This window comes from Agrobacterium sp. P15N1-A (assembly GCF_044626815.1).
In the GTDB taxonomy this organism is placed as follows: domain Bacteria; phylum Pseudomonadota; class Alphaproteobacteria; order Rhizobiales; family Rhizobiaceae; genus Agrobacterium; species Agrobacterium leguminum.
Window position 1 is genome coordinate 114,022 of the sequence record NZ_JBIUPF010000005.1, and the last position, 56,301, is coordinate 170,322.

Consider the following 56,301-nt stretch of genomic DNA (forward strand, 5'->3'; position numbering starts at 1 on the left):
GCGTAAAACGCATTCACCACCAGCTCATTGAAAAGCGACCATGCCGGGCTGACGAGAAACAGCGCACCGTTCAGGGTGAGCGTGAAGGGCGCCGGTAAAAAGAGCAGCCCCGTTACCAGGGCGAAAGCAAGCTCGCCGGGATCGATGCGGCGATGCAGATCGTCGATCGGCGTCGGCAGGCCCAGCACGTAGAGACAGATGAAATAGGCCGCCATCAGAGCCAGCGCCAGCCCATAAAGAGGGTAAAGACGTGCGAAGCGCGCCTTCATGAAAAAGCCTGGCGTAATCGCCCCTTCGGCCAGTTTCCGGCTATAGGCATGCGCGAGCACGAAACCGCTGAGCGCAAAGAACAGATCCACGGCGAGATAGCTCGAAGCCGTGCTTTTCCCGAACAGATCCTCGGCATGGCGGTGGACGATGAAAAGGGCGGCCACGCCCCTTATGCCGTCGAGCAATATGAAGCGTTCCGGGGACGACTGGACCATGGCATGAGGCTCGGTTTGGCTGACGGATTTAAGGTTCACAGGCAACGAGCTTTACCGCGTCGCGGTTCACCGCTGCCAGTCACAAACTGTTTAACGTGGCGACCGTCCCATATTATTATGGAATACTAACGGGTGATCGACACCCTTTCGCGGCTGCGAAAGGCGTGCTACGTCCGGATGTCATCGATCTTCCGAGCCTTTGACTCTGCGCCCTGTCCTTTCGAAATTCAGCTTGATTTCGCTTGGATATCTTCGGCGCAAATTCAGATGGAGCGGAATTAGACGGCAGGCAACTTTCGCGGAGTCTCACCATGTCCACCATTGCAGAACGTATCAGAAAAATCATCGTGGACCAGCTTGGCGCAGACCCTGCCACCATCGTGGACGAGGCCAGTTTTGCTGACGATCTCGGTGCGGATTCGCTCGAGACCGTTCAGATCGTCATGGAAATCGAAGAGGAATTCGGGGTCGAAATTCCAGATTCCGCCGCAAGCACGATCCTGACCGTTGGCGACGCCATCCGCTTCGTCGAAAAAAACAAGGCGTGACCGGCGGGGGGATTTACCCCGCAGACAAAGCTGCGACGGGATCGAGTTTCGACGCGTTGCGCGCCGGCAGATAACCGAAGACAACGCCGATCAGCGTCGAGCAGACGAAGGCGGCGATGATCGACGTCGTGGAATAGACCATGGCGAAATTGCTGCTGAAGGCGGAGAAAAGCGCGCCGAAGCCGAGGCTGCCCAGCACGCCCAGCGTACCGCCGATGATGCAGACGAGCACCGCCTCGATGAGGAACTGCCGCAGAATATCGGTGCGCCGTGCGCCGACCGCCATGCGCACGCCGATTTCCGATACGCGTTCAGACACGGAAACGAGCATGATGTTCATCACGCCGATGCCGCCGACCAGCAGCGAAATCACCGCAATGGCGGCGATCAGAAGGGTCAGCGTCTGCGTGGTGCTGGTGATGGTCTGGCGAATGTCGTCGGTATTGAGAATGTAGAAATCCCGTGTGCCGTGCCGCTGGGTCAGAAGAGTCGTCACCGCCTGCTCGGCGATTGAGGCATCGGTATCGTCACTCACCTGCACCGTGATGCTGCGCAGCGACAGGCTGCCGAGAAAGCGCGACTGGACGGCGGTATAGGGCAGGTAAAGCGACAGGTTCTGGCTTGAGCCGAAACCGCCCTGCTGCGCCTGCGTGACGCCGACGATGCGGGCCGGCACCTTGCCGATGAGAATGACCTGGCCGACAGGACTGCCATCGAAATCCGCAAACAGCGATTTGCGGGTATTTTCGTCGATCACCACTTCCTGCGCCTTCTGCGCGACGCTTCCGCCATCGAAAAAGCGGCCCTGCGACAGCTTGGTGCCCTTGGCGACGAAATAGCGCTCGCTGACGCCGTTCACCAGCGCATTCGCCTCCTTCGCGCCGAAACGCACCGTGCTGGAGGTCGAGACCGTCGGCGTCACCGCCGCGACATAGGATTGCTTGGCAAGCGCTTCGGCATCGGAAACGACGAGCGTGGTGATCTTGCCCGACCTTATGTCGCCGAAATCCTTGCCCGCGAAGATTTCCAGCGTGTTGGTGCCAAGACTCGATATGTTCTGCAGCACCCGCTGCTGCGACCCCTGCCCCAGCGCCACGACGCTGATGACCGAGGCGATGCCGATGATGATGCCGAGCATGGTGAGAAAGGTGCGCAGCTTGTGCGCCCGCATCGACAGAAGCGCCATGCGCAAGGCTTCGCGCAGAGACGAAACGAGACCCGCAAGACCGGAAGCCCCGCCGGAAACGGCAGCGGGTTTGGCATCGTCCTGCGGTACGGGCGTTGCATCCGTCCTGCGGTCGGAAATGATCGTGCCGTCGCTGATTTCGATGATCCGCCCGGCGCGTCTGGCAATCGACATGTCATGGGTAACGATGATGACGGTACGGCCTTCGGCATGCAGCTCGCCGAGGATGCGCAGCACCTCGTCGCCGCTGGCGCTGTCGAGCGCGCCGGTCGGCTCGTCGGCAAGAATGATCTCGGCGTCGTTCATCAGGGCGCGGGCAATGGAAACGCGCTGCTGCTGGCCGCCGGAAAGCTGGCCGGGACGGTGATCGAGGCGTTCCGCCATGCCGAGGCGGCCGAGCAGCCTTGCGGCATTGTGCCTGCGGTCGCCCTGCGTCTTGCCGGCATAGATCGCCGGAATTTCGACATTGCCGAGCGCCGTCAACTCGGCGAGCAGATGGTAGCGCTGGAAGATGAAGCCGAGATTTTCACGCCTGAGCGCCGAAAGCGCGTCGGCATCGAGATTGCCCGTTTCCCGGCCCCTTATGCTGTAGCTACCCGATGTCGGGCGGTCGAGACAGCCGAGAATATTCATCAGCGTCGACTTGCCCGACCCGGACGCGCCGACGATCGCCACCATCTCACCGGCCTCGATGGTGAGGTCGATGTTCTTCAGCACGCTGATCGTGCCTTCGCCGGAGGGATAATCCCGCCGCACGGATTTAAGCGAAATCAGAGGTTCAGCCATGTTTTCAAAGCCCCATTGGCGGGCCGCCCGGCCCCGGCATGGCGTTTGCGGTGGTGTCGGTGGAACGTTCGCCGGTCACCACGCGCTCGTTTTCGGCAAGGCCGGACCGCACTTCCGCCGTGACCTTGTTGTTCAACCCGATTTCGACCTTGCGCTCGGAAACCCTGCCATCGGCGCCTGCCACGCGCACGGCATAGCTGCCGTCGCTGTCCATGCTGCCAAGGGCTGCCGAAGGGACAGTCAGCACATCCTTCGCTTCGCCGAGAACGATATGGACCTCCGCCGTCATATAGGTACGCAGCTTGCCTTCCGGGTTCGGCACTTCGAACACGCCATTATAATAGATCGCCTCGGATGACGACGTGCTGGAAGAGGATGAACTGGAGGATGAAGAGGTCGAGGAACTGAAGCTGGAATCGCTGCGCACCGATTCCGGCGCCGGCTCTATCGAGGCGAGCGTCGCGTCATACCGCTGCTGCGGCTCGCCGAGCACCGTGAAATAGACCGGCAGGTCCGGCTTGACCCGCGTTACATCCGCCTCGGAAATTTCCGTGCGCATCGTCATCCGGTCGAGCTGGCCGAGGATGACGATGGTTGGCGCGGATTGCGTGGCGTTGACGGTCTGCCCTTCCTGGCTGACGATCGACAGAACCGTGCCTTCGATGGGGGCTGTGATCTTGGTATAGCCAAGATTGGCCTCGGCCGTTTCCACCGCGACCTGCGCTTCCTCGATCTGGGCGTCGATGGCTTCGATCTGCGCCTCGGTGACGGCAAGGGCTGCGGTGGCGCTTTCGAAATCGGCGCGGGAGGCGGCGTTCTTCGACACCATCTCCTGCTGACGGGCAAGGCTCTGGCGGTTGAGAAGAAGCGTCGCCTGCTTCTCCACCCGCTGCGCCTTCACGTTCGCCAGGGCCGCCTGCGCCGTGCGCAGACTGTTCGTCTGGGTAACGGAATCGATTTCGGCGATCAGATCGCCCGCCTTGACCGTATCACCGAGCGCCACCCTGACGGCGGTGATGCGGCCGGAGGCCTGCGCGCCGACGGCGACAAGGCGAACGGGTTTCAGCGTTCCCGTCGCCAGCACCGTCTGCTCGATATCGCCGCGCGTCACCGGTGCGGTGATATAGCCGGGTGTGGCCGCCCGCGTATATTGCGAGGACAGCCAGTAGCCGCCCACAGCGAGAGCGACAACCGCCAGCAATGCGCCTGCCTTGCGTGCCGTTTTCATCTTGATGTCCTGTCCAGCCGGTTCACTCGAAGGAAGAAACCGGCGTCATGTCGTGTTTCACGAGGATGAAACCCCTGTCCGCTTCGATCCATTCATAGGCAGAAGCGGATTTTCGCGCCGCCGCCTTGCGGCAGGTGCTGCGAAAACGTCTGGAATCCGTCTTCTCGCGCTGATCCTTCGCGCAGGCGGGCTGACGCCGCTGTTCTTCCTGGCGGGATTTGACCGCCGGCTGTTGCACGGGCTTGTCCTTCGCCACGGCCACCGACCAGGCAAAGCTCAAACCAAAAGCCGTTGCCAGCACCAGATAAAAATATCTCATCATCGTCTTCCTGCTTGAAAATCACGCGGGGGATCGCAGGCGTGCGATCCCCCGGCTCCAGCCGTTGCCGGCTGATTTCCTCCTTTACTGGGGGGCAGATTAAAGGAGGAAACTTCGAAAACTTGCCTCAGCCCCGTTCCGCCTCGGGAACCGGCGGCCTCATGTCGCCACGCGGGGGAGCAAAGCCGCCGCGCTCTGCGGGGCCATGACGCGGGCCGGGAGGCGGAGGCGGCATCAAGGCACGCTCAAGCTCGGCAAGCTTCGTCACCTGCTGCGGCGAAAGCTTCGGTTTCAGCGCCGCAATGGCGTCCTGCAGGGCTTTGGCCTTTTCCGCCTTCTGCGCGATGATGCCTGCCAGCTCCTCTCCCGCAAGACGCGGCTCGGGCTTGGCCTTGCCTTCACCCGGCACTGGCGGCGGCGGATTGCGCTCCGGACCGGGAGAAACGAGATCGATCAGCGCCGTGGTATAGGCGCGCCAGGGACCGAGCTGCTCCGGCGTAACGCCGAGATAGATTTCGGCCGCCGAAAGCTTCGTCGCCAGGCCGAGAACATCCGGGCCGGGCATTCTGCGCATATGCGGCGGCAGCGGCCTTTCATCCGGACCACGATCCGGGCCGATGTCCGGGCCGAGATCGGGATTGGCGGGCGGCGGCGCAGCCTGTTCGGTCGTCCGGGGTGCGGGCGCATTCTCTTCCGCCGCCTGCGCGGCGGCGGAAACGCCCATGGTTGCTGTCGCGATGGCGGCGGCCAGTATCGAGTTTCTCATCTTACCTTCCTTCCGTTTTCCAACATGAAAGGACGATAGGAGCATCGCGTTTCCGGCTTTGGTCCGAATGTTTCCGGGCTGCTTCCGCAAACCGCCTATTTGTAACCGAATGTTGCCAGAACGACCCCGGCAAGCTTTCGTTGCAAAAATCCGCCGTTTCTTTTCAGCGCTTATGTATAGTGGCATCAAAAGGTTGGACGATATGACGACAGTTTCGGTGACACATATATTGATCGTCGATGACGATCCGGAAATACGCACATTGCTCGCGAAATATCTCAGTTCGCAGGGGTTCCGCGTGTCGATGGCCGCCGACAGGCGTGAGTTCGAGGAAAAGATCGCCAGCTCCGATCCCGACCTCATCGTGCTCGACGTGATGCTGCCCGATGGCTCCGGCCTCGATATCTGCCGCGATCTGCAGGGCCGCCGGCCGCGCACGCCGGTCATTCTCCTGACTGCGCTGAAGGAAGATGTCGACCGGATCGTCGGGCTGGAAATCGGCGCCGACGACTATCTCGGCAAACCCTTCAATCCGCGCGAACTGACAGCGCGCATCAAGGCCGTGCTGCGCCGCGCCACACCGCAGGAAGCCCCCCGCCCCTCCTCCGCCGCCTATGGTTTTGCGGATTTCACCGCCGATCCCGAGCAGCGTTCCGTCATCCGCGCCAGCGGTGAAAAGATAGATTTGACGGGAGCGGAATTCGATCTGCTGAAAGTCTTTCTCGACAGGCCCGGCCGGCTGCTTTCCCGCGATCAGCTTCTCGATCTCACGCAGGGCAAGGATCGCGGACCGTTCGACCGCTCCATCGACGTGCTGATGAGCCGCTTGCGCAAGAAGCTGGACGCCGACACCCAGACGCCGATCTTCAAGACCGTGCGCAACGGCGGTTACCAGATGACGGTTCAGGTCAAAACCCTGCCGGTGCAGCGATGAGTTCGCTTAGAAACCGCATCACGGCGCTGATGATCGTCTCCATCATCGCAGTCATCGCGCTTGCGACTTTTGTGGCGGACCGGACATTGCAGCCGCCGCCGCCCGACGCCACCATCGAGCCGCTCGCCCGCAGCCTCGCTTTTGCCGTGACCATGGCCGAGCGTGATCCCTCCCTGCAGCAGCCCGGTTATTTCCAGATCGAACAGAAACCGCCGGAAGGCGATCTCGACGGCATGCTTTCGGAATTTCTGGAAAAGGCGCTCGCCCGCGTCGGAGAGCCGCGCACCGCCATGGTCATCCGCTCGCCGGGAAATCCTGCCCCCGTAGCGGCTATCGCGCTGGAAAAAGGCGGCTGGCTGGTCGCGGAAATCCCGCATATGGGTCCTCCGCCGGGCGGCTGGAAAATTTTCGGCATGTGGATCGGGCTGATCATTCTCGGTAGCGCCGCCGTTTCGATCTTTGCCGCGAGCAAGATCACCCGCCCGCTCGACATGCTGGAAAATGCCGCCGCCAGCATCGGGCCTGACGGTTCGCTGCCGCACCTGCCGGAAACCGGACCGGGCGAAATCCGCGCCACCGCGCGGGCGCTGAACGAACTCGCCACCCGCCTGAAGGCGGCGATGGAAAGCCGCATGCGCCTCGTCGCCGCGGCCGGCCACGATCTCAGAACCCCGATGACCCGCATGCGGCTGAGGGCGGAATTCATCGAGAACGACGAGGAACGGGCCAAATGGCTGGCGGACCTTGAGGAGCTGGACGCCATCGCCGACAGCGCCATTCTTCTGGTTCGGGAAGAAGTCAGCCAGGACAGCGTCAAGACGATCGACATCGGCACGCTTCTCAGCGAAATCGTCTGCGATGTTTCCGATCTCGGTCACGCGGGCGCGCTTGACTTCATCGAGCCGGAAGCCGCCATGACCATCAGGGCGGCCCCGCTGGCGCTCAAGAGAGCCCTGCGCAACCTGATCCTGAACGCCGTTACCCATGGCAAGAAGGCGCATATCGATCTGACCGGAGACGACAGCGAAATCGTCGTGACGATCAGGGATGAAGGCCCCGGCATTCCGCAGGAATTGATCGGGCGGGTTTTCGAACCCTTCTTCCGGGTGGACCTCGCGCGGCGCAAATCAATCCCCGGCGTGGGGCTGGGTCTTGCCATCGCCAAGGAAATCATTGAGCGCTTCGGCGGCACGATCACCATTGCCAACCACAAAAAACAGGGCCTTATCCAGACGGTGATCTTCGCGAGGGCGGCGTGACGTCACGCCGCTGAAACAGCCTGCGCCTGCGGCTTGGCCAGAAGCAGGCTTTCGGCATAAGCCATCATCAGCGGCCCGACGCCCTTGGCATCGTCGGACACCACCGGCTCGGTCAGATAATATTCCGGCGTTCCATCGCGATAATTGCCCTCAAAGCCGCCAAGGCCCGCGACATGCACGATGCCGGTGAGGCGCGTCACGCCCTCTTCATCGGTTTTCAGCCGGGTTTCCAGAAGCGCCTCAAGCGCGCGACGACCCGCCGAAAGGGCGGCATTCGCCTCTTCGCCCTGCACGAGCTTCAACCGCACTGCGTGCAGCAAGGCATAGGCAAACATGGCCGAGGCGGATGTTTCCTCGTAATTGCCCGCAAGGCCCGGATTGTCGAGAACCTGCATCCAGAGCCCCGTCTCGGTCTGCCGTGCGATGATGCCGGCCAGAAGCAACCGCGTCTTGTTGCGAAGCGCCGCCGTCGCGCCGTCATCCGGCAGGATGGCGAGCGCATCCACCAGCGCCATGGCGAGCCAGCCCACCGCGCGCGCCCATATGGCGGGAGACTTGCCGCTTTGCGGATCGGCCCAGCGCTGGCTACGGCTGTCGTCGTAACCATGGGCATAGAGCCCACCGCTATCCTCCGTCGCCGCAAGCGCTGCTGAAAACTGCCGCAGCGCATCGTCGATCAGTTCCGCCCGGCCCGTCGCCTGCGCATATTCGATCTGGAAAGGAAGCCCCATGTAAAGACCGTCCAGCCAGACCTGATGCGGATAACGCTTCTTGTGCCAGTAATTCCCGGATGCGATGCGCGGATGGCTGCGCAGTTGCCCCGCCAGATGCTCCGCCGCAGCGAGGTAACGCGGATCGCCCGTTTCCGCCGCAAGGGGAAAGAGGATACGGCCGGCGAGGATATGGTCGATATTATATTCCTGCGGATCGTAACCGGCGAGCGTGCCGTCTGGCGCTATCTGTGTATCGGCCAGACGGTGCAGATGGTCGTTCCAGCGCGCCTCGTCGGTCGCCTCGAACAGCTGCTGCAGGCCGCGATAAACGCATCCATCCTCATAACACCAGCTTCCGCCCTTGTAATGTTTATAGCGACTGGAGAATTGATCAAAATATTCAGTGGCTTTCATCGGTTTTCTCAATCGGAATCTGATACAATGGAAACGGAAGCGCCGCTCAACAGGGCGGGATTATCGCAGACTATATGCGCCTGCTCGAAAACAATCGCCTCGTGGCGCATGGGACGCACCCGGTCGGCCATGATCGGCGGCGTTGCGATGGCCGAAGGATCGCGCGAGACGATGGTGAGATTGCGGATGGCGATGTTGCGGATGGGCGCTTCGGGAAGGCCGAGAAAAGCGCCGGCCGCATGGGAGAGATTGCGGATTTCGACGTGCTCCACCGTGATGCCGTCGATAAAGGGCGTGCCGCCATCGACCGGCGCCGGATTTCGCGACTGCACCCAGTCGTCATGTCCATCGGCATCGCAATGGTAATGGGCATTGGCGGAAAGCGCGGTCTGCACGCCATCCAGCAGCACCCGGCGCATGGCGATATTGCTGACGGTGCCGCCCCGCCCGCGCCGTGTCTTGAGGCGCAGGCCGCGATCCGTGCCGACCATGTCGCAATCCTCAACCGCCACGTCATGCACACCGCCGGACATTTCCGAACCGATTACCAACCCGCCATGGCCGCGCTGCATCAGGCAATGGCGCACCCGAATGCCGCGCGTTTCCGCGAGATGATCGTCCTCGCCATCGGGGCCGCGCTTTCCCGCCTTCACCGCGATGCAATCGTCGCCGACGGAAAAGCGCACGCCTGATATCGTGACGTTACGGCAGCTTTCCGGGTTGAAACCATCGGTGTTCGGGCTGTCATGCGGTGCGACGATGCTGAGGCCGGCGGCAATCAAGTCTTCGCAGCCCTGCGGATGGATCGTCCAGGAGGCGGCGTTCCGGATGGTGAAACCGAGCAGGTTTGTCTTCCGGCAGGAAACGAGATGCAGGCCGCGCGGCCGGCGCGCGCCGTCGCGGGTTTCTTTCGGCCAGCTCCACCAATCGCCGCTATCGCCCGAACCATCCAGAACGCCCCTGCCCTCGATGACGAGATTATCTGCCGCGATGGCGTGAACCGGTGCGGCAAAACAGGCATCCGGCAAGCCTTCCCAGCTTCCGAGCATACGGCCTGCCTCATCGCGGGCAGGCAGGATCGGCCAGCCCCTGCGGGTGGAGGGCGCACGCAGCACGGCTCCTTCGGCAAGGTGGAAGGTCATGTTGCTTTTGAGACGTACGGGAAAGGCCGTCCAGAGACCGGCCCCGAGACGCAACGTGCCGCCCTGCGGCACCGCAGCCACGGCCCTTTCCAGCGCCTGTGCATTGGCGCGCGCGCGTGTCTCATCATCGAGCGCAACATCCGGCATGAGGGAGAACGCCGCAGCCTCGACAAGCCCGGCACAGGGGGCGGTTCTGAACACAAGCTGTCCGAACCCTTCCGCTTCGAAGACATAGCGCGTATCCGGGAAGAGATCATGCAGCAGCGTCACCACGGTCGCGGTTTCGCCGCGCCGCTCGTCGCCATCCGCCGACGTCAGACGCCATGCCGTTTTGGACGGAAGGAAATATCGAGCGCCGGGCGCGGCAAGACAAAGCGCTGCCGTTCGCGCCGAAGACGCGATGATAAGGGGTTCGTTCATGCTCTTTTCTCGTCTTTGGTGCCTGTCCGGCCAAACCCTTGGCGGACATGCCTCACATCATTCGGCAGCCGGATAGGGAGCCCGCCGCCATGCAGGCGACGGCGGGCCATTGTCGTCAATCGAATTTGGCGAGAACATCGTTCGTCGTATCGATGATCTGCTCGGCCGCTTCTTCCGCCGTCAGCTGGCCATAGGCATATTCTTCCAGCGTATCGATAAAGCCCGAGCGGATTTCAGGATGTTCGTTGAAGGGCGACACCACCGGCCCCGATGCCGCCATGACGATGGCGTTGGCGGCCCGCACTTCCGGCTCGCCCTTGTCCCCCAGACGCGCCGCCGCAGCCTTCGAGGCCGGCAGGCCGCGTGAGGTGCCGAGCGCATCGATGCCTTCCGGTTCGTTCAGCAGGCAGTTCAGGATTTGGGCGGCCGCTTCCGGGTTCTTCGAATTTTTTGAGATCGAAAACACCATGGAAGGCTTGCGATAGACGCCTTCGGTCACGGCATCGGCACGCTTCAGCATCGGCACCGGTTTCAGAACCTGCCCTTCCTTCAGCGGATCGGCATATTTCGAATAGGTCGAATCCCATTCATAGGAGCCGGCAATCCGGCCTTCCGACCAGGACGGCTTTTCATAGAGATTGACGTTACCGTCAGCCGCTTCCTCTTTCTGGGAGCGGATGGAGCCAGTTTCGACCAGCTTGCCGACGAAAGAGATACCCTCGGCCAGCTCCTCCGGCGTCCAGGCCACGCGGTTGGTCTTGGGATCGACCAGATCCTTGCCGGTCTTCTGCACAACGGCCAGCGTCACCAGAAGCTGGGCGGTCTCCTTCACGGCATTGAAGGTGTAATAGTCCTTGCCGAGCTTTTCCTTGATGGTCTTGGTTGCAGCGAAAAACTCATCCCACGTTTTCGGAATTTCAACGCCGGCCTTTTCGAAGGTGGTGGCGTTGAAGAAGAAGACGCGGCCCGTGGTGGAAACGGAAAGCCCCTGCAGCACGCCGTTCATCGAACCGGCGTCCAGATCGCTCTCGGCCCATTGCGAAAGATCGAGCGGCTTCAGCTGGCGCAGATCGGCAAAACCTTCGCCGTTCTTGGAAAACAGCGGCAGCCACGGCCAGTTGACCTGAACGATATCGGCCTCCGTCTTGCCGGCCATCTGGGTGGTGAGCTTTTCCAGATAGCCGTCGAAGCCGGTGAATTCGCCCTTGACGGTGTGGCCGTATTTCTCGCCGCAGGCGGCAATGGCCTTCTGGGTGGCGACATGGCGGCTTTCGCCGCCCCACCACGACATGCGCAGTTCCGCAGCACCTGCCGCCGGGGCCGTCGCCATCGCCACATAAGCGGCGCCGGCGAGCATTGCCATCATTCTTGTCATCGTCTTCATTGTTCTTCTCCTCCTCGAAAAATCAGGCACGCCCGTCCCCTCCTCACAGCGAGACGTTGCGGCCATCGGCCTTGTCGAAAATATGCAGTTTCTCCGGGTCCGGCTTCAGCCGCAGGATGCCGTCGCGCCCGAGTGCCTCGAATTCGGCCGCGCCAACGACGCTGACGACTTTCTGGCCGCCGAGATCGGCGTGCAGATAGACCTCGTGGCCCATGAATTCCGCATTGGTGAGTTTCGCCTGCAGCGCCGGGCCATCCGTCTCCCCCGCCAGCGCAAGATGCTGCGGGCGGATGCCAATGACGGCATCCGCGGGTCTTGCCGAAAGCCGCTGCTCCAGATGCGCACCGATCGGCAGGCGCTGGCCGGCGATGACGAATTCCGCGCCCTCGATTGCCACATCCACCAGGTTCATTTCCGGCGTGCCGATAAAGCCGGCGACGAAAAGATTGGCGGGGTGGTTGTAAAGCTCCTTCGGCGTCGCGACCTGCATGATGCGGCCCGCCTGCATGACGCAGATGCGGTCACCCATGGTCATGGCCTCCGTCTGGTCATGGGTGACGTAAATGACCGTCGAGGACAGGCCTTCCGCCTTCAGCTGACGGTGCAGATCGGTGATGCGCACCCGCATGGAGGCGCGCAGCTTGGCGTCGAGATTGGACAGCGGCTCATCGAACAGGAACACGCCGGGCTTCTTGATGAGCGCGCGGCCTAGCGCCACACGCTGCGCCTGCCCGCCGGAGAGCTGCTTCGGCAGACGGTCGAGCAGCGGCTCGATTTCGAGAATGCGCGCGACATTATCGATTGCCTTTTCGATCTCGGGCTTGGCGACACCGGCGATCTTCAGGCCGAAGGCGAGATTGCCGCGCACCTTCATATGCGGATAAAGCGCGTAATTCTGGAACACCATGGCAATGGAGCGCTTGCCGGGCGGCAGGTCGTTGACGCGCTGATCGCCGATCAGGATTTCACCACCGGTGATTTCCTCCAGCCCCGCCACCATGCGCAGCGTCGTGGATTTGGCGCAGCCGGAGGGGCCGACGAACACCATGAATTCGCCATCCTCGACCTCGAGATTGATACCGTGCACGGCCTTGAAGCTGCCGCCATAGATTTTTTCGAGATTTTTAAGTTGTACGCTTGCCATTTTCAGCCCTTGACCCCGCCAGACGAGATCCCTTCAATGAAATACCGTTGCGCCGCAAAGAACACGATCAGCGCAGGTGCGATCGTCAGCACCGACATCGCCAGGATGCGGTTCCATTCGAAGGCTTCGGTGGTGTCGATAGAGAGTTTGAGCGCCAGGCTCACCGGATATTTGTCGACCGAGGACAGGTAGATCAACGGTCCGAGAAAATCGTTCATCGTCCACATGAACTGGAACAGGCAGACCGAGATCAGCGCCGGGGCCAGCATCGGCACGACGATGTAAATCAGCGTCTGCAGACTGTTGGCGCCATCCACCCGGGCGGCCTCTTCCATGTCCGATGGCAGCGAGCGCAGGAACTGCACCAGCATGAAAACGAAGAAGGCATCGCCGGCGAGTGCCGAGGGCACCCAGAGCGGCAGGAAGCTGTCCAGCCAGCCGAGATCGCGGAACAGGATATATTGCGGAATGCGGGTAACGACATTCGGCAGCAGCAGGATGGCGATGACCGAGCCGAACAGGATTTTCTTCAGCGGAAAATCGAAGCGTGCGAAGGCATAGGCCGCCATGGTGCAGGAAATCGCCGTGCCGATGACTTTCGGCAGGATGATCAGGAACGAATTCCAGAAGAACCGGCCGAACGTATAGGGCGTCGAGGTTTCCCAGCCGCGGATGTAACCATCCAGCGTCGGATTATCGGGGATGAAGCCGGCGCCGGAGAAGATTTCCGAATTGGTCTTGAAGCTTGCGCCCACCAGCCAGATCAGCGGGTAGAGCATGATGAGGCCGACCGCGAAGAGAAGCACATAACGGACAGAGGTGGAGACGAGTCTGAGCCGCGCCCGGCGGGCCGCCTGCATGTCATTTAAGGTTGCGATATCGGTCATGGCATCAGTTCCGCTTGTCGCCGGCGTAATAGACCCATTTCTTCGACGACCAGAAGGCCACGAGGGTCAGCACGGTGATGATGGTGAAGAGCACCCAGGCGATGGCGGAGGCATAGCCCATGTTGAACTTCTTGAAGGCCTCGTCATAGATATAAAGAGGCAAGAGATAAGTGGACTTCAGCGGCCCGCCCTGTGTGATGATGTAAGGGCCGTTGAACTCCTGAAACGCCTGCACCATCTGCATGATGAGATTGAAGAAGATCACCGGCGTCAGAAGCGGCAGCGTGATGAAGAAGAAGGTCCTCACCTTGCCCGCGCCATCGATGGCGGCCGCCTCGTAAAGCGACTTGTCGATGGATTGCAGGGCGGCGAGGAAGATCACCATGGCCGAACCGAACTGCCAGCAGCGCAGCAGCGTGATGGTGAAAAGCGCATTGCCGGGATCGCCGAACCAGTCCACCGGCGACAGGCCGATGGCGGCAAGCGCCATATTGGCAAGCCCCTCGCTTGCGAAGATATAACGCCACAGCACCGCAATCGCGATCGAGCCGCCGAGAATGGACGGCACGTAAAAGGCGGTGCGGAAGAAGTTGATGAATTGCAGCTTGTAATTGAGTATGGCCGCAATGAACAGCGCGAAGGCAAGCTTCAGCGGCACCGTCAGAAAGACGTAGAACAGGGTGACGTTCAGCGATTTCATGAAGGTGCGGTCGCGGGTGAACAGCCGCTCGTAATTGGCCAGCCCCGCCCAGCTGGGATCGCTCATCAGATCGTAACGGGTGAAGCTGAGATAGAGCGAGCCGAGAAACGGGATGGCCGTGAAGACCAGAAGCCCGACGATATAAGGCGTCAGATATCCCAGCCCGAGGAAGCGCTGAGATTTCATAATGCTCCTCCCCGCGTCCCGGTGGAACGCGAACGACAGAATACAATTTCGTACAAGTGATTCTCCCGGAACGGCCGGCGGCGGGCGCATGATGGCGCAGTCTCTCGCCGCGACCGATCTCCTCCCTCATTGATACGGCGCGTAAAAGCAATTTATGCGGTGACAAAACCAAATTTCCGCGCCAAGGTGAATTAACAAAGACGAGGAAAAAGATGGACGAAATCGAAGGTGGCATTCTATCGTCCGTTCCGCCTGCGGCGCTCAACCTCAACCTGACGCGCGCAACGATCAAGATGGAGCATTCGCGCACCTGGCAGATCGACAAATCCAACCAGGTGGACGATCTCATCATCTGTCTGGAAGGGCGCGGGCATTATCTCGTCGATGGCGAGGCGCGGGTGCTGGAGCCGGGTGACGCCATGCTGATTTTCCGGGGGCAGCGCTTTGTCGGCTGGAACGAGCAGGCCGTCACCTATCGCGGGGTGGCGCAACATTTCACGCTGGATATTTATGGCCGCCACAACCTGATCGCGCAGATGGACCTGAAGCCGAAAGTGAAGCTGAGCCGCTGGCCGCTCTTGGAACCGCTGGTGCGCCACTACCGGCAGAGCGCCCCGCCCTCCTCCGTCACGCTTGGCCAGCATCATCTTTTCATGGTGCTGCTCATTGCCTTCATCGACGATGCCTTCCTCGGATGGGTGGATCGCCCGAGTTTCCAGCCGGAGGGGACGGAAGGCCTCGACCTTGCGGTAATGAAGGCGATCACCATGATTTCTGCCAATCCGCTCGACCCCGACATTGCCGGCCGGGCGACCGAGGCGGCTCCCTATAATCGCGATTATTTTCTGCGCGAATTTCAGAAGAGGGTTGGACGGACGCCAAGGAAATATCAGGAGTTCAAACGCATGGAACGCGCCATGCATTTTCTCGAGGCAGGGCTTTCGGTTACGGCAGCGGCCGCCGAAGTGGGCTATGGCGACCCCTATTATTTCTCACGCATGTTCAAACGGACATTGGGGTTAAGCCCGCGCGACCATATGAACCGCATACGCCGCAGCCGGCATGGCAATCTCATGGCCTTTGACGAACACGAGCAGCAGAGGCTGCTTGCCACTGAAACGGAAAAGGCCCCGGCATAACGGGGCCTTCTCGTTTGAAAGCGCTGGAATTACCGGAACAGTGACGGCAACCACAGGGACAGCGACGGAATATAGGTGACGGCAAGCAGCACCGCGATGCTGGCTCCGAAAAACGGCCAGATCGTCCGCATCGCTTCCCGTATCGATATGCCGCCGACCGCGCAGCCGACGAAAAGCACCGTTCCGACCGGCGGCGTGTTGAGCCCGATACCGGCGTTCAGGATCATCACGACGCCGAAATGTACGGGGTCGATGCCGAAGGCCTTCACCACGGGCAGAAGCACCGGCGTGGATATGATGACCATCGGCGCCATATCCATGAAGGTGCCGAGAAACAGCAGGATGACATTGATGACGAGCAGCACGATGATCGGATTGTCCGAAATCGCGCTGATTGCGGCAATCATCAGCGTCTGCACCTGCAGGAAGGCCATCAGCCAGCCGAAGGACGCCGCCGTGCCGATGACCAGCAGAACCATGGCCGTCGTGCGCACCGCACCCATCACCGCCTCCACGAAACCGCTCCAGTCCAGCTCGCGATAGACGAGCATCGCAACGAGGAAGGCATAGAGAACCGCGATGCAGGAACTTTCCGTCGCGGTGAAGATGCCCGAACGCACACCGCCGAAGATGATGCCGATCAACAGGATGCCGGGGAACGAGGCCAGGAGATAATACATCAGCTTCGAGAAGCCAGGGAACGGCTCGGAAGGATAACCCTTGCGCCGGGCGACGATATAGGCCGTCACCATCAGCGCCGCGGCGAGCAGGAAACCCGGAACGATGCCGGCGGTGAAGAGATCGGCCACCGAAACATTGCCGCCCGCCGCAATCGAATAAAGGATCATGTTATGCGACGGCGGTATCATCAGCGCGATGATGGCCGCATTAACCGTGACATTGACCGCATAGTCCCTGTCATAACCGCGCTTGGCCATTTGCGGTATCATCAGCCCGCCGACGGCCGAGGCATCGGCCACGGCCGAGCCGGAAATGCCGCCGAACAGCGTCGAGGCCACGATGTTGACCTGGCCGAGACCGCCGCGCAGGTGTCCCACGAGACCCGCCGCGAAGCGGATGAGGCGATGGGCGATGCCGCCGCGCACCATCAGGTCGCCGGCGAAGATGAAAAACGGTATCGCCATCATCGCAAACACGTTCATGCCGGAATTCATCTGCTGAAACACGACAATGGGCGGCAGGCCGAGATAAAGAACCGTGGCGAAAGAGGCTATGCCGAGGCAAAATGCTATCGGCATGCCGATCAGCATCAGCAGGGTGAAGACCCCGAAGAGAATGGTATAAGCCATCTACGCTGCCTCCTGCACGATCACATCCGCCGCAATCTCCTCGCCGATGGCGAGATCGACGAAACGTTCAGCCGCAAACAGCGCGATGAGGAAACCGCCGCCGATCAGCGGGAAGAAATCCGTGCCGCCCGGCCAGCCGAGAACCGGGATCGTCGCCGTCCATGTGCCCATGGAAAGCGAGGTGCCATACCAGGCCATGCCGGCGCCGAAGAAAAAGATCAGGGCAAGGCTGGTAAGGTCCATGCCCTTCTGCACGCGTGGCGGCATCATGTAGCGCAGGATATCCAGCCCCAGATGCACGCTTTCGCGCACGCCGACGGCCGCCCCCAGCATGATGAACCATGACATGAGATGCAGCGACAGCGGCTCCGACCAGCTGGGTGAATCGTTCAGAATATACCGCGCAAAGACCTGCCAGCCGACGATAAGCGTCATGGCGATCATGCCGATACCGGCAATATAAAGCGACGCGTGACTGAGCGCGCCGAGAAAGGGGCGAATGGCCCGCATGAAATTTCGCATTGTCTGTTCCTCCGCGTCAACGGCGACAAAAGAAAACCGGCCCTGTTCCCAGGGCCGGCTTTCCGCGCATTACTTGACCGCTTTCACCCGCTCCAGAAGGTCTTTCATCTTCGGATCGGTGACGAACTTGTCGTAGACGGGACCCATCGCGGCAGCGAATTCCTCCTTGTCGACCTTGATGACGTTGACGCCGCCGGCGCGGACCTTTTCTTCCGATGCCTTTTCGCGGGCGCTCCAGAGTTCACGCATCTTGCCGACGGAATCCTTGGCAGCCTGACGCAAGAGCTTCTGATCTTCCGGAGAGAGCTTGTCGTAAGAGACCTTGGAAATGACGAGGATTTCCGGGTTGAGCGAATGTTCCGTGAGCGAATAGTTCTTCGCAACCTCGTAGTGACGGGCGGATTCGTAAGAGGGCCAGTTGTTTTCCGCACCGTCGACGACACCGGTTTCAAGCGAGGAATAGACTTCGCCCATCGGCATCGGCGTCGGGTTGGCGCCAAAGGCCTGCATCATCGAAATCCACAGATCCGACTGCTGCACGCGGATTTTCAGGCCCTTCAGGTCCGCGAGTTTTTCGATGGGCTTTTTGGTGGTGTAGAAAGACCGCGCGCCGGAATCGTAAAAGGCGAGACCGATGAGGCCGTGCGGTTCGAAGGCCGCCAGAACCTCATCGCCGATCGGGCCGTCGACCGTGTTGTGCATGTGTTCCGTCGAGCGGAACAGGAAAGGCAGGCCGAGGACGGTGGTTTCCTTGACCAGATTGTTGAAGGGCGCGGCATTGACGCGGTTCATGTCGATGACGCCGAAGCGGGTCTGCTCGATGGTATCCTTCTCGCCGCCGAGAACGGAATTGTTCATGACCTGTATCTTGATGCGGCCCTTGCTGCGCTCGGCCAGAAGCTCGCCCATGTATTTCACCGCTTCGACCGTCGGATAACCGTCGGGATGAATATCGGCCGAACGCAGGGTGATTTCCTGCGCCTTGGCGGAAACACCGGCGAGCGCGATCCCCATCGCGACGCACATCATGCTTGCAATCTTTTTCATGCTTTCCTCCTCCATTGTTGAAACGATCCAGCCCCTCCAAGGCTATCGGACCGATTTTTCACGCCCATCCGGGCCGGCATGCAAAGACCTTTCACTTTAAAAGGATGATGGGGACCTCCCTTCCCCGGCCATCCCGGATTGACCTATGCCGCCGTGACTGGCGGCAGCTTGAACAGCGCTTCCGGATTTTCCACCAGCGCGCGGTGGCGCGCCGCTTCATCCGGCAGCCAGCCGAGTATGAGTTCCGCAAGCCGGGCATCGTCGGGATAGGCCGCAGTCTCGCGGATGGAATTATGCGGCCAGTTGGTGCCCCAGACGATGCGCTCCGGCGCATGGGCGGCGATGACGCGCGAAAAGGCGGCGACGTCCTCATAGGGCCAGCTCTCGCGCGAACTTTCGTAAACGCCGGCGAATTTGAACCAGAGATTGCCGCGGTCGATGAGCTTCAGAAGCGCCGCCATTTCCGGGCCATCGGTTTTGATGCCCTTGAAGAACTTGCCGTGGTGATCGAACACCCAGCGCGAGCGGATGTTCTGAAGGCGCGGCAGGTGATCGAGCAGCGTATTGCCGTCGAATTGCACCGCCACCATCCAGTCGGCCGCATGCGCGCGCTCGTCCACGGCTTCCAGCTCGGACAGGTTTACCGCGCCGCCCGGCAAATCCATGATACGCGCACCGACGGCGCCTGCGGCGGCAAGCTTTTCCATGTCCTTTTCGGTCGTTGCGGCATCGATGGTGACCACCGCCCGGGCCGCCTCGCCCATTTCCGCGACACAGGCGAGCGTGTTGCCGTTATCGCGCTGATGGGCGTTGCCCTGGGTGATGATGACCCGGTCGATGCCGAGCCATCGCATGAGGCTGCGATAATCCTCCGGTCCGGGCAGAGCGCCCGGCGGCAGGCCCGGTCCACCCGGCAGGGCGGGATAGTGGCGCAGATAGAGATGCATCTGCGTATCGACGGCGCCTTTCGGGAAAGCGGGCCGAGGCGCTGTGCCGCTCAGTTTTCTGACAAGTTCGCTCACGGGTCTGGCATCCTGAATTCAAGCAATGCGTCGCGGTTGATCTCTATTCCGAGGCCGGGGCCGTTCGGGATCGTGACGACGCCGTTTACCGCCTCTATCGGCTCGCTCAGCACGGCCTGCCGGAACGGATTATAGGTGCGGTCGAATTCCATGATCGGCTCGACGGGATTGACACGCACCGGATCGGGCGTCATCGCCGCCATGAATTGCAGGGCTGCAGCAATCTGTACGCCAGTGCCCCAGACATGCGGCACGATGCGCACGCCGTGCAGCGTGGCGAGCGCCGCGATCTTCTGCGTTTCAGAAAAGCCGCCGCAGCCGCAGAGATCGGGCTGGAGAATATCCACCGCACCGGCGGAAAGCGCCTGCCACATGCCATAACGCCCGTGCCAGGTCTCGCCGCCCGCAACCGGTATCGGCTGGCCGGCCCGCACCCGGGCATAGGCATCGAGCTGTTCGGGAACCACCGGCTCCTCGAACCAGTCGATACCATAGTCGGCGGCGCGGTTGCCGAGCGCGATGGCTTCGGTGACGGTGTAGCCGTGATTGGCGTCGATCATCAGCCGCATATCCGAACCAATCGCCTCGCGCACGGCGGCGATGACGCGGAGGTCTTCCTCAATGCCGAAGCCGATCTTGATCTTGCAGGCGTGAAAGCCCTCCGCCCGGCGCTCCGCCATCTCGGACGCATTGTCGGACACGCGGTCGACGCCATCGCGCTTGAAGCTGCCGGTGGCGTAGGCCCTCACGCTTTCGCGCCAGCGCCCGCCGAGCAGCATCGAGATGGAAGCGCCATAATGCTTGCCCTTGATGTCCCACAGCGCGATATCGATGCCGGAGAGGGCCGTGAGGCTGAGGCCGCGCTGGCCCTGATCGCGCAGGGCGTTATAAAGCACGGCCCAGATCTTTTCGGTCTGGCGCGGGTCCTGGCCGATAAGCCAGCCTGAGTAAGCCTGAACCACGGCGGCGTTGGGCCGCGCCGGGCCGAGGCATTCGCCCCAGCCGACGGTTCCGTCGTCGCATTCGATTTCCACCAGAATATGGGCGCGGCGATCGAAACGCATGGATGCGCTTTCGAACGGCGTATCCAGCCGGTGTTCGAGCAGATGCGTGCGCACCGCTGTGATCTTCATGGCTCCCCTCCCGCTTGTCTCGATCAGGCCCCCAATCAGGCTTTGCGCTTGTGCGTGCCGATCAGGGCGTCGAGCATGCCGATTTCCTCATTGGTCAGGTCCTTCAGCGGCGCGCGCACCGGACCGGCATTGAAGCCCTGCAGGCGAACGCCGGCCTTGACGGCGGAGACGGCATAACCCTTGGCGCGGTTACGGATCGCCATGAACGGATAGAAGAATTCCGTCAGAATACGTTCGCAGGTGGCGCGTTCGCCGGCGCGCAAGGCGGCGTAGAATTCATTGGCAAGGCCCGGCACGAAGTTGAAGACAGCCGAGGAATAGGTGGTAAAACCGGCGCCGAGATAGGCTTCGGCAAACAGTTCCGCCGTCGGCATACCGCCGAGATACATCAGGCGGTCGCCCATTTTGGCGGTGATCTGGCGCACGAGGCCGATATCGCCGGTGCCGTCCTTGAAGCCGACGAGGTTCGGGCATTCGTCGCAGAGACGCGCCAGCGTATCCGCCTGCAGCACGGAATTGTCGCGGTTATAAACCATGACGCCGATGCCGACCGACTGACACACTTTCTTGATGTGGGCGTAAAGGCCTTCCTGCGGCGCATCGATGAGATAATGCGGCAGAAGCAGGATACCGTCCGCGCCGACCTTTTCGACTGAGCGGGCGATATCGACGGCAATCTCGGTGCCGTAACCGCAGCCGGACACGATGGCGGTTTCACCGGCCACTTCCTTGGCCGCGGAAACGATGGTGGGGATTTCATCCGGCTTCAGCGAGAAGAACTCACCCGTGCCGCCGGCGGCAAACAGCACCGGCGCTTTGTAACCGGCGAGCCATTCGACATGCGCCCTGTAGCTATCGGCCGCAAAACGACCCTCGGCATCAAAATGGGTGACCGGGAAAGACAAGAGGCCGGAGCCGAGCGCCGCCTTGATTTGTTCAGGGTTCATGTTTGGTATTCCTTTGCAAATTCATTGACTGGAAGCCACCTAACCCGGTTGCCGCATGCTTGTCAACAATTCATCATACATGTTGTATGATGAATTGTTGAAATCTGTAACAGATCAGCGCGCCAGCCAGCCGCCATCGACATTGAGAATGGCGCCATGCACATAATCCGCCGCCGGCGAGGCAAGGAAAACCGCCGCCCCGGCTATATCGTCGGAATGGCCCCAGCGGCCGGCCGGAATACGCTCGAGAATGGCCTTGTTGCGGGCGGCATCCGCGCGTAGCGCCTCGGTATTGTTGGTTTCGATGTAACCGGGCGCAATCGCGTTCACATTGATGCCCTTCGCCGCCCACTCATTCGCCAGAAGCTTGGTGAGGCCGGCGACGCCATGTTTCGCCGCCGTATAGGACGGCACGCGAATGCCACCCTGAAAGGAGAGGAGCGAAGCGATATTGACCACCTTGCCGGACTGGCCTTTCGCCAGCAGCTCTTTCGCAAAAGCCTGGGTGGTGAAAAACAGCGCCTTGAGATTGACGTCCATCACCTCGTCCCAGTCGAGTTCGGAAAACTCGACGGAATCGGCGCGGCGGATGATGCCGGCATTGTTGACGAGGATATCGAAACCGGCGTCGGCGAAGCTGTCCTTCGCCGCCAGCGGATCGGCAAAATCGATAGACAATGCGCTGGCCTTGCCGCCGTCCCTGGCGATCATCTCCAGCGTTTCATCCGGCGCGCGGCGGGCGGCGCAGACCACCTCCGCGCCGGCCGCGGCGAGCCCCACCGCAATCGCCTGGCCAAGCCCCGTATTCGCGCCGGTGACGAGCGCCTTACGCCCCTGAAGCGAAAAGGGATTCTTCATTTCAGGTCTCCCGGCTGGATGAAGTCCATGTCGGTGTAATCGACATTGTCTCCCGCCATGGCCCAGATGAAGGTGTAAGAACCGATGCCGGCGCCGGAATGGATGGACCAGGGCGGGGAAATCGCACCCTCTTCATTCGAAATGAACAGATGCCGGGTCTCCTGCGGCTCACCCATCAGATGCAGCACGCGCGACTTCTCATCCATGCCGAAATAGAGATAGGCCTCCATGCGGCGGTCATGAATATGCGAGGGAATCGTGTTCCAGACCGAACCATCCTCCAGCGTCGTATAGCCCAGCACCAGCTGGCAGCTTTCCATGACCAGCGGATGGATGAACTGGTTGATGGTGCGCTTGTTGGAGGTTTCCGTCGCGCCGAGCTTGACTTCCTTGCTGTTGGCCAGAGTCACGAGCTTCGCCGGCAGGCTGCGGTGCGCCGGGCAGGAGGTGATGTAGAATCGCCCTGCCCCGTCAAAGGTCACCGCGCCGCTGCCTGCACCGAGATAAAGTACGTCGCCGCGATTGAGGGTATAGATCTCGCCGCCGGCGCTGACCGTGCCGGTCTCGCCGATATTGACGATGCCCATCTCGCGCCGGTCGAGGAAGGACGGCGTTTTGGTTTCTTCCACCTTGTCCAGCGTCAGCGGCGCACCGTTCGGCACCGCGCCGCCCATCACGAAGCGGTCATAATGGGTGTAGATCAGCCTGATTTCGCCGGAACGAAACATGTCGTTGGCGAGGAAATGCCGGCGGAGCCCTTCGGTATCCAGCGTTTTTGCATATTCCGGGTTCACGGCCTGCCTTGTTTCGACGGTCAACATCAAACTCATCCTTCATGATTGTTGCGTATGGCACATAATATATGTTATCCGCTTTTTGTACGATCTGTATGACAAGGTCAAGAGGCATAGGCATATCTCGACCACGCCAGGGACGTGCAACGCTGAGGGAGAATGGCAATGAAACGGCTTCTTGTTACCGGTGCTGCGGGCCAGCTTGGCCGCGTCATGCGCAAACGCCTTGCATCGATAGCCGAGATCGTTCGCCTTGCCGATCTCGCCCCGCTCGATCCGGCAGGCCCGAACGAGGAATGCGTGCAATGCGATCTGGCCGATGCAGACGCCGTGGATGCGATGGTTGCCGGTTGCGACGGCATCGTTCACCTCGGCGGCATATCGGTGGAGAAGCCTTTCGAACAGATCCTTCAGGGCAACATCATCGGGCTTTATAATCTCTATGAGGCCGCCCGCGCCCACGGCCAGCCGCGCATCATCTTCGCCAGCTCGAACCACACGATCGGTTATTACGCGCAGACGGAGAGGCTCGGTCCGGATGTTCCCTTCCGCCCGGACGGGCTTTACGGCGTATCTAAATGTTTCGGCGAAAGCCTTGCCCGCATGTATTTCGAGAAATTCGGTCAGGAGACGGCGCTTGTCCGCATCGGCTCCTGCACGCCGGAACCCAACAATTACCGCATGCTGTCCACCTGGTTTTCGCATGACGATTTCGTCTCGCTGATCAAGGCGGCATTCCGCGCACCCGTTCTCGGCTGCCCGGTCGTCTGGGGCGCGTCGGCCAATGATGCAGGCTGGTGGGACAATTCGCATCTCGGCTTTCTTGGGTGGAAACCGAAGGACAATGCCGAGACCTTCCGGGAGCACATTGCCCGGACAGCTCCCAAACCGGACCCGAGCGACGCGGTAGTCCGCTTTCAGGGTGGCGTGTTTGTCGACAACCCGATCTTCAAGGAGACGTGAAATGTCGCACGGACCCTTCCCGCCTAAAAGGCGGGATTGCATGCCAGGCCGCGAATGACGTATCGAGGAACGGTGCACGCAACCGACATTTTTTAGAACGGCGACCAAGATGACAAAAGCGACAAGCTCCGAACCGGCAGCTCCACAAGGCAGAACGCTTGTGGTAAAGGTTTCGGAGGAACTCCGCAGCCAGATCGCCAAGGGTCGTTACAAGACGGGCGAACGCCTGCCTTCCGAAGCGCAGATGACACAGGAATTCGGGGTCAGCCGTACCGTGGTGCGGGAGGCGATCGCCTCGCTGCGCTCCGACGGTCTGGTCGAGCCGCGTCAGGGCGCGGGTGTTTTCGTACTGGAACCCGCACCCACTGAGCGGCGTCCCTTCCACAATGTCGACCTTGCGCGCGTCTCGTCGCTGATCGAAATGCTGGAATTGCGCACCGCCGTGGAAGGTGACGCCGCCGGTCTTGCCGCCATTCGCCGCTCGCCGGCGCAGGAGGAAAAGATCATCGAGGCCTTCGATGCCTTCCGCGCCAGCGCCACTAAGGGCGTGCCGACGGCAGAGGCCGATTTCGCCTTCCATCTCGCCATTGCCGAAGCGACCAACAATCCCCGCTTCAGCGAGTTTCTGCAGGTGCTCGGCCCCACCCTCATTCCGCGCCGCGCCGTGGCCGAAAACGGCACGGAAACCGTGCTTTCGCCCGCCGATCTCGCCCGGCTCGTCGGTGAACACGAAGCGATCCTGATCGCGATACAGGACGGCGACGAGGAGGCGGCGCGCAGCGCCATGCGCAGCCACCTGAAAAGCAGCCAGACGCGTTATCGCTCCATGCTGCGCGCGCCGCGCTGAAATTGCCCGTTTAAACCGTATTGCATGACTGAGGAGAACGATATGCAGCAGCTTCCGACCTTCCCCACCGTTTCCCCCGACGATGGCGTGGAGCGCACCGTGCTTTCCGAAGCGCCGGAACTGATGGTGGTCTCCTTCCGCTTCAAGACCGGCGCCGAAGGCAAGCTGCACAGCCATCCGCATGTGCAGTCCACCTATGTCGCCAGCGGCAGCTTCCGCTTTTACCGCGATGGTGAGGCCTATGACCTGCAGAAAGGCGACAGCCTCGTCGTGCCCGGCCATATCGAACATGGCTGCCTGTGTCTGGAAGAGGGCGAGCTGATCGATTGCTTCACCCCGCGCCGCGACGACTTTCTCTAAAGGCAGGAACGACGGCAGGCCGTCACTGCCGTGACAGATCCCGCAGAGTGCGTGGCAGGTTGTTCATGCACTCCGCACCTGACGATGTGACGAGGAACTGATCCTCAATCATCAGCGCGCCCAGCCCTTCGCCATAAAAAGGCGATTCGAGTGCGACCACCATGCCGGGAAGGATGATTTCCGGATTGTCATGGGAAAAGAACGGCCATTCCTCGATACCCACGCCGCCGCCGACGGAATGGCCGAAATGACCGCGATAATATTCACCGAAACCTTGCCTGCGCATCGAGGCCAGCATGGCCGCGTGCACTGCGCCAAAGCTGTTGCCGGGGCGGATCGCTTCCAGCCCGCAGGCGAAGGCTGCCTCCAGCGCCTTGAAAATATCGGCTGCAAGAGCCGAGACCGGCCCCCACGAAAAAGTTCTTGCGCCATCGGACGAGTAACCGTCGACCAGCGTGCCGACATCGGCCTTGATCAGCGCGCCCGGTGTGACCACTGCCGTCATATCCGACAGGGCCGGACCGACGGAAATATAGTCCCAATGCCCGCTCAGCGAAAAACCGGATGTCGCGGCATATGCCCGCGCGCCGGATTTCCAGGCGGCAGAGAGCTGACCAAGGGCTGCTCCCGGTCGGACGGCGGCCGCCATCTCGACCAACCCTGCCTCGGCGGCGGCTGCCGCCTGTCTGAGAAGTTTGATCTCGCGTTCTGATTTCACCGCCCTCAGACGTTTCAGCACCGTCGAACCATCAATCCAGTTCACCTCGGGCAGCGCCTGCCGCAGCGCTGAAAAATCAGCGGCTGGCATGAATTCAAGATCGACACCAATGCGCGCAGCAGCCAGCCCGCGATCCCGCAAAAGATCGGAGAGCAGGCCGAAACAGGCGGTGCGATCGAATGTCTCCGGCCGCGGCCCACCGGAATTGTTGCGGCGATAGGCATCGTCCACCTGCGCGATGGTTTCCACACCCGAAAGATCGACCATATCGATCCAGATGCGATGGCAGCGCAGATCGACATCCGGCGCGGCCTTCCTGACGAGCGGGGCGGCATGATCACTGACGACAGCGGCGAGCCCTGCCCCGGCATCGGCCGGCACCAGCGCAATCGCGGAACCCGCTTTGCCCCACATCGTCGCCACGCCTGCAGGAGCACCGAGCGCATAACGGAAGGCTTCGGGCTGGAACAGCACCAGCGCATCAATCTCCGCCTCCCGCATCAGCTGCTGCGCACGGCTTCGGTCGATATCGCTCATGGGAACCCCGGTGATTGTTTGGCTGCGGTGTTTCGCTGCAGGTTTATGAACCTACGCTTTAGCAGTCACCGGGAGAGGAAAGAAGGTGGAAGATTATATCTCCACCCTGAGATTCGTCAGTTGCGCGAGCGCTTCCCGCTTGTTTCTTCTCCCCGCCGGGGAGAAGTCCGCGGCAGCGGGATGAGGGGGCAAGGGTAGAGTTATCCGGAGGGCTGGCCCCCTCATCCGACCCTTCGGGCCACCTTCTCCCCCTCGGGGAGAAGAAATATGCCGCAACGCGTTGCCCTATCCGAATGAGCGGCGGATAAATCCGCCGCTCATTGTCTTTCACGCCTCCAGCCACTTCACCTGCTCGGGCGTCAGCGCGATATCCAGCGCCGAAAGACTATCCTCCAGCTCCGCAATCGTGCGCGGCCCGATCAGCGGGATGACCGGGAAAGGCTGGGCGATGACATAAGCGAGCGCGATATGGATCGGGTGGCGGCCGAGTTTTTGCGCAAGCTCAATTGCCCGGTCGCGGCGTACGAAGTTGCGGTCGGAATACCAGACGCGGACGATTTCCTCATCGTCATGCTTGTCGCGCCCTGCCCGGTCGGTGAAGAAACCGCGCCCCTGGCTGGACCAGGCGAAATTGGGGATCTGGCGCGATTGCAGCCATGCCTTCCACTCGTCGTCCGATGCCGCAACGCAGCCTGCCCAGATGGGATCGAGCATTTCGGCAAGCGAGAAATTGTTGGAAAGCGCGCCGGGCGCCTGCTTGCCGTTCTTCTGCGCATAAGCCGCGGCTTCGTCCATGCGCTCACGCGTCCAGTTCGAGCCGCCGAAAATGCCGCGAATGCGCCCGCGCCGGACTTCGGCATCCATGGCATCGACGAACTCGCCAACCGGCACGTCGGGATTATCGCGATGCATGAAATAGGCATCGACATAATCCGTCTTCAGGCGCTCAAGCGACTGATCGAGTTGCTTGGCAATCATATCGGGGTAGCAGAGCGGCGAATGCGCGCCCTTGCCGATCAGCACGATCTCTTCGCGCGGCACGTTACGGCTGGTGTGCCAGTCACCAAAAATCGCTTCCGTCTTGCCGCCGCCATAAACATAGGCCGTATCGAAGAGATTGCCGCCGGCCTCGTAAAACGCGTCGAGCGTCAGGGAAGCGGAAGCAAAATTGGGGAAGAATTCGAAGCCGAGCGCGACGACCGAAGCGGGCTTGGCAAGGCCCGGTATCTGCCGCTTCGGAACCACGTTTCCGGCCACGACCTTGCCACCGGCAATATTGGCGATGCGCGATGTTGCCTTTTCGATGCTGTATTCCAGCCCGACGGAAGCCCGCCACTGGTCCATGACGCGCAGGTTGCCGAGGCTGTCGGCCCAGGCCATGCCGGGTGCCGCGAATTCGTGTCTGCCCTCGCGGATTGCCTCACCCGCCGCATCCACCTCGAAGGAATAAAGCCAGCGATCCTCCGGCAATTCGATGGTTTCCACCTTGTCGCCGCGGATAATGTCAATCCGGCCGGTGCCGCCCTTGTGGCCGGCAGCGTACCAGAAATCCTTGACCTCGATCCTTCCTTCAGAACCGATGATGCGCAGCACATTATCCTGTCCCGCCATGATCGAGCACGAGACTTCGGCGACGATGCCGTTTGCGAATTTCAGCACGGCGGAGGCCCATTCATCGACGCCCGACTGGCCGAGATGCGCCGCACCCGCAACCTTTTCCGGCTCGGCAAAGGGTTTTCCATCCACGGCACCGGCAATCATCCGCACCATGGAAACCGGATAACCGCCGACATCAAGAATGCCGCCGCCCGCCGTTTCATTGGCGAACAGCCGGTGATCGGCCCGGAAAGACCCCATATTGAAACCGAAGCTGGAGCGGATGATGCGGATATCGCCCACCGCCCGGGCTTTCACCAGTTCCAGCAATTTCGCCGTCTGCGGATGCAGGCGGTACATATAGGCCTCGCCGGCGAAAACGCCAGCCTTTTTCGCCTCGTGGAAAATGGCGTCGGCATCATAGGCCGAGAGCGCGATGGGTTTTTCCACCAGCACGTTTTTGCCGGCCCGGATCGCCTTGATCGCCCATTCGGCATGGCCGGTATGGGGTGTGGCGATATAGACCGCATCGATAGCGGGATCGGCAAGCAGCGCGTCGTACCCATGGATGATGCGCGCGCCGGCAAAAGCTTCGGCAAGGCCGGGCTTGTCCGGATTGCGGGTGGCGATGGCCTCTAACCTGCCGGTGCGGGAATGGGCAATACCGTCAGCAAAGGTTCTGGCGATGGTGCCCGGGCCGATGACGCCCCAGCGGATTGGTTGTACGGTCGTCATGAAATCCTCGTCTTTCATATCAGTCTTGGGTGCTTGGGAAAGGGTTCAGCGCAGGCGTTCGCCCTTGCTGTCGAAAAGGAAAGCCCGGCGGGCGGAAAGGCCGACCGTCAGCCGGTCGCGATTGCCGACATCGCGCGATTCCGGCCGTTCGATGATCAGCTGCTCGCCGCCTTCGGTTCGGGCATAGACATAGCTGGTATTGCCGAGATGTTCGGCGACATCGACATGCACGGTGAGATCGGCATCGCCCCCGCCCGCATCGGCAAAATGCTCCGGCCGGATGCCAAGCGAGACCTTGGCCCCCTCGTTGACGCGTTCTTTTATCGGTAACGTCAGCCGCACCGCAGGATCGCTGTCGAGAGCGAGCGTGACGCTGTCGGCGCCGCTGCCGATGATGGTAGCGTCGAGAAAATTCATCTTCGGCGAACCGACGAAACCGGCAACGAAGCGGTTGGCGGGATCGTCATAGAGATCGAGCGGCGCGCCGACCTGTTCGATATTGCCCGCCCGCAGCACAACGATCTTGTCGGCGAGCGTCATCGCCTCGGTCTGGTCATGCGTCACATAGATCATCGTGGTGCCGAGCTGCTTGTGCAGGCGCGAGATTTCCACGCGCATCTGCACCCGCAATTCCGCATCGAGGTTCGATAGCGGCTCGTCGAACAGGAAGACCTGCGGTTCGCGCACGATGGCGCGGCCGATGGCGACGCGCTGGCGCTGGCCGCCGGAAAGCTGCTTCGGCCGGCGCTGCATCAATTCGTTGATCTGCAGAATTTCGGCGGCGCGGTTGACCCGCTTTTGCGTATCCGCCTTGGGGTTACCGTTCATTCTAAGGCCGAAGGAGAGGTTTTCGGCCACCGTCATATGCGGATAAAGCGCATAGGACTGGAACACCATGGCAATGCCGCGATCTGCCGGGTCGGCATCACTCACCGTCCTGCCGCCGATCACGATATCGCCGCCGGAAATATCCTCCAGCCCGGCGATCATTCTGAGAAGCGTGGATTTGCCGCAGCCGGAGGGGCCGACGAAAACGACGAACTCCCCGTCCTTTACCTCCAGATTTGCGCCATGGATCACTTCCAGCGCGCCGTAACGCTTGACCACGTTGTTGAGCGAAAGTTCCGCCATGCGGCCCCCTTACTTGACTGCCCCGGCGGAAATGCCGGCGATGAAGTGACGCTGCAAAGCCACGAAAACCACGAGAATGGGTGCGGTGAGCAGCACCGCGCCGGCCATGATGCCGCCCCATGACACTTTGGTCAGCCCGATGAGGGTGCCAAGCGCCACGGGTGCGGTCATCATTCCTGGGCGGGAATTGATGAGAAGCGGCCAGAGGTAATTGTTCCACGAGGCCAGGAAGAGAATGATAGACAGCGCCGCCATGGTGGGTCGCGCCAATGGCAGGGCGATGCGCAGGAAAATCTGCCATTCCTTGACGCCCTCCACGCGCGCCGCGTCGAAAAGCTCGGTCGGCATCATCGAGAAGGATTGCCGCATGAACAGTACGCCGAGCGAGTTGAACAGCGGCGGCGCGATCAGCGCCACCCAGGTGTTGGCGAGCTTGAATTCCCGCGCCACCATGATGAATTGCGGAATGACGACGACGGCAAAAGGCAAAGTGATGGTGCCGAGAATGATGGCGATCACCACCCCGCGTCCGGCAAAGCGGTAACGCGCCAGCGCCCAGCCGGCCATCGACGTCAGGAACACCGAAAGCACGGTGTAAATGACGGCGACGGTGATCGAGATGAACATGGCCCTGAGGAAATTGGTATCCGCCTGCAGATTGTTGAAATTCTCGACGAAGTTGGTGGACGGCACCAGAACAATGTCCGGGCTGAAAATGCCGTAATCCGGCATGGTCGAGAACACGAACATCATCCACAGCGGAAACAGCCAGATGATGGCAAGCGGTGTCAGCGCCGCATGCAGCGCGATCTTCTGCCAGAAAAGCGATCTCGATTTCGATCTCATTTCGGCTCCCTCCCGACCCAGAGATTAAGCAGCGAAATGGCGATGGCGAGCGCCGCCATGGTGTAGGCAATCGCCGAGGCATAACCGAAATTGAGCGAGGTGAAGCCCTGGCGATAAAGGAACAGCCCCAGCGTCTCCGTACCGCCGCCCGGCCCGCCCCTGTTGGTGATGAGGAAGGGTTCGGCAAACAGCTGCATGGTGCCGATGACCGACAGGACAACGCAGAACAGGATGATGGGTTTGAGGAGCGGCAGGGTGATATAAAAGAACTGCTGGCGCTTGCTGACCTTGTCCAGCGTCGCCGCTTCATAGACATCGCCGGGGATCGATTGCAGCCCGGCCAGAATGATGATGGCGTTATACCCCGCCCAGCGCCATGTCACCGCGATAATCACCAGCGCCATGGCCGCATTGGCATTGTCGAACCACGAGACGGGCGAAAGGCCGACGGAGGTGATGAGCTTGTTGATGATGCCGAAATCGGCGCTGAACATCAGCCGGAAGACAGCCGCATAGGCCACCTCGCCAACGACGACAGGCGCAAAAAAGGCAAAACGATAAAGCGGCCGCGCCTTCAGGAGCGGCGAATTCAACAGCACCGCCATGACGGTGGCGAGCGCGATCATCACGGGCACCTGAATGACCAGAATGATCAGCGTATTATAAAGCGCGTTATAAAAGGCCGGATCGGAAACGAGCCGCCCCCAGTTCATGGAAGGCGCAAACCGCCACGGATTGATCCGCGTGTTCTGGAACGACAGCATGAACGAGCTGATGATCGGCCAGACCCAGAAGGTGGCGAAAATCAGAAGATAGGGCGCAAGGAACGCATAAGCGATCCTGTTCCTGGACGGCATGACGACCTCCATGTGCCGGACGATGGCCGGATAAATGGAAAAGCTTGGAGGCCTGCCCCCGTTTGAGGGCGAGACCATTGCAAGGCGGTGCGGCGCGTTTCTTCTCCCCGAGGGGGAGAAGGTGGCCCGAAGGGTCGGATGAGGGGGCTGGCTCACCGGATATCTCTACCCTCGCCCCCTCATCCCGCTGCCGCGGACTTCTCCCCCTCGGGGAGAAGAAAAGTGCAGCACCCTCTCGGTCCATAAAACAGCCACCGGCTTACTGCGCGACGGGCAGCCCCGTGGCCGTTTCGATCTGCTTGGCCGCATCATCAAGCGCTGCTTTCGCATCGGGATAACCGCCGGCGAGATATTTCGTCTGCGTCGCCTTGTAGATCGCATCCGCATCCGACTGGAACGCCGTGCCGCGGCTCGGCACGATCTTCGGCAGGGTGGCCAGAATATCGGTCCACACCGCCTGCCCGCCCCAATAGGCCTGCTTTTCCTTGACGAACGGATCGTCGATGGCTGAGAGCAGCGAGGGAACAAGGCCGAAGGATTTCAGCATCGTCACCTGGCCTTCATTGGTGGTCAGCGCGTAATCGATATATTTCCACGCCGCTTCCTTGTGCTGAGACGTCGAGCTGATCGCCAGCGACGAGCCGCCGAGATTGGCCGCATGCGGACCATCCGCCGTCAGGCTCGGCATCAGATAGACGCCCCATTTGCCGGAAAGATCAGGAGAGCCGGAACGAACCGTACCTTCATACCAGGCGCCATACATCTGGCTGGCGGCCTTGCCGGCCGTATTGGCCTGGATTTTCTCATCCCAGATCGCCGCCGTGATGATGCCAGCGTCCTTCATTTCCTTGACCTTTTCAAGGGTCGCGACACAGGCGGGCTGGTTGATGGTGATGTTCTGGCCATCAGTCGAAAAGTAACCGCATCCCTGCTCATTGGCGATCATGCGAAACCATTCGCTGTCGCCGTTGAAATCGGCCTGCGCCATCACGGTGCCGGGATTGGCGGCCATGACCTTCTTGCCGGCGGCAATGAAATCATCCCAGCTTTTGATGGTGGCCGGATCGACGGCTGCCTTCTCATAGAAGTCGCGGCGATAAAATACCGCCACCGGACCGGAATCCCACGGAACCGCATAGGCGACGCCGTCAACCTCCAGTTCCGTGCGCTTGAAATCAGGGAAAAGCGCCTGTTTCTCAGGCGTATAGCCAAGCTCGGTCAGATTGGCGAAACAATCGGGAAAACGACTCCAGAACAGTTCCGCCTCGAAATTTTCAATGGTGACGATATCAGGAAGACCATCGCCCCCGGCTGCGCAGGCAGCCAGCGTCTTGTCAAAAACCTGATTGTTTCCAAGGTCTTCAACGACGATCTTGATATCCGGATTCTGCTTGTTGAAGCCCTCTACCGTGGATTTCAGCGCGGAAGCCGCGACGTTCCAGCTCCAGATGGTGACGGTTTCTGTTTGCGCGAAAGCCGGAGCTGCGAGAAGCAGCATGGCCGTAGACGCGCCAAGAAATTTCAAGCACATTGAAAACCTCCCTTTTTCAATTGCCGTTCTTCAGCGAACATGGGCACATTAGCGGCGGCAGGAAATCTGTCTCGTAAAAAGGGAACATCGATTTGGCGGAAAGTAAGATTGCTGAAAGAGCCTTCTACCAGCCGGGTGCAAGCAGCATCGAAGGCATGCCGACAACGCTGCAGCTTTTTCACAATCATCCGCCCATCATGCTCAGGCCCCACTGGCACGCGCAGGTGGAAGTGAATTACGTGATGTCGGGATCGGTGCATTATCGCATGGGCGATCACGACCTGACGCTCGATGCCGGCCAGATGTGCATCTTCTGGGGTGGCCAGCCGCACCAGATGGATCACTCCTCCGACGATTCCTTTTATGCCGGCGCGCATCTGCCGCTGGTGCACTTCTTCCGCATGCGGCTGCCCGCCACCGTCTCCAGCCTGCTGATGGGTGGTGCTACAATGGTGAGCGCTGAGACCGACCGCGCAGATGCGGAAAACTTCGGCCGCTGGTTTCGTTACGTCACTTCGGGCGAACAGGCGAAAGCCCAGCACGCGGTGGAGGAATTGCTGCTCAGGGTCGAGCGGATGTTCCTTGAACCCTACTCCGTCATATCATCCGCCGCCAATGGCAAACGCAGGGAGGATGACGAGGGCATGGCGCCCTCCATCGGCGTGGTGCGCATGTGCGACTTCATCGCCGCCAATTTTCTCGACGATATCGACGCGACGGAGATTGCCCGTGCCGCATCGCTGCATCCGAAATATGCGATGAACCTGTTCCGCAAATCCACCGGCATGACGCTGATCAAATATCTGACCCTGCTGCGGCTTTCGCGCGCGCAGGCGATGCTGATGACCGGCAAGGACAATATCCTGCAGATCGCCATGGAAAGCGGCTTCGGCTCCGTCAGCGCCTTCAACAAGGCGTTCCGCCAAATCGCCGGCATGTCGCCTTCCGATTTCCGCCGCGACATGCGGGCGACTGCGGCTTAGGGTATTTCCAATGCAGCAGTTACCGTAAGCAACCTACATGGTACCGACGCGTCCCATCTCCACCCCTCATTCCTGTGCTTGTCACAGGAATCCAGCCGACGCGCGTCTGCGCGGCGAAAAGAGTCCTTCCAGCCCAAGGACTTGGGCTGGCTGGATCCCTGTGACAAGCACAGGGATGAGGAGCGTTAAGCCTAGTCCCCTATATCTTCCGTGTCGGAAAAAGCAGCGCTGCGCTGCCGCGCCGCCTGCCGATAGGCCCTTGGTGAACTGCCCAGCATTCGCCGGAACATGGTGGTGAAAGCCGGTATGTTTTCATAACCCGCATCCAGCGCCACATTCGTCACCGCCTCCCCCGCCGCCAGTCTCGGCAGGGAGGCGAAGATACAGGCTTGCTGGCGCCAGGTGACGAAACTCAACCCCAGTTCCTTGCGGAACAGCCGCGTAAAAGAACGCCGGCTGATGCCCATGGCCGCCGCCCAGTCATCGATCTCCACCCGCGCCACCGGCTTTTTCAGGAAATCGCGGCACAGCGCCGCCAGACGCTGATTATCTGGAAAAGGCAGTCCGAGCGGCCTTTCCGGCAGGCGGTTGACCTCGTCTAGCAACAGCGCCCGCACAAGGCCCTGCCGGTGAAAAGCCGCCGGCTGGTGTTCCTCACCCAGCAATTCCGAAATCAGGCTGGAGGCGAGATCGGTTATTTCCACCACGCGCGGTGCGCCCGCATGAAACAGGTCCGGATGGACGTAGATCGAATGCATCTCCACCGTCGAGATGGTTTCCGCCTCATGTTGCAGCCCGGCGGGAATGAGCAATCCATGACCGGGCGGTATCATCCAGCGACCATCCGCAGTGCTGACAAGCACGACGCCCTGACGGGCGCACCAGATCTGCACGCGGCTATGGCTGTGGGGCGGCGTCCGGTGCCCGGTGGGGTAAACGCGGCAAAGCGCCAGCACCGGCTCATTGGTGCCATCGATCAATTTTAGACTGCGTTCATGCTCGTCATGCGTCAGTCCTGAAGGCTGCCGCGATTTGATTTTTGCCATTTGGCCCACTCACAAAGAAAATCGTCCAGAACACAAATGCAGGCCAGAAACAATATGAATAAAAGCGGGAAGAAATAAAGACATGTTTCCCGTCTTCCGCCGGGAACCCGAGAGGACTTCATCATGGCCACTGTTACCAGCGCCGGCAACAGCTTCAATCCGCAACGCACGGCGTTTTCGATCATCGCAGCCGCCAGCTTCTGCCACATGCTGAACGACATCATGCAATCGCTGCTGACGTCGCTTTACCCGCTGCTGAAGGCGAATTACGCGCTCGATTTCATGCAGATCGGCCTGCTTACCTTCGCCTTTCAGGTCACCGCCTCGCTGCTGCAGCCGGTTGTCGGCATGGTGACGGACCGCTGGCCCATGCCGTTCTCCCTGCCCGTCGCCATGCTGTCCACCTGCGCCGGCCTCATCACGCTTGCTTTTGCCCATAGTTTCGAGGTTCTGGTGATCGGCGCCTGCCTCATCGGCATCGGTTCGGCGATCTTCCATCCGGAAGCCTCCCGCGTTGCGCGTCTCGCATCCGGCGGCCGTCATGGTCTGGCGCAATCCTTCTTCCAGGTGGGCGGCAATACCGGCACGGCCATCGGCCCGCTGCTCGCCGCCTTCATCGTCATCCCGCTCGGTCAGACGAGCCTCAGCTGGTTCTCGCTGATCGCGCTCGTCGGTTTTGGCGTGCTTTCCTGGGTTGGCGTCTGGTACACCCGCCACCGCCGCGCAACAGTCGGCAAGGCGCCGGCCAGCCGCACGCTTCCCCTTGCGCGTGGCACTGTCATGATGACGCTTCTGGTACTGGTGGTTCTGACCGCCACCAAGAATGCCTATCTCGCCAGCCTGTCCAGCTACTTCACCTTCTACACCATCGACAAGTTCGGTCTTGGTGTTCAGGACGCGCAGGTTCTGCTGTTCCTCTTCCTCGGCGCTTCGGCACTGGGCGTGTTCTTCGGCGGCCCGATCGGCGACCGTTTCGGCTCGCGCGTCGTCATCTGGTTCTCGATCCTCGGCGTCATTCCCTTCGCGCTGCTGTTGCCCTATGCGAACCTGTTCTGGACGGCCATTCTCGTCGTCGTCATCGGCTTCGTGTTCTCCTCCGCCTTCTCGGCCATCGTCGTGTTCGCGCAGGAACTGGTGCCGGGCCGCGTCGGTCTCATCGCCGGCATGTTCTTCGGTTTCGCCTTCGGTTTCGGCGGCATCGGCGCTGCGGTTCTGGGTGTTTATGCCGATAAGGAAGGCATCGAATTCGTCTACCGCATCTGCTCCTACATGCCGCTGCTCGGCCTGCTCACGGTGTTCCTGCCCAAACTGCCGAGCCACCGCTAAAAGCCTCGCGTTCAACGCTTTTCAACACGGCGGTCACCTGTGATACTCAGGTGACCGCCGTATTCCGTTGAGCAAAGCCCTACCCATGCAGATCCCGATAAAATCGATCCTCGTTTTCCACGCCGCGGCAAGGGCGGGCAGCATTTCCCGGGCGGCGGAGGAACTGAGCGTGACGCCTTCGGCCGTTTCCCAGCAGATCCAGCTGCTGGAGGGTCAGCTCGGCACGACCCTGATGGCGCGAACCGGCCGCAAAGTGACGCTGACTGAAGCGGGCGAGCGCTATTTTTCCATGATCACCGCCCAGATCGAGCAGATTTCCGACGCCACCGACAGCATTCGCGGTTTCCGCTCGGTCACCACGCTGACGATCCGGGCGACACCGACCATCTCCAACAAATGGCTGCTGCCGCGTCTCGGCTCGTTTCTGGAGGAGCACCCGGAACTGGAAGTGCGCCTCGACGGCACCAACGAGCCCACCGATTTTTCGCAGGAACTTGTCGATATAGAGCTGCGCCATGGCGATGGCCGCTGGCCGGGCCTCTTCGTGGAAGGTCTGGTGGAGGAGGAATTCCTGCCGGTCTGTTCGCCGAATTATAAGGGTGCCGGTAAATTTCTGCCTGAGGAATTGCAGAACCAGCGGCTGATCCATTCGGTGAAGGCGCAGGCGCAATGGAACCACTGGTTCCCTCTGGCCGGCGTGACAGCCGAAAAGCGCTGGCGGCGGGTTCTGTTCGACCGCAGCCACATGGCCATTGATGCCGCCGTTCTCGGCATCGGCGTGGCGCTGGAAAGCACTTTGATGATGGAGCGGGAGCTGCAGGACAAAATGCTGGTGCCGGCCGTGACGGACGCGCCGCGCATCAAGCTCGTCACCCAATGGATCGTCTGCCCGCATTCCCATCTGCGGCAGAGAAAAGTCATGCTGTTTCTGGAGTGGATGCGAAAACAACGCGACGAGTGGCAAGCCCGCCGCGTTGTCTGATGTTTCAGGCAATCCGTTTTCGCGTCAATAAAGCCCCATCAGCCGGATTGGCCCGAGCGTCAGCACCGGGAAAAGTACCAGCGCGAAGATGGCAAGCGTCAGCACCGTCATCGGCGCCAGCGAACCGCGAATGACATCCTCGATCTTCATATTCGCCACCTGTGCCGCCGCAAACAGGCAGACCCCCACCGGCGGCGTCACCAGCCCGAGTGTCAGCGTCATGACAGTCACGATCAGGAAATGGATCGGATCGATGCCCAGTGCCTCCACCGGCGGCATCAGTACCGGGATGAGGATGAACATCGCCGGGATCGCTTCCATGAAGATGCCGATGATCAGCAGGAAGACGAAGATGACGAGCATGCCGGTCATGGGGCCGAGGTTCATGGCCTGCAAAAGCTCGGCCACCTGTTCGGGCAGCCCATCGAAGGTGAAGACCCAGGCGGCAAGCTGCGAGGTGGCGGCAATGAACAGGATGGTGCCAGAAATGCGCGCCGTCGAGATCAATATTTCCGGCAGTTCCCGCACCGGCAGCGTGCGATAGACGATGACGCCAAGCACCGCGACATAAACCACCGCGATGGCAGCTGCTTCCGTTGGCGTGAACAGGCCGCTGGCAATGCCGATGATCAGGATCAGCGGTGTCAGCATTGGCAGGACGGCGCGCAGACCCGTGACGACCACCAGACGGAAATTGAACGGTGTCGGCGGATTGTAACCGTAATGCACCGAATAGAAGTGGTTGAAGACCAGAAAGGCGAAGGCGATGAAGAGGCCGGGCACCAGACCGGCGATCAGCAGCGTGCCGATCGACACGTTGGCGATGGAACCGGCAATCACGATCAGGATCGACGGCGGAATGATCGAGGAGAGCGTCGAGGTGCAGAGTGTCATGCCGACGGCATAACCCTTTGGAAAACCGTGGCGCTCCATGGCCTTGATCTCGATGGCGCCGACCGAGGCGATATCGGCGACGGACGAGCCGGAGACGCCGGAAAAGATCACCGATGAGATGACGTTGACGTGGCCGAGCCCGCCCGGAAGCCAGCCGACCATGGCCTCGGCGAAATCAAAGATGCGCTCCGCCACTCGCCCCCGCTCCATAACCGTGCCGACCAGAATGAAAAGCGGCACGGCGACGAGCAGGAAGGAGTTCATCGACGAGAACATCGTCTGCGACAGCAGGTCCATGGGCATGGAGGTGAAGAGCCACAGCGTGCCGACACTGGCGAGCGCCAGCGCAATGGCAAGCGGCACGCCGAGCATGCTGAGACCGAAAAAGGCGATGAGAAGAAAGACCGACATGGCTCAATGTCCTGCTGAAATGGAGATATCGGCATGGGCGATCTCGTCCGCCGGCAGGCCAAGCTCGGGAAGCGCGATGAGCTCCCGGCGGCTGCGCAGCGATTCGATGATGGCGAGCACGGCGATGATGGCGGAAACGGGCAAAACCATGCCGATGGCCCACATCGGGATCGGCAGGGTGGCGGCGGTCTCGTTCATCATGATCTGCTGGCGCACCAGGGTGAAACCCGTCCAGCCCATCATGCCGAAGAAGAACACCGATGAACCGACATAGATCGGCACCGCCAGCCGCCGGAAGAAGCGGTGGAACAGCACCAGAAACACCACGACACGGGCGCTTTCCACGGTGCGGAAACCGGCGGCAAGGCCAAGGAAGACCATCCAGATGAAGAGAAAGCGGGTCGCCTCCTCGGTCCAGGGAAACGGACTGCCGATGAGGCGGCCGATGACCTGAAGAAGCACGACGATGAGAATGCCGGCACAGGCTGCCCCCGCGACTATATCGGCGATGAGTTTTACGATGGTGCCGAGCACCGAAGGTTTCGTATCGCGCATGACAATACCCTTCCACTGCTGAAACCGGATATCCGGTAAACGAATGCCACCCTGCCGTTCTGGCAAAGCAACGCCTGCTGACGTTTGCGGAGGCCGGGCCTGCCAATCCATTCAGGCCCGGCCGTCCAAGTGCGGGAAACGTCAGTTCGTCTTCAAGAAAGCCTGCGTCTTGTCGAAGAACGCCTGATCTTTCACCAGCGCCGAGAACTTCGCCGAGAGACCGGCCGCAACCTCTACGAAGGCCTTGCGCTCATCGTCGGTCAGCGTGTTGACCTCCATGCCGTTCTTCTTCAGCGTCTCAAGCGACTTGTCGATATCGGCAGCGTCGTTCTGCGCTTTCCAAAGCTCGGTTTCAGTCGCCGCTTCCTTCAGCGCCGTCTTGAAGCCCTCGTCGAGACCTTCGAAGCGGGCCGGGTTCATGCCCAGCACCCAGGCGTCAGCAATGTGGTTGCTGATCGTCAGATATTTCTGCACTTCGTAAAGCTTGGCGCTAACAGGCACGTTGACCGGATTTTCCTGCCCATCGACGACTTTCAGCTGCAGCGCATTGTAAACTTCAGCGAAGGCCATCGGCGTCGGCGCAGCCCCCATGGCGCCGAAGAACTCGACCCAGAGCGGATTGTTCGGCACCCGCAGCTTCATGCCCTTGAGATCGGCCGGCGATTTGATCGGCGCCTTGGAATTGGTGATCTGGCGCAGCGGCCGCGACCAGAGATCGAGCCCGAGAATGCCGATCTTGCTCAGATCGGTGGAAAGCTCCTTGCCGAGATCGCTGTCGAGATAGACCCGGAGCTGGTCGATATCGCGGAACTGGTAGGGAATGGCGATGGCCGTGAACTTGGGATTGAAGGTCGCGTAAAGCGAGGTCGAATTCAAAAGCATGTCCAGCGAACCGCCGGCCAGCTGCTTGACGCCCGCCGAAGGGTCGCCGCCATAAAGCGTGCCGTTCGGGAATACCTTGATCTTGAGTTTGCCGTCGGTCTTTTTCGAAACGATCTCGGCAAACTTGTTGGCGGCGAGCGTGATTTCGGAATTGTCGGCATCCGGCGTCGAAAGCGTTAGCGTTTCGGCCTGCGCGATGGATGCGACCAGCATGGTGGCGGCGAGAGCCAGACCGTAAAGTTTCGAAATTTTCATGTGTTCCTCCCTTGTTATCTATGAAGCACGTCCGGTTAAAACGGAATCTTTGGACGTGCTCTATCTCTTTGTTTTAGCGCATTATCCGGACGTAAAACCGCTACGCACTTTTACTGGAAATGCTCTGGACAGTTTCGAGCGTTCCTCCGAACGCATTCATGCGCTTAATCTCAAGGATCACACCGCTGTGATCAAGCTCGCCCGCGCCATGCTCGACCATGGAGCGGAACAGCCGGTCAACCTCCTCGCCGACCGGTAATTTCAAGCCACGGCTTTCGGCGAAAGCCAGCGCCGTGGACGTATCCTTCACCTGATATTTCGCCGGGCCGCCGGGGCGGAAATCGCCCTCCACCATGCGTTTTCCGTGTTGGCGGAAAACGGTGGACTCGGCAAAACCGCCCAGCAAGGCCTGGCGCACCTGCGCCGGGTCGGCTCCCCCCGCTTCAACCAGCGTCAAAGCCTCGGCAACGGCGCAGATTGTCGAGGCGACGATCAGCTGGTTGGCAAGCTTGGCCAGTGAGCCGCAACCCACCGGCCCGACATGGGTGACGCGGCCAAGGCAATTGAGGAGTGGCCGCAATGCATCCACATCCCGCTGTTCACCGCCGGCCATGATGGCGAGCGTTCCCTCGATCGCCCCTTTTTCACCGCCGGAAACCGGTGCGTCGACATAAGCGACGCCATAAGCCTTGGCCGCCTCCGCCTGTTCCCGTGCACTGTCGACCGGGATGGAACTCATCACGAGCAGAATGGCACCGGGCTTCATGGTGCAAATGACACCCGAGGCACCGAGCAGTACCTCGTCGCAGACCGGCCCGGAACTCAGCATGCAGATGACGACATCGGCTTCGGCCGCAGCTTCGGCAGCCGTGGCCGCCGGCTGCACGCCCTTTGCCGCCAGAACCGCAGCTTTTTCAGCGCTGCGGTTCCAAGCCTTGACGGAAAACCCGGCCTCCGCCAGACGCCCCGCCATCGGAGCGCCCATGATACCCGTTCCGATAACGGCGACCCGGCGAATGTCAGCCATCATTTCCATCCTTCAGAGCCAATGCCGGTTCAGGAAACGCACCGGCAGTTCTTCTTCGATGAGGGCGGGAAATGCTTCCCGAAACCGGTCGAGATGTGGTGTTTTCAGATGGTCGTCGAAAGCCTGCCTGTCGTCATAGACCTCGTAGAACACCACATTGTTTCCGGTTTCCGGCCGCACCACATCGAATTGCTGGCAGCCCGGTTCATCCTGAACCGAGTGCCTGGCGTCATCGCGCGCCGCATCGAGAAAGGCGTCCATCGCGTCGGGCTTCACCCGGAATTCTGCGATCACCACGAAAGCTCCCTTCGACATGTCCTCTCTCCCGTCCATTACGCCGCGGCGTCCTTTTGCGGACGGAACTGGTTTTCCATGTCCTGGCGCAGCTTCACCACATCGAGATCATTGACCAGTTCCACATCGTCGAAGCTGACGATCTGGTCTTTCTTGATGGCGCGCTTCAGCTTGACATTATGGGCAAGGCCGATCGGCAGCGCCTTGATGTCAAGGCTGCGGGTGGCCGGAATGGCGTTCGCCCAGACCGCGTAACCGCCCTCGCCGTCGAGCATCTCGCCGGGCTGCATGTCCTTCTTCGCGGTCGCCACCGCATCGCCGCGGAACTCCCTGGAGCAACCGGTAGCCTCATTGCGCAGCACGGCGGAAAGCACGCTGATCGAGGTTTCCAGCCCGATGATGTGGAATGGACGCCACATGGAAGCATACCAGCCGGAGGGATCGGTCAGCAGGCCATATTGCTTGAAGCAGGCGCGGGCATATTCATTATGCGCCTTGAAGGTGACGAAAACGCCGTAGCGAATGTTGTTGAACACCTCGCGTCCGTCCGGCTCCTGGCTTGCGGCAATATCGACCAGACCGGAGCGCGACATACGGCCGCCATCGGCAGCGGGGCGGAAGACGCGGGCGAGATCGTGCAGGCCGGCGGGCGGGAAGGCCAGACCGTCATCCGGGCAATCCAGCCCCGTGCCGTTGGCGACGGCCGCCATTTCAATGGCCGCCTTGGTGCCGTCGGTGAAGGAATTGTACATTTTCGGATTGAAGTCGCCCTTGGCCACTTCCTCGTCCGTCCAGCCGAAATAACCCCAGACCGTGTCCGGCGTCGAATAACGGTAACGCGGCTCGAAATTCATGCCCTTGCCGGCGGAAACGACCTCGAAGCCGGTGGCGCGCGCCCAGTCGACCAGCTCGCAGATCAGCGCCGGCTGGTCGCCGTAAGCCATGGAATAGATCAGGCCCTTGGCTCGCGCCTTTTCAGCAAGGATCGGCCCGACCATGACGTCGGCTTCGACATTGACCATGACGACGTGCTTGTTGTGCTCGATGGCGCCCAGTGCATGGCGCGCACCGGCCAGCGGATGGCCGGTCGCTTCGATCACGCATTCGATCTCGCCGCAGACGAAAAGCTCGTTCACATCGTCGGTCACATAGGTCTTGCCGCTCTTCAGCGCATCGGCGCAGCTCGTCGCGTCGTAACGCTCTTTCGGCCAGCCGACGCGGTCAAACGATTCCCTTGCCTTGCCGACATTGAGGTCTGCGACGGCGACCATGTGGAAACCGGCGATGCGCTGCGCCTGCGCCAGCACCATGGAGCCGAACTTGCCGGCACCGATGAGACCGACCCGGACAGGTTTGCCGCCGGCTGCACGCGCTGACAGAAGAGAATAGAGATTCATGTTTTGACATCCTTCGCTGGGGAAATTGCTGGCGAGAATGTCCAGACTGCCCGGCGAAGGCCATGCGATACCGAGGCAGCGAAGGTTCACCCCTCGCGGCGCTGGCCACATGACGTTTCTGCGTTCCTCCCGGATCCCGACACGCCTTTGCGCCGGCTCTCGCGGTCGCCTCCCAAAGCAACCTTGAGACCAGAGTAGGAGCGTTCAGATATTAGTTCTATTTAGAAAATCATATTTTTCGTTTAGTTTATCTAACAAGCATCAGGCCGATTTGCGCAGCATCAGATCGGCGCTGAGCAGGATACGTTCACGCATCCGCGTCGTGTCATCCGTCTCATCATCCAGCTTCTGCAGCAGAAGCTCGATCGACAGCCTGCCGATCTCGTTATAATTCTGCGCCACCGTGGTAATCGGCGGGCAGGCATAACGCGACAGCGGATGGTCGTCATGGCCGGCAACCCTGAGGTCGTAGTCGGAGCCATGGCCAACCTTGATGCCCTTCTGGAAGGCGGCGGCGATGACGCCGAAGGCGATACGGTCATTGGCGCATAAAATGGTGCGCGATGGCAAATGCCCTGCCCCATCCAGCAGCCTGCTCGCTTCATCAAAGGCGAAACGCTCGAAATCCCAGGTGACGATGCCGGGAACATCGATGACATGCGGCTCGAAACCGAGACGCTGCATCGCTTCCTCATAGGCCGTGCGGCGTGTCGCAGCGTTGGTATTGACCTGCGGCATATCGAAGAAACAGGGCGGTTCGCCCGAACGGCAGAGATAATCCACCATCAGCCCGACACTCTGGCGGTTGTCCGTTCCGACAAAGGCCGAGGTCTCATCCAACGGCGAATCGACATAAACGATCGGAATGCTGGCCGCGAGCTGCTCCAGCGTGGCGCGATGGGATTTGACGCCGAGCGGCGCGATGATGGCGCCCGCTACATTCATCGACTTGAAGGTGCGGATCGCCCGGTCCTCGATTTCCGCCTTGCCATCAGACGATAGCACGAAGGCAAGGAACCCCGCCTCGTTGGCGATGAGTTCGATGCGGCTCGTCAGCGCCATGTAAAACGGGTCGGTGGAGTTCGGAATGATGATGCCGATGATATTGGAACGGCGGCGGTTGAGGTTGACGGCGAAGATATTCGGCCGGAAGCCCGATTTCTTCAGCGCATCCTCGATCGTGTCCCGCGTCTTCTTGCGGACCGAGGCCGGATCATTGAAGTATTTCGAAACAGTCGGGCGGGAAAGGCCGACGAATTCCGAAAATTCTTCCATCGTCCTGATAGATTTGGCCAAAGTGCTTGCCCCCATGAAATATTACATGTGGTACTCTATATCGACCGGCCTTCGCACGAAAAGCCGGTCGAATGGTTATCAACGGCCAAACGATCATTCGGCCGCAAACTGCACTTTCATCGTCGCCGGATCAGACGGTTTTTTCGTAAAGAACGGCAGCATTTCCGAAAGCGGCAACCGGTGCGACACCAGCCGCGCAATGACATCGCCATCCGTCTCCAGAATGGCAAGCGCCTGCGGTATGTTGCGGTTCAGCGAATGGGAGCCGACAAGCTTCAACTGACGCCGGAAGATTTCGAAAGGCGCCACCGAAATGCGGGCATCCGGCGCGCAGACGCCGAAAAACAGCGCGGTGCCGCCATCCGCAACCAGCGGGATCATCGCTTCGGCAACGGCGGCAATACCCGTCGCATCGGCCACAAAGTCAAAAGATTTTTGTTGCCGCAAGAGCGCTTCCGAGCCGGAAACCGCCACCTTCAGTCCGAGGCTTTCGGCAAAGGCCAGTCTGCTTTCATTGATATCGGCTATCGTTACTGTCTGAATGCCGCGGGCTTTTAGCGACAGGGCAAGCAGCAGGCCGATCGGACCGGCGCCGAACACCAGCGCACTCTCCGGCACCACACCACTCTCACCGATGCCAGCGCTCTGCATGCCGTTGACGACGCAGGCGAGTGGTTCGGCCAGTGCCGCGACATGATAGGGCATCGAACCGATGCCGTGCAGGTGATCCGCGCGCACCACGCTGAATTCGGCAAAGCCGCCATTGTGGGAAACGCCATAGGCCTTCAGCGTGCTGCAAAGGTTGGTCAGCCCCTTCCTGCAGCTGGCGCAGGTGCCGCAGGGCAGATTGGGATCGACGGCCACACGGTCACCGGCCCTGAAGCCTGTCACATCGGAAGCCACGGCTGCAACTTCACCGGCATATTCATGGCCGGGGATAACGGGAAACGCTCCGTCACCATAACGCGCATGCAGCACGTCTATATCGGTGTGGCAAAGCCCCGAAGCCTTGACCCGCACGAGCGCGTGACCCGGCAGCAGATCGGCGACGGGGAGTTCCGCCAGCACGGCGCGTCCCTTCTCGACGAATTGAATGGCATGCATGGTCATCTCCGGCTTTTCAGCTCATCCAGTTGCCGCCATCGACATTATATGTCTGGGCGAGAATATAATCGCTGTCGGCGGAGGCGAGGAAAACCGCCAGCCCTTTGATATCGTCAGGCGTGGCGAAACGGCCGATCGGCACGGATTTGGCCACCGCCGCCTTCTTCTCGCCGGGCTTTAAGCCTTCCCATTTGGCGAAATGCGCATCGACCACTTCCCAATGCTCGCCATCCACCACACCCGGCGCAATGGCATTGACATTGATGCCGTGCTTGACGAGCGCCAGCGCCGCCGACTGCGTGGCGGAAATGATCGCCGCCTTGGAGGCGCAATAAAGCGTCACCAGCGCCTCGCCGCGCCGGCCGGCCTGGCTTGCCATATTGATGATCTTGCCGCCGCGCGCGCGCTCGATCATGACATTGGAGACGGCCTTCATCATGAACAGCGGGCCCTTGAGATTGATGTCGAACACCCGCTCATAGCTCTCTTCGGTAATGCCGTTGATCGGCGCCATATCGAAGATCGCGGCATTGTTGACGAGAATATCGATACCGCCGAACTCCTCATCCACCGCCTTCACCACCGCATCGATCTGAGCGAGGTCGGTAACATCCAGCCGCACCGCCTTTGCCGAAGGGCCGATGGCGGCGGCAGATGCCGTGGCGCGGGCAATATCGATATCGGCGATGATGACCTTTGCGCCCTCATCGGCGAAAGCCTGCGCAAAACCAAGGCCGATACCGCGGGCAGCGCCGGTGATCAGCGCAACCTTGTTGTTCAATCTCATGTCGATCTCCGTGATGCATGGCGGGTCAATTGGCCATGCTCGTTTGTTGTTCGATGCTTTTCCTCACTCCCCTCATTCCTGTGCTTGTCACAGGAATCCAGCCGACGCGGCTCTCACGCGGCGAGAAAGTCCTTCCAGCCCAAAGACTTGGGCTGACTGGATTCCTGTGACAGGCACAGGAATGAGGGAAGAACTGGCCCTCGATCCCCACCCATGCCGCCCGCCGCCAGAAGGCGAACGGGCGGCACGCCGGGAGGACGCGGCTACTTGATGTAGCCCGCGCGGGTCATGTCACGTTCGACCTGCTTCTGCGCGCCTTCAAGCGCCGCATCGACGGTCTGCTGGCCGGAAAGGGCTGCCGCGATCTGCTGGCCGACAACCGTACCGATGGACTGGAATTCCGGTATGGCGACGAACTGCACGCCGGTATAGGGCACCGGATCCTTGGTCGGCTTGGACGGATCGGCAGACATGATCGCCTTCAGTACCGTATCCGCGAAAGGCGCAGCCTTCTTGTATTCCGGCAGCTCATAGGTGGATTTGCGCGTACCCGGCGGCACGGCCACCCAGCCCTCGCTTTCACCAACCGTTTTCACATAGGACTTCGAAGTCGCCCATTTGACGAAGGACTTGGCGGTTTCAAGCTTCTTCGTGCTGTTTGGAATTGCAAGGTTCCAGGACCACGACCAGCTCGAACCGTTCGGCGTTACCTCGACCGGAGCACGCGTAAACGCGGTCTTGTCGGCAACCTGGCTCTGCTTGGGGTCATAAACGCGGCCCGCCGCCGAGGTGGCGTCGATCCACATGGCGCAACGGCCGGATGAAAACAGCGTCTGGTTTTCGTTGAAGCCGTTGGCGGCCGCACCGGGCGGGCCGTAGGAGGTCATCAGCGCCACATAATCCGCAATCGCCTTTTTCCACGGCTCGCTCGTCAGCTGCGGTTTCCAGTCCATGTCGAACCAGCGGCCGCCATAGGTATTGATCATGGTGCCGAGGAAGGCCATGTTTTCGCCCCAGCCCGGTTTGCCGCGCAGGCATATGCCATATTGCTGTTTCGACTTGTCGGTCAGCTTGGCGGCGAAATCCTTGATCTGGTCGTAGGTCGGATTGTCAGGCATCTTCAGGCCGGCGGCGTCGAACAGATCCTTGCGGTAAAGCGTGAACGAGCTTTCGGTGTAGAACGGCACGGCGTAAAGCTTGCCGTCCACCGTCAGGCCCTTTTTGATCGGGTCGAGCAGATCGGCATAATCATAATCGTCGCCGAGATCGTCGACGGGCGCCAGCCAGCCCTGCTTGCCCCAGATCGGCGCTTCGTAACCGCCAATGGTCATGATGTCGAACTGGCCGCCATTGGTGGCGATGTCGGTCGTGACGCGTTCGCGCAGAACATTCTCTTCCAGCACGATCCAGTTGATCTTGTTGCCCGTTTCCTTCTCCCAGGCGCTGGAAAGCTTCTGCATGATGATCATGTCGCCATTGTTGACGGTGGCGATGTTGATCTCTTCCGCCTGCGCCAGCCCGGCCAGAAGCCCGGCCCCAACCACAGACGACGACAGAATTGCAATGAATTTGCTCATGATACCCGCTCCTCCTTTACGGATGTCTACGCATAACAATACATGCGTAAAATTTTTATCTCGCGAAATTGCATCCATTGTCAACATCCAAAAATAAATCATCGCGCAGCCAGCCCGCCTGAAACCTGCATAAATCCTTGTTTACACCAGTATATTCACTTCATAATTTATTATTTCGCGCATTTTCCTTGCTGCATTGCAGCAGATATTTCATCCATTGATATCTTGACGCGCGTAAACTTTAACTGATATCCGAGAAAATAACAGACCGGAAATGCACCTGCCCGGCAGGACGGCGGCACATGCTTATGGAGGAGACGATGAGGCAGGTATCTACACTGGCGCCGCAGACCCAGGGCCCGACCATCACGGCCGGCGAAATCCTCGTGGAGATTATGGCGACGACGGTGGGAAACGGCTTTCTCGAGCCGCAAACGCTGATCGGCCCTTTCCCGAGCGGCGCACCGGCCATCTTCATCGATCAGGTGGCGCGGTGCGGCGGAACCGCCGGCATCATTGCCGCAGTCGGTGACGACGATTTCGGCCGCCTCAATGTCGAAAGACTGCGCCGCGACGGCGTCGATGTCTCGGCAATCGCCACTATTCCAGATCGCCCGACCGGCAGCGCCTTCGTGCGCTACCGTGAGAACGGCGCGCGCGACTTCGTTTTCAACATCGCCCATTCCGCGGCCAGCGAAACGCAGATGACCGATGAAGCGCAGGCGCTCATGGAAAAAGCCGGCCATGTGCACGTCATGGGATCGGCTTTTGCGATTGCCGGCATTGGCGACATCATTCTGGCGGCGATCAGACATGTCAGGGCACGTGGCGGTTCGGTGTCTTTCGATCCGAACATCCGCAAGGAACTGGCGCAGGGTGACGAAGGCCGCAGGCTGATCGACGATCTGCTTGCCGTCACCGATCTCCTGCTACCATCGGGCGAGGAACTTCAGGCCGCTTCCGGTCTGGACGATGAGGATGCGGCAATCGAAAAGCTGCTCGCCTCCGGTGTCGGCGAAATCGTGCTGAAACGCGGCGCGAAGGGCGCAAGCCATTTCAGCCGCGCCCATGGGCGCATCGACGCCCCCGGCCTGAAGGTGGCGGAAATCGACCCGACCGGTGCCGGCGACTGTTTCGGCGCAACCTACCTCACCTGCCGCCGCCTCGGCATGCACCCGGCAAAAGCACTCGCTTACGCCAATGCATCGGGTGCCCACAACGTCATCAGGCGCGGCCCGATGGAGGGCGCTGCCAGCCTTGCCGAACTCGATGCCTTCATGGCCGCGCAATTGTCGGAGGAAGTCCTATGACCGCCATTCTGGAAAATCTCGCCGCCGCCCGCCGCGCCGGCAAACCCGCGGGCATCACGTCCGTCTGTTCGGCCCACCCCGTCGTCCTGCGCGCCGCGATCCGCCGCGCCGCTGCCAGCAAGACAGCCGTGCTGATCGAGGCGACCTGCAATCAGGTCAATCATCTCGGTGGTTATACCGGCATGACACCCCGTGATTTTGTTGCCTTCGTCAACGGCATCGCTGCGGAAGAAGGACTGCCCGGCGAACTCCTGATTTTCGGCGGCGATCATCTCGGCCCCAACCCCTGGCGCAGGGAGAAGGCCGAAGAGGCGCTGACAAAAGCCGCCGCCATGGTCGAAGCCTATGTGGCATCGGGTTTTCGCAAGATTCACCTTGATGCATCGATGGGCTGTGCCGGTGAGCCGGCAGCGCTGGATGACGTCACCATCGCCAACCGCGCCGCCAAACTTGCGGCCGTTGCCGAAAAGGCCGCCACCGATGCCGGCCTGCCCAAACCGCTTTATATTCTCGGCACCGAAGTGCCGGTGCCTGGCGGCGCCGACCATGTGCTCGACACGGTTGCGCCAACGCAGCCGCAGGCGGCGCGCAACACCATCGACCTTCACCGCGAGATATTCGCGCAGCACGGTCTTTCGCAAGCCTTCGAACGGGTCATCGCTTTCGTCGTGCAGCCGGGCGTGGAATTCGGCAGCGACAATGTCGTCGCTTATGATCCGCAGGCCGCAGAGGCGTTGAGCGCCGTTCTGGACGGCGAACCACAGCTGGTGTTCGAGGCCCACTCCACCGATTACCAGACCGAGCTTGCCCTTGCCGCACTGGTGCGCGACGGATATCCGATCCTCAAAGTCGGTCCGGGCCTCACCTTCGCTTACCGGGAAGCGCTTTATGCGCTTGATATGATCGCATCCGAAATGGTCGGCACCTATGGCGACCGACCGCTGGCGCGGACCATGGAGAAACTGATGTTGAGCGCGCCGGGCGACTGGCAGGGCCATTACCATGGCGACGACATCACGCTGCGATTGCAGCGCCACTATAGTTACAGCGACCGCATCCGTTATTACTGGACGCGGCCGGAAGCGTTGCAGGCCGTTTCCGCCTTGCATAAGGCGCTGGATGGGAAGACAATTCCCGAAACCCTGCTGCGCCAGTATCTCGGCGAATTGCCGCTCGCAACAGTTGCGGGCGAAGACGCGGAAGAGATTTTGATCGCGGCTGTGGATCAGGTTCTGGCGACCTATCACGCGGCGACGGGCGAAGGCCGCCACCGACGGCAATCATAAATCCGGATGCCCCTGCGGCAGAGGCCGCCGGAGCGAAATGGGGGAAGTGCGAGCGGTTTCATCTGAAGTCCCGCTCAAACTCATAACTGTATCCGTGAGGGAGGACTACCAATGGCAACTCGAAACACGAGCGGTCTGGCGCGGGTGATGCTTGCGCCATCGGTACTGTTATTGCTGGTGTGGATGATCGTGCCTCTGGCGATGACGCTGTGGTTCTCGTTCCAGAACTACAATCTCCTCAACCCGGCCAATGTCAGCTTTGCCGGTCTCTTCAATTACCAGTATTTCTATACCGACCCGGCCTTCTTCCAGTCGATCTGGAACACGTTGCTGATCGTCGGCGGCGTGCTTGCGATCACCGTCATCGGCGGCATCGCCATTGCGCTCCTGCTCGACAATGACATTTTCGGCCAGGGCATCGTGCGCATCATGATCATCTCGCCCTTCTTCGTCATGCCGCCGGTGGCGGCATTGGTGTGGAAGAACATGATCATGCATCCCGGTTACGGCGTGCTTGCCGATCTCTCACGCTTCTTCGGCCTGCAGCCGGTCGACTGGTTCGCGCAGTTTCCGCTGCTCTCCATCATCATCATCGTCGCCTGGCAATGGCTGCCGTTTGCGACGCTGATCCTGCTCACCGCCCTGCAGTCGCTCGATGGCGAACAAAAGGAAGCCGCCGAGATGGATGGCGCCAACTTCGTCAACCGCTTCATCTATCTGACCCTGCCGCATCTGTCGCGCGCCATCACCGTCGTCATCTTGATCCAGACGATCTTCCTGCTCGGCGTCTACGCGGAAATCCTCGTCACCACCAATGGCGGACCGGGTTATGCCTCGACCAACCTCGCCTTCCTCATCTATCGCACCGCGCTTCTCGGTTACGACGTCGGCGGCGCTTCGGCCGGCGGCATCATCGCCGTCATCCTGGCCAATATCGTCGCCATCTTCCTGATGCGGGCGGTTGGCAAAAATCTGGATCGGTAGGGGGACATGACAATGGTTCTATCTGCGGCATCAACGCCCCACCTCCCTCATTCCTGTTCCCCGGAACAAGCCCGAGGACGTCACAGGAATCCAGCCGACGCGCGTCGGCGCGGCGGGAAGACTCTTTCTCAGCCCAAAGACTTGGGCTGGCTGGATCCCTGTGACAAGCACAGGGATGAGGGCGGTGGGGATGCCTCCATCTCCACACCGAAACGGCCCCGTGCTTTTACCGCTATTACCTCAGGGGAGGTCTAATCATGGCCCGCAAGACAACCACACGTGCGAAGATCGGCTTTTCCATCGCGGCCTGGGCCGTGGCGCTGTTGCTGTTCTTCCCGATCCTCTATGCCTTCCTCACCTCGCTCAAGACCGAACCGGAGGCGATCGCCGGCTTCAGCCTCATTCCCTCGGGCACCTTCGAGAATTACGTGACGGTCCAGACCCAGCGCGATTACTTCAAGCCGTTCATGAACTCGGTCGTGCTGTCGCTCGGCTCGACGATCATTGCGCTGATCATCGCCATTCCCGCCGCCTGGGCCATGGCGTTCTCGCCGACCAAACGCACCAAGGACATTCTGATGTGGATGCTCTCCACCAAGATGATGCCGGCCGTCGCCGTGCTGGTGCCGATCTATCTGATCTTCCGCAATGCCGGCCTGCTCGATACCCGCATCGGGCTCACCATCATGCTGACCTTCATCAACCTGCCGATCGTCATCTGGATGCTCTACACTTACTTTCGGGAAATCCCCGGCGAGATCCTCGAAGCTGCCCGCATGGATGGCGCGTCCCTGTGGAACGAGATCGTGCATGTGCTGACACCAATGGCGGTGCCGGGCATTGCCTCGACGCTGCTGCTCAACGTCATCCTTGCCTGGAACGAAGCCTTCTGGACCATCCGGCTGACGACCACCAATGCCGCGCCGCTGACGGCCTTCATCGCCTCCTTCTCCTCGCCACAGGGGCTGTTCTGGGCAAAACTCTCGGCCGCCTCGATGATGGCGATCGCCCCCATTCTCGTCATCGGCTGGTTCTCGCAGAAACAACTCGTGCGTGGCCTGACCTTTGGCGCCGTGAAATAAGGAACGACAAACATGGGCAGCATTTCCCTTCAGAACGTGTCCAAGCTCTTCGGTGAGGCGAAAGTCATCCCGTCGATCGATCTCGATATCAACGACGGCGAGTTCGTCGTCTTCGTCGGTCCGTCCGGCTGCGGCAAGTCCACGCTTTTGCGCCTCATCGCCGGGCTGGAGGACGTCTCCGGCGGAAAGATCGTCATCGACGGCAATGACGCCACCGAAAAGGCGCCGGCCGAGCGCGGCCTTGCCATGGTGTTCCAGTCCTATGCGCTTTATCCGCATATGAGCGTCAGGAACAACATCGCCTTCCCGCTGAAGATGGCCAAGCTCGACAAGGCGGTGATCGACAAAAAGGTGGAAGACGCCGCCCGGGTGCTGAACCTCACCGATTATCTCGAACGCCGGCCCTCGCAGCTGTCAGGCGGCCAGCGCCAGCGCGTCGCCATCGGCCGCGCCATCGTGCGCGAACCGAAAGCCTTCCTGTTCGACGAGCCGCTTTCCAACCTCGATGCGGCGCTGCGCGGCACCATGCGGCTGGAAATCTCCGAGCTGCACAACACGCTGAAGACGACGATGATCTACGTCACCCACGACCAGGTGGAAGCCATGACCATGGCCGACAAGATCGTCGTCCTGAACCGCGGCAATATCGAGCAGGTCGGTTCGCCGATGGAGCTTTACCGCACCCCCGCAAACCTCTTCGTCGCCGGCTTCATCGGCTCACCGCGCATGAACCTCATCACCGGCGATTTTGCCCGCAGCAAGGGCGCCACCACCGCCGGTGTACGGCCCGAGCATCTGCTGCTGTCGAAGGACAGCGGGCTGTGGCAGGGCAAGGTCACCGTTGCCGAACATCTCGGATCGGATACCTTCCTGCATCTCGAGGTGTCAGGCATCGGCCCGATCACCGCCCGCACTGACGGCGAGTTCGAATGCAAACATGGCGATACCGTCTTCATCACCCCCGACGAGACCAAGATACACAGGTTTGATGAGAAGGGTGTGGCGATCTAGGTGCTGGCTTTCACAAGGTTTTTCATTCACAGCGGACCCGCAGGCGCGTGGGGCTTACCCCCCTCTGCCCTGCCGGGCATCTCCCCCTCAAGGGGGGAGATCGATCTGCGGCAAAGTCTCGCACATCTGGAAGCTTGCGAATGAAGCGATGAAAGAGCCTTTTGCCGATCTCCCCCCTTGAGGGGGAGATGCCCGGCAGGGCAGAGGGGGGTGTAAGCTCCACGCCTGCGGGTCCGCGTGAATGAAAAATCCTGTTAAAGCTCCATCCAGCCGGAGCCTCCACAATAGACGACCGAAGGGCAATCTGATGCCACGGTTGGCGCGTTTGCGAAGGTTCTCAACGTCTCCAGCTTTCCGCCGTTCCGGCTTAAGGCCGGAATGACGGAGGTGGGTGTGCAACCGCTCAGGAAATATTCCTGCGTACTATGCCGAACCTCACGCCTCCCCGATCCTGACGCCACTCCGATCAAAGACATGCAGCCTTTCCTGCGGGAAGCCGACCCGCAGGGACTTGCCCGGCTGCAATAATGCCCGGTCCGATGAAAACAGCTTGAACGGCAATCCATGCACGGTGAGGTGCAGGATGACGCCGAGGCCGGTCGGCTCGACCAGATCGACCGTCGCTTCCACACCGCCTTCAGCCGGTGCTACGGTGACATGTTCCGGGCGGATGCCGAGCGTGACCGGCTCGCCATCGGCGAGGTCCACTTCCCGGCCAAGCGCCAGACGCGTGCCGTCACCCAGCACGACGAAACTGCCGCCATTCTCCTGCACGAGCCGTCCTTCGAGGAAATTCATGCCGGGCGAACCGATGAAACCAGCGACGAAGAGATTGGCGGGACGATCGTAAAGATCGAGCGGCGCGCCGATCTGCTGCACATGGCCGGCATTCATGGCGACGATGCGTGAGGCAAGCGTCATCGCCTCGATCTGGTCATGGGTGACGTAAACCGAGGTTGCGCCAAGATCGGCATGCATGCGTTTGATCTCGGAGCGCATCTGCTCGCGCAGCCGGGCATCGAGGTTGGACAGCGGCTCATCGAACAGGAAGGCCTTTGGCTGGCGCACGATGGCGCGGCCCATGGCGACGCGCTGACGCTGGCCACCGGAGAGCGCCTTCGGGCGGCGGGCGAGATAGGGATCGAGGCCAAGTTTTGCGGAAGCACCGGCCACCGCCGCCGCGATGGTTTCTTTCGGGCTGCGGCGCAGGCGCAGGCTATAGCTCATATTGTCAGCGACGCTCATATGCGGATAGAGCGCATAGGACTGGAAGACCATGGCGATATCGCGATCCTTCGGCCGGCGATCATTGACGCGTTCGCCATCGATGGACAGGTCGCCGGATGTTATCTCTTCAAGGCCTGCGATCATGCGCAGCAGCGTCGATTTTCCGCAGCCGGAGGGACCGACGAGGACGATGAACTCGCCATCCCTGATATCAAGATCGACGCCATGCAGCACGGCGAGGTCGCCATAGGTCTTGCCGACATTCTTCAGCTCGATGGAAGCCATGGGATTATCCTTTCACCGCGCCGGCCGTCAGGCCCTGCACGAGATAACGTTGAATGAGCAGGAAGAAGAGGCAGGCCGGAATGAGCGCCAGAACGCCCGCCGCCATCATCTGCCCGAAATCGACGGAGAATTTCGAAACGAAGGTCAGAAGGCCAACCGGGAAGGTGGCGCTCTGGTTGCCGGAAATCAGCATCAGCGCAAACAGAAGCTCGCTCCACGCGGCGGTGAAGACGAAACCGAGCGTCGCGGCAATGCCCGGCAGCGTCAACGGCAGGATGATCTGGCGGAAGGCCGTAAACCGGCTCGCCCCGTCGATCATCGCCGCCTCCTCCAGATCCTTCGGAATGCCATCGAAGAATGACTGCATCAGGAAGGTGGCAAAAGGCACGTTGAAGGCGGTGTAGACGATGACGAGGCCCGTCAGGCTGTTGGTGAGGCCGAGCGGCGACAGCATCTTGAAGATCGGCGCGACCAGCATGACCAGCGGGAACATCTGGGTGATCAGCATCAGGGCGACGATCCAGTATTTGCCCTTGAAACGGAAGCGCGACAGCGCGTAACCCGAGAGCGAAGAAAGTATCGTCACGGCAATTGCCGTGGAGCCCGCGACGATGACGCTGTTCTTAAAAAACGTCGGGAAGGCACTGTTTTCTATGACGAAACGATAATGATCCCAGGTCGCCCGCGATGGCCACATCCTCACACCTTCGCTATAGAGCAGATCATTCGGCGTCACGGACACCTTGAGCAGCCAGAACAGTGGGAACAGCGCAAAGGCGATATAGGCAAGGATCGCCAGACGATGGGCAAGGGTGAGAAATATCCTTGAGGTCATCGGTCAGTCCTTCTCGATCAGGCGCTGGCGCAGCAGTACGATCAGCATGGAATAGGCAAGCAGCAGCACCA

54 protein-coding genes (2 of these 54 cut by a window edge) are annotated in these 56,301 nt (G+C 60.8%); 15 read left to right on the plus strand and 39 right to left on the minus strand.

Annotated features, from left to right (window positions below; translation table 11 throughout):
• Nucleotides 1-485 carry the start of an acyltransferase gene (locus tag ACIK7D_RS17950; RefSeq protein ID WP_137454778.1) on the minus strand. 613 nt of this gene lie to the left of the window's left edge, so 485 of the gene's 1,098 nt are visible here — the first part of the coding sequence; it begins with the start codon at nucleotides 483-485; the stop codon falls past the left edge of the window.
• Nucleotides 486-796: 311 nt separating this feature from the next.
• Between ACIK7D_RS17950 and ACIK7D_RS17955 the strand changes: the two genes are divergently transcribed.
• Nucleotides 797-1,033: an acyl carrier protein gene (locus ACIK7D_RS17955; protein ID WP_003520197.1), complete on the plus strand. Its 237-nt coding sequence runs from the start codon at nucleotides 797-799 to the stop codon at nucleotides 1,031-1,033.
• A 13-nt stretch (nucleotides 1,034-1,046) separates the two neighbouring features.
• On the opposite strand, the gene ACIK7D_RS17960 is transcribed toward ACIK7D_RS17955, so the two are convergent.
• The 4 genes from ACIK7D_RS17960 to ACIK7D_RS17975 form a co-directional block, all read right to left on the minus strand.
• On the minus strand, nucleotides 1,047-3,005 hold the full coding sequence (locus tag ACIK7D_RS17960; RefSeq protein ID WP_137454777.1) for a MacB family efflux pump subunit: 1,959 nt from the start codon (nucleotides 3,003-3,005) through the stop codon (nucleotides 1,047-1,049).
• Between the two features lie 4 nt (nucleotides 3,006-3,009).
• On the minus strand, nucleotides 3,010-4,233 hold the full coding sequence (locus ACIK7D_RS17965) for an efflux RND transporter periplasmic adaptor subunit (protein WP_400156985.1): 1,224 nt from the start codon (nucleotides 4,231-4,233) through the stop codon (nucleotides 3,010-3,012).
• A gap of 22 nt (nucleotides 4,234-4,255) precedes the next feature.
• Nucleotides 4,256-4,552, minus strand: coding sequence for a hypothetical protein (locus ACIK7D_RS17970; protein WP_137454775.1), 297 nt, complete (start codon nucleotides 4,550-4,552; stop codon nucleotides 4,256-4,258).
• A 127-nt stretch (nucleotides 4,553-4,679) separates the two neighbouring features.
• Nucleotides 4,680-5,318: a hypothetical protein gene (locus ACIK7D_RS17975; protein ID WP_137454774.1), complete on the minus strand. Its 639-nt coding sequence runs from the start codon at nucleotides 5,316-5,318 to the stop codon at nucleotides 4,680-4,682.
• A 202-nt stretch (nucleotides 5,319-5,520) separates the two neighbouring features.
• On the opposite strand from ACIK7D_RS17975, the gene ACIK7D_RS17980 reads away from it, so the two are divergent.
• Both ACIK7D_RS17980 and ACIK7D_RS17985 read left to right on the plus strand, forming a co-directional pair.
• On the plus strand, nucleotides 5,521-6,252 hold the full coding sequence (locus ACIK7D_RS17980) for a response regulator (RefSeq protein WP_205529919.1): 732 nt from the start codon (nucleotides 5,521-5,523) through the stop codon (nucleotides 6,250-6,252).
• Entirely contained in the window at nucleotides 6,249-7,511 is a 1,263-nt protein-coding gene (locus ACIK7D_RS17985) for an ATP-binding protein (RefSeq protein ID WP_137454773.1), read from the plus strand. The genes ACIK7D_RS17980 and ACIK7D_RS17985 overlap by 4 nt, the downstream gene beginning before the upstream one ends.
• Before the next feature lie 2 nt (nucleotides 7,512-7,513).
• Here the strand turns inward: ACIK7D_RS17985 and ACIK7D_RS17990 are convergent, their stop codons facing one another.
• From ACIK7D_RS17990 to ACIK7D_RS18015, 6 genes are all read right to left on the minus strand, one after another.
• Nucleotides 7,514-8,638: a glycoside hydrolase family 105 protein gene (locus ACIK7D_RS17990; RefSeq protein ID WP_137454772.1), complete on the minus strand. Its 1,125-nt coding sequence runs from the start codon at nucleotides 8,636-8,638 to the stop codon at nucleotides 7,514-7,516.
• An 8-nt stretch (nucleotides 8,639-8,646) separates the two neighbouring features.
• Complete coding sequence (locus tag ACIK7D_RS17995) at nucleotides 8,647-10,200, minus strand: glycoside hydrolase family 28 protein (protein WP_137454771.1); 1,554 nt, start codon at nucleotides 10,198-10,200, stop codon at nucleotides 8,647-8,649.
• A 115-nt stretch (nucleotides 10,201-10,315) separates the two neighbouring features.
• Complete coding sequence (locus ACIK7D_RS18000) at nucleotides 10,316-11,584, minus strand: ABC transporter substrate-binding protein (RefSeq protein WP_137454770.1); 1,269 nt, start codon at nucleotides 11,582-11,584, stop codon at nucleotides 10,316-10,318.
• A gap of 43 nt (nucleotides 11,585-11,627) precedes the next feature.
• Complete coding sequence (locus tag ACIK7D_RS18005) at nucleotides 11,628-12,728, minus strand: ABC transporter ATP-binding protein (protein WP_137454769.1); 1,101 nt, start codon at nucleotides 12,726-12,728, stop codon at nucleotides 11,628-11,630.
• A 2-nt stretch (nucleotides 12,729-12,730) separates the two neighbouring features.
• On the minus strand, nucleotides 12,731-13,615 hold the full coding sequence (locus tag ACIK7D_RS18010) for a carbohydrate ABC transporter permease (RefSeq protein ID WP_104679662.1): 885 nt from the start codon (nucleotides 13,613-13,615) through the stop codon (nucleotides 12,731-12,733).
• Between the two features lie 4 nt (nucleotides 13,616-13,619).
• Nucleotides 13,620-14,501 (minus strand): carbohydrate ABC transporter permease, encoded by an 882-nt coding sequence (locus tag ACIK7D_RS18015; protein ID WP_020812253.1) that lies wholly within the window; start codon nucleotides 14,499-14,501, stop codon nucleotides 13,620-13,622.
• Nucleotides 14,502-14,713: 212 nt separating this feature from the next.
• Between ACIK7D_RS18015 and ACIK7D_RS18020 the strand changes: the two genes are divergently transcribed.
• A complete protein-coding gene (locus ACIK7D_RS18020) occupies nucleotides 14,714-15,640 on the plus strand; it encodes an AraC family transcriptional regulator (protein WP_080854714.1) in 927 nt (308 codons plus the stop codon).
• Nucleotides 15,641-15,669: 29 nt separating this feature from the next.
• Here ACIK7D_RS18020 and ACIK7D_RS18025 read toward each other — a convergent pair whose 3' ends face one another.
• The 8 genes from ACIK7D_RS18025 to kduI form a co-directional block, all read right to left on the minus strand.
• Nucleotides 15,670-16,950, minus strand: coding sequence for a TRAP transporter large permease (locus ACIK7D_RS18025; protein ID WP_137454768.1), 1,281 nt, complete (start codon nucleotides 16,948-16,950; stop codon nucleotides 15,670-15,672).
• Complete coding sequence (locus ACIK7D_RS18030) at nucleotides 16,951-17,472, minus strand: TRAP transporter small permease (RefSeq protein WP_003522682.1); 522 nt, start codon at nucleotides 17,470-17,472, stop codon at nucleotides 16,951-16,953.
• Nucleotides 17,473-17,541: 69 nt separating this feature from the next.
• Nucleotides 17,542-18,519, minus strand: coding sequence for a TRAP transporter substrate-binding protein (locus ACIK7D_RS18035; RefSeq protein WP_127757493.1), 978 nt, complete (start codon nucleotides 18,517-18,519; stop codon nucleotides 17,542-17,544).
• Between the two features lie 143 nt (nucleotides 18,520-18,662).
• Nucleotides 18,663-19,541, minus strand: coding sequence for an amidohydrolase family protein (locus ACIK7D_RS18040; RefSeq protein WP_137454767.1), 879 nt, complete (start codon nucleotides 19,539-19,541; stop codon nucleotides 18,663-18,665).
• Entirely contained in the window at nucleotides 19,538-20,674 is a 1,137-nt protein-coding gene (locus ACIK7D_RS18045) for a D-galactarolactone cycloisomerase (RefSeq protein WP_137454766.1), read from the minus strand. Before ACIK7D_RS18045 ends, ACIK7D_RS18040 begins: the two co-directional genes overlap by 4 nt.
• A 35-nt stretch (nucleotides 20,675-20,709) precedes the next feature.
• Nucleotides 20,710-21,621 carry a 5-dehydro-4-deoxyglucarate dehydratase gene (gene kdgD, locus ACIK7D_RS18050; protein ID WP_080820781.1) on the minus strand — a complete coding sequence of 304 codons (912 nt, stop codon included), beginning with the start codon at nucleotides 21,619-21,621 and terminating at the stop codon, nucleotides 20,710-20,712.
• Between the two features lie 114 nt (nucleotides 21,622-21,735).
• Nucleotides 21,736-22,479 carry a 2-dehydro-3-deoxy-D-gluconate 5-dehydrogenase KduD gene (gene kduD / locus ACIK7D_RS18055; protein WP_137454765.1) on the minus strand — a complete coding sequence of 248 codons (744 nt, stop codon included), beginning with the start codon at nucleotides 22,477-22,479 and terminating at the stop codon, nucleotides 21,736-21,738.
• Nucleotides 22,476-23,300 carry a 5-dehydro-4-deoxy-D-glucuronate isomerase gene (kduI, locus tag ACIK7D_RS18060; RefSeq protein ID WP_137454764.1) on the minus strand — a complete coding sequence of 275 codons (825 nt, stop codon included), beginning with the start codon at nucleotides 23,298-23,300 and terminating at the stop codon, nucleotides 22,476-22,478. The genes kduD and kduI overlap by 4 nt, the downstream gene beginning before the upstream one ends.
• 138 nt (nucleotides 23,301-23,438) lie before the next feature.
• Here kduI and ACIK7D_RS18065 point away from each other — a divergent pair, with 138 nt between their 5' ends.
• From ACIK7D_RS18065 to ACIK7D_RS18075, 3 genes are all read left to right on the plus strand, one after another.
• Complete coding sequence (locus ACIK7D_RS18065) at nucleotides 23,439-24,236, plus strand: NAD(P)-dependent oxidoreductase (RefSeq protein WP_137454763.1); 798 nt, start codon at nucleotides 23,439-23,441, stop codon at nucleotides 24,234-24,236.
• Nucleotides 24,237-24,345: 109 nt separating this feature from the next.
• Nucleotides 24,346-25,083: a FadR/GntR family transcriptional regulator gene (locus ACIK7D_RS18070; RefSeq protein WP_020812260.1), complete on the plus strand. Its 738-nt coding sequence runs from the start codon at nucleotides 24,346-24,348 to the stop codon at nucleotides 25,081-25,083.
• A gap of 42 nt (nucleotides 25,084-25,125) precedes the next feature.
• Nucleotides 25,126-25,443, plus strand: coding sequence for a cupin domain-containing protein (locus ACIK7D_RS18075; protein ID WP_003499912.1), 318 nt, complete (start codon nucleotides 25,126-25,128; stop codon nucleotides 25,441-25,443).
• 22 nt (nucleotides 25,444-25,465) lie between these two features.
• Here the strand turns inward: ACIK7D_RS18075 and ACIK7D_RS18080 are convergent, their stop codons facing one another.
• The 6 genes from ACIK7D_RS18080 to ACIK7D_RS18105 form a co-directional block, all read right to left on the minus strand.
• Nucleotides 25,466-26,698, minus strand: coding sequence for a Xaa-Pro peptidase family protein (locus tag ACIK7D_RS18080; protein WP_137454762.1), 1,233 nt, complete (start codon nucleotides 26,696-26,698; stop codon nucleotides 25,466-25,468).
• A gap of 327 nt (nucleotides 26,699-27,025) precedes the next feature.
• Entirely contained in the window at nucleotides 27,026-29,029 is a 2,004-nt protein-coding gene (locus ACIK7D_RS18085) for an aldo/keto reductase (RefSeq protein ID WP_137454761.1), read from the minus strand.
• A 45-nt stretch (nucleotides 29,030-29,074) separates the two neighbouring features.
• Entirely contained in the window at nucleotides 29,075-30,160 is a 1,086-nt protein-coding gene (locus ACIK7D_RS18090) for an ABC transporter ATP-binding protein (RefSeq protein ID WP_137454760.1), read from the minus strand.
• Between the two features lie 9 nt (nucleotides 30,161-30,169).
• The gene (locus ACIK7D_RS18095) at nucleotides 30,170-31,006 is read right to left on the minus strand and encodes a carbohydrate ABC transporter permease (protein WP_137454759.1); all 837 of its coding nucleotides are present in this window, start codon (nucleotides 31,004-31,006) and stop codon (nucleotides 30,170-30,172) included.
• Entirely contained in the window at nucleotides 31,003-31,863 is an 861-nt protein-coding gene (locus ACIK7D_RS18100; protein WP_065656190.1) for a carbohydrate ABC transporter permease, read from the minus strand. The genes ACIK7D_RS18095 and ACIK7D_RS18100 overlap by 4 nt, the downstream gene beginning before the upstream one ends.
• A gap of 259 nt (nucleotides 31,864-32,122) precedes the next feature.
• Complete coding sequence (locus ACIK7D_RS18105) at nucleotides 32,123-33,394, minus strand: ABC transporter substrate-binding protein (protein ID WP_400156986.1); 1,272 nt, start codon at nucleotides 33,392-33,394, stop codon at nucleotides 32,123-32,125.
• A gap of 92 nt (nucleotides 33,395-33,486) precedes the next feature.
• Here ACIK7D_RS18105 and ACIK7D_RS18110 point away from each other — a divergent pair, with 92 nt between their 5' ends.
• Nucleotides 33,487-34,377: a helix-turn-helix domain-containing protein gene (locus ACIK7D_RS18110; RefSeq protein WP_080820769.1), complete on the plus strand. Its 891-nt coding sequence runs from the start codon at nucleotides 33,487-33,489 to the stop codon at nucleotides 34,375-34,377.
• Nucleotides 34,378-34,568: 191 nt separating this feature from the next.
• Here the strand turns inward: ACIK7D_RS18110 and ACIK7D_RS18115 are convergent, their stop codons facing one another.
• Entirely contained in the window at nucleotides 34,569-35,423 is an 855-nt protein-coding gene (locus ACIK7D_RS18115; protein WP_137454757.1) for a helix-turn-helix domain-containing protein, read from the minus strand.
• Nucleotides 35,424-35,546: 123 nt separating this feature from the next.
• Here ACIK7D_RS18115 and ACIK7D_RS18120 point away from each other — a divergent pair, with 123 nt between their 5' ends.
• Both ACIK7D_RS18120 and ACIK7D_RS18125 read left to right on the plus strand, forming a co-directional pair.
• Entirely contained in the window at nucleotides 35,547-36,749 is a 1,203-nt protein-coding gene (locus tag ACIK7D_RS18120; RefSeq protein WP_003522697.1) for an MFS transporter, read from the plus strand.
• 85 nt (nucleotides 36,750-36,834) lie between these two features.
• Nucleotides 36,835-37,731: a LysR substrate-binding domain-containing protein gene (locus ACIK7D_RS18125; RefSeq protein WP_065656179.1), complete on the plus strand. Its 897-nt coding sequence runs from the start codon at nucleotides 36,835-36,837 to the stop codon at nucleotides 37,729-37,731.
• A 24-nt stretch (nucleotides 37,732-37,755) separates the two neighbouring features.
• Here ACIK7D_RS18125 and ACIK7D_RS18130 read toward each other — a convergent pair whose 3' ends face one another.
• The 10 genes from ACIK7D_RS18130 to ACIK7D_RS18175 all read right to left on the minus strand — a co-directional run bounded on the left by ACIK7D_RS18130 (nucleotide 37,756) and on the right by ACIK7D_RS18175 (nucleotide 48,210).
• A complete protein-coding gene (locus ACIK7D_RS18130) occupies nucleotides 37,756-39,036 on the minus strand; it encodes a TRAP transporter large permease (protein ID WP_127757482.1) in 1,281 nt (426 codons plus the stop codon).
• A 3-nt stretch (nucleotides 39,037-39,039) separates the two neighbouring features.
• Nucleotides 39,040-39,591: a TRAP transporter small permease gene (locus ACIK7D_RS18135; RefSeq protein ID WP_137454756.1), complete on the minus strand. Its 552-nt coding sequence runs from the start codon at nucleotides 39,589-39,591 to the stop codon at nucleotides 39,040-39,042.
• Between the two features lie 141 nt (nucleotides 39,592-39,732).
• Nucleotides 39,733-40,728 (minus strand): DctP family TRAP transporter solute-binding subunit, encoded by a 996-nt coding sequence (locus tag ACIK7D_RS18140; protein ID WP_080820762.1) that lies wholly within the window; start codon nucleotides 40,726-40,728, stop codon nucleotides 39,733-39,735.
• A 100-nt stretch (nucleotides 40,729-40,828) separates the two neighbouring features.
• On the minus strand, nucleotides 40,829-41,755 hold the full coding sequence (locus ACIK7D_RS18145) for an NAD(P)-dependent oxidoreductase (protein WP_137454755.1): 927 nt from the start codon (nucleotides 41,753-41,755) through the stop codon (nucleotides 40,829-40,831).
• Between the two features lie 12 nt (nucleotides 41,756-41,767).
• Complete coding sequence (locus tag ACIK7D_RS18150; protein ID WP_137454754.1) at nucleotides 41,768-42,070, minus strand: putative quinol monooxygenase; 303 nt, start codon at nucleotides 42,068-42,070, stop codon at nucleotides 41,768-41,770.
• A 17-nt stretch (nucleotides 42,071-42,087) separates the two neighbouring features.
• The gene (locus ACIK7D_RS18155) at nucleotides 42,088-43,446 is read right to left on the minus strand and encodes an NAD(P)H-dependent oxidoreductase (RefSeq protein WP_170986023.1); all 1,359 of its coding nucleotides are present in this window, start codon (nucleotides 43,444-43,446) and stop codon (nucleotides 42,088-42,090) included.
• A 261-nt stretch (nucleotides 43,447-43,707) separates the two neighbouring features.
• Nucleotides 43,708-44,721 carry a LacI family DNA-binding transcriptional regulator gene (locus ACIK7D_RS18160; protein WP_048902871.1) on the minus strand — a complete coding sequence of 338 codons (1,014 nt, stop codon included), beginning with the start codon at nucleotides 44,719-44,721 and terminating at the stop codon, nucleotides 43,708-43,710.
• Between the two features lie 114 nt (nucleotides 44,722-44,835).
• A complete protein-coding gene (locus ACIK7D_RS18165) occupies nucleotides 44,836-45,846 on the minus strand; it encodes a D-altritol 5-dehydrogenase (RefSeq protein WP_137454752.1) in 1,011 nt (336 codons plus the stop codon).
• 16 nt (nucleotides 45,847-45,862) lie between these two features.
• Nucleotides 45,863-46,633 (minus strand): galactitol 2-dehydrogenase, encoded by a 771-nt coding sequence (locus tag ACIK7D_RS18170; protein WP_065116549.1) that lies wholly within the window; start codon nucleotides 46,631-46,633, stop codon nucleotides 45,863-45,865.
• Between the two features lie 263 nt (nucleotides 46,634-46,896).
• On the minus strand, nucleotides 46,897-48,210 hold the full coding sequence (locus ACIK7D_RS18175; RefSeq protein WP_170986022.1) for a sugar ABC transporter substrate-binding protein: 1,314 nt from the start codon (nucleotides 48,208-48,210) through the stop codon (nucleotides 46,897-46,899).
• 302 nt (nucleotides 48,211-48,512) lie between these two features.
• Here ACIK7D_RS18175 and ACIK7D_RS18180 point away from each other — a divergent pair, with 302 nt between their 5' ends.
• The 5 genes from ACIK7D_RS18180 to ACIK7D_RS18200 all read left to right on the plus strand — a co-directional run bounded on the left by ACIK7D_RS18180 (nucleotide 48,513) and on the right by ACIK7D_RS18200 (nucleotide 53,883).
• Entirely contained in the window at nucleotides 48,513-49,520 is a 1,008-nt protein-coding gene (locus tag ACIK7D_RS18180; protein WP_170986021.1) for a sugar kinase, read from the plus strand.
• Nucleotides 49,517-50,806 carry a D-tagatose-bisphosphate aldolase, class II, non-catalytic subunit gene (locus ACIK7D_RS18185; protein ID WP_137454750.1) on the plus strand — a complete coding sequence of 430 codons (1,290 nt, stop codon included), beginning with the start codon at nucleotides 49,517-49,519 and terminating at the stop codon, nucleotides 50,804-50,806. Before ACIK7D_RS18180 ends, ACIK7D_RS18185 begins: the two co-directional genes overlap by 4 nt.
• A 111-nt stretch (nucleotides 50,807-50,917) precedes the next feature.
• A complete protein-coding gene (locus tag ACIK7D_RS18190) occupies nucleotides 50,918-51,790 on the plus strand; it encodes a carbohydrate ABC transporter permease (protein WP_035228415.1) in 873 nt (290 codons plus the stop codon).
• Nucleotides 51,791-52,047: 257 nt separating this feature from the next.
• On the plus strand, nucleotides 52,048-52,872 hold the full coding sequence (locus ACIK7D_RS18195; protein ID WP_065116739.1) for a carbohydrate ABC transporter permease: 825 nt from the start codon (nucleotides 52,048-52,050) through the stop codon (nucleotides 52,870-52,872).
• 12 nt (nucleotides 52,873-52,884) lie between these two features.
• Entirely contained in the window at nucleotides 52,885-53,883 is a 999-nt protein-coding gene (locus ACIK7D_RS18200; protein WP_400156987.1) for an ABC transporter ATP-binding protein, read from the plus strand.
• Between the two features lie 435 nt (nucleotides 53,884-54,318).
• Here ACIK7D_RS18200 and ACIK7D_RS18205 read toward each other — a convergent pair whose 3' ends face one another.
• The 3 genes in view from ACIK7D_RS18205 to ACIK7D_RS18215 are tightly spaced (at most 4 nt apart) and all read right to left on the minus strand, a layout consistent with a single transcriptional unit that may run on beyond the window.
• A complete protein-coding gene (locus ACIK7D_RS18205) occupies nucleotides 54,319-55,395 on the minus strand; it encodes an ABC transporter ATP-binding protein (RefSeq protein WP_400156988.1) in 1,077 nt (358 codons plus the stop codon).
• A 4-nt stretch (nucleotides 55,396-55,399) separates the two neighbouring features.
• Nucleotides 55,400-56,230 carry a carbohydrate ABC transporter permease gene (locus ACIK7D_RS18210; protein ID WP_035228147.1) on the minus strand — a complete coding sequence of 277 codons (831 nt, stop codon included), beginning with the start codon at nucleotides 56,228-56,230 and terminating at the stop codon, nucleotides 55,400-55,402.
• Between the two features lie 3 nt (nucleotides 56,231-56,233).
• On the minus strand, nucleotides 56,234-56,301 hold the end of the coding sequence (locus tag ACIK7D_RS18215) for a carbohydrate ABC transporter permease (RefSeq protein WP_003525091.1). 877 nt of this gene lie beyond the right edge of the window; the window shows 68 of its 945 coding nt (coding positions 878-945); its start codon lies beyond the right edge, outside the window; it ends in the stop codon at nucleotides 56,234-56,236.

Coding starts and splice junctions, on each gene's coding strand:
- ACIK7D_RS17955 (WP_003520197.1), top strand. CDS start 797: ATGTCCACCATTGCAGAACGTATCAGAAAAATCATCGTGGACCAGCTT.
- ACIK7D_RS17960 (WP_137454777.1), bottom strand. CDS start 3,005: ATGGCTGAACCTCTGATTTCGCTTAAATCCGTGCGGCGGGATTATCCC.
- ACIK7D_RS17965 (WP_400156985.1), bottom strand. CDS start 4,233: ATGAAAACGGCACGCAAGGCAGGCGCATTGCTGGCGGTTGTCGCTCTC.
- ACIK7D_RS17970 (WP_137454775.1), bottom strand. CDS start 4,552: ATGAGATATTTTTATCTGGTGCTGGCAACGGCTTTTGGTTTGAGCTTT.
- ACIK7D_RS17975 (WP_137454774.1), bottom strand. CDS start 5,318: ATGAGAAACTCGATACTGGCCGCCGCCATCGCGACAGCAACCATGGGC.
- ACIK7D_RS17980 (WP_205529919.1), top strand. CDS start 5,521: ATGACGACAGTTTCGGTGACACATATATTGATCGTCGATGACGATCCG.
- ACIK7D_RS17985 (WP_137454773.1), top strand. CDS start 6,249: ATGAGTTCGCTTAGAAACCGCATCACGGCGCTGATGATCGTCTCCATC.
- ACIK7D_RS17990 (WP_137454772.1), bottom strand. CDS start 8,638: ATGAAAGCCACTGAATATTTTGATCAATTCTCCAGTCGCTATAAACAT.
- ACIK7D_RS17995 (WP_137454771.1), bottom strand. CDS start 10,200: ATGAACGAACCCCTTATCATCGCGTCTTCGGCGCGAACGGCAGCGCTT.
- ACIK7D_RS18000 (WP_137454770.1), bottom strand. CDS start 11,584: ATGAAGACGATGACAAGAATGATGGCAATGCTCGCCGGCGCCGCTTAT.
- ACIK7D_RS18005 (WP_137454769.1), bottom strand. CDS start 12,728: ATGGCAAGCGTACAACTTAAAAATCTCGAAAAAATCTATGGCGGCAGC.
- ACIK7D_RS18010 (WP_104679662.1), bottom strand. CDS start 13,615: ATGACCGATATCGCAACCTTAAATGACATGCAGGCGGCCCGCCGGGCG.
- ACIK7D_RS18015 (WP_020812253.1), bottom strand. CDS start 14,501: ATGAAATCTCAGCGCTTCCTCGGGCTGGGATATCTGACGCCTTATATC.
- ACIK7D_RS18020 (WP_080854714.1), top strand. CDS start 14,714: ATGGACGAAATCGAAGGTGGCATTCTATCGTCCGTTCCGCCTGCGGCG.
- ACIK7D_RS18025 (WP_137454768.1), bottom strand. CDS start 16,950: ATGGCTTATACCATTCTCTTCGGGGTCTTCACCCTGCTGATGCTGATC.
- ACIK7D_RS18030 (WP_003522682.1), bottom strand. CDS start 17,472: ATGCGAAATTTCATGCGGGCCATTCGCCCCTTTCTCGGCGCGCTCAGT.
- ACIK7D_RS18035 (WP_127757493.1), bottom strand. CDS start 18,519: ATGAAAAAGATTGCAAGCATGATGTGCGTCGCGATGGGGATCGCGCTC.
- ACIK7D_RS18045 (WP_137454766.1), bottom strand. CDS start 20,674: ATGAAGATCACAGCGGTGCGCACGCATCTGCTCGAACACCGGCTGGAT.
- kdgD (WP_080820781.1), bottom strand. CDS start 21,621: ATGAACCCTGAACAAATCAAGGCGGCGCTCGGCTCCGGCCTCTTGTCT.
- kduD (WP_137454765.1), bottom strand. CDS start 22,479: ATGAAGAATCCCTTTTCGCTTCAGGGGCGTAAGGCGCTCGTCACCGGC.
- kduI (WP_137454764.1), bottom strand. CDS start 23,300: ATGTTGACCGTCGAAACAAGGCAGGCCGTGAACCCGGAATATGCAAAA.
- ACIK7D_RS18065 (WP_137454763.1), top strand. CDS start 23,439: ATGAAACGGCTTCTTGTTACCGGTGCTGCGGGCCAGCTTGGCCGCGTC.
- ACIK7D_RS18070 (WP_020812260.1), top strand. CDS start 24,346: ATGACAAAAGCGACAAGCTCCGAACCGGCAGCTCCACAAGGCAGAACG.
- ACIK7D_RS18075 (WP_003499912.1), top strand. CDS start 25,126: ATGCAGCAGCTTCCGACCTTCCCCACCGTTTCCCCCGACGATGGCGTG.
- ACIK7D_RS18080 (WP_137454762.1), bottom strand. CDS start 26,698: ATGAGCGATATCGACCGAAGCCGTGCGCAGCAGCTGATGCGGGAGGCG.
- ACIK7D_RS18085 (WP_137454761.1), bottom strand. CDS start 29,029: ATGACGACCGTACAACCAATCCGCTGGGGCGTCATCGGCCCGGGCACC.
- ACIK7D_RS18090 (WP_137454760.1), bottom strand. CDS start 30,160: ATGGCGGAACTTTCGCTCAACAACGTGGTCAAGCGTTACGGCGCGCTG.
- ACIK7D_RS18095 (WP_137454759.1), bottom strand. CDS start 31,006: ATGAGATCGAAATCGAGATCGCTTTTCTGGCAGAAGATCGCGCTGCAT.
- ACIK7D_RS18100 (WP_065656190.1), bottom strand. CDS start 31,863: ATGCCGTCCAGGAACAGGATCGCTTATGCGTTCCTTGCGCCCTATCTT.
- ACIK7D_RS18105 (WP_400156986.1), bottom strand. CDS start 33,394: ATGTGCTTGAAATTTCTTGGCGCGTCTACGGCCATGCTGCTTCTCGCA.
- ACIK7D_RS18115 (WP_137454757.1), bottom strand. CDS start 35,423: ATGGCAAAAATCAAATCGCGGCAGCCTTCAGGACTGACGCATGACGAG.
- ACIK7D_RS18120 (WP_003522697.1), top strand. CDS start 35,547: ATGGCCACTGTTACCAGCGCCGGCAACAGCTTCAATCCGCAACGCACG.
- ACIK7D_RS18125 (WP_065656179.1), top strand. CDS start 36,835: ATGCAGATCCCGATAAAATCGATCCTCGTTTTCCACGCCGCGGCAAGG.
- ACIK7D_RS18130 (WP_127757482.1), bottom strand. CDS start 39,036: ATGTCGGTCTTTCTTCTCATCGCCTTTTTCGGTCTCAGCATGCTCGGC.
- ACIK7D_RS18135 (WP_137454756.1), bottom strand. CDS start 39,591: ATGCGCGATACGAAACCTTCGGTGCTCGGCACCATCGTAAAACTCATC.
- ACIK7D_RS18140 (WP_080820762.1), bottom strand. CDS start 40,728: ATGAAAATTTCGAAACTTTACGGTCTGGCTCTCGCCGCCACCATGCTG.
- ACIK7D_RS18145 (WP_137454755.1), bottom strand. CDS start 41,755: ATGGCTGACATTCGCCGGGTCGCCGTTATCGGAACGGGTATCATGGGC.
- ACIK7D_RS18150 (WP_137454754.1), bottom strand. CDS start 42,070: ATGTCGAAGGGAGCTTTCGTGGTGATCGCAGAATTCCGGGTGAAGCCC.
- ACIK7D_RS18155 (WP_170986023.1), bottom strand. CDS start 43,446: ATGAATCTCTATTCTCTTCTGTCAGCGCGTGCAGCCGGCGGCAAACCT.
- ACIK7D_RS18160 (WP_048902871.1), bottom strand. CDS start 44,721: ATGGAAGAATTTTCGGAATTCGTCGGCCTTTCCCGCCCGACTGTTTCG.
- ACIK7D_RS18165 (WP_137454752.1), bottom strand. CDS start 45,846: ATGCATGCCATTCAATTCGTCGAGAAGGGACGCGCCGTGCTGGCGGAA.
- ACIK7D_RS18170 (WP_065116549.1), bottom strand. CDS start 46,633: ATGAGATTGAACAACAAGGTTGCGCTGATCACCGGCGCTGCCCGCGGT.
- ACIK7D_RS18175 (WP_170986022.1), bottom strand. CDS start 48,210: ATGAGCAAATTCATTGCAATTCTGTCGTCGTCTGTGGTTGGGGCCGGG.
- ACIK7D_RS18180 (WP_170986021.1), top strand. CDS start 48,513: ATGCTTATGGAGGAGACGATGAGGCAGGTATCTACACTGGCGCCGCAG.
- ACIK7D_RS18185 (WP_137454750.1), top strand. CDS start 49,517: ATGACCGCCATTCTGGAAAATCTCGCCGCCGCCCGCCGCGCCGGCAAA.
- ACIK7D_RS18190 (WP_035228415.1), top strand. CDS start 50,918: ATGGCAACTCGAAACACGAGCGGTCTGGCGCGGGTGATGCTTGCGCCA.
- ACIK7D_RS18195 (WP_065116739.1), top strand. CDS start 52,048: ATGGCCCGCAAGACAACCACACGTGCGAAGATCGGCTTTTCCATCGCG.
- ACIK7D_RS18200 (WP_400156987.1), top strand. CDS start 52,885: ATGGGCAGCATTTCCCTTCAGAACGTGTCCAAGCTCTTCGGTGAGGCG.
- ACIK7D_RS18205 (WP_400156988.1), bottom strand. CDS start 55,395: ATGGCTTCCATCGAGCTGAAGAATGTCGGCAAGACCTATGGCGACCTC.
- ACIK7D_RS18210 (WP_035228147.1), bottom strand. CDS start 56,230: ATGACCTCAAGGATATTTCTCACCCTTGCCCATCGTCTGGCGATCCTT.